General features: G+C 41.4%; 40 protein-coding genes (1 of these 40 running past the window's edge). 11 read left to right on the top strand and 29 right to left on the bottom strand.

The window, feature by feature from the left end; translation table 11 throughout:
- From V7K42_RS27615 to V7K42_RS27540, 16 genes are all read right to left on the bottom strand, one after another.
- Positions 1–889: the 5' portion of an MFS transporter gene (locus tag V7K42_RS27615; RefSeq protein ID WP_334920736.1), read on the bottom strand. Its footprint begins 485 nt before the window's first position; the window shows 889 of its 1,374 coding nt (coding positions 1–889); the start codon lies at positions 887–889; its stop codon lies beyond the left edge, outside the window.
- A 117-nt stretch (positions 890–1,006) separates the two neighbouring features.
- Positions 1,007–5,620, bottom strand: coding sequence for an amino acid adenylation domain-containing protein (locus tag V7K42_RS27610; protein ID WP_334920735.1), 4,614 nt, complete (start codon positions 5,618–5,620; stop codon positions 1,007–1,009).
- Between the two features lie 117 nt (positions 5,621–5,737).
- Positions 5,738–7,111, bottom strand: a complete 1,374-nt coding sequence (locus tag V7K42_RS27605) for an MBOAT family O-acyltransferase (RefSeq protein ID WP_334920733.1) — start codon at positions 7,109–7,111, stop codon at positions 5,738–5,740.
- Positions 7,112–7,274: 163 nt separating this feature from the next.
- Positions 7,275–8,429, bottom strand: a complete 1,155-nt coding sequence (locus V7K42_RS27600) for a hypothetical protein (RefSeq protein ID WP_334920731.1) — start codon at positions 8,427–8,429, stop codon at positions 7,275–7,277.
- Between the two features lie 9 nt (positions 8,430–8,438).
- A complete protein-coding gene (locus tag V7K42_RS27595) occupies positions 8,439–8,852 on the bottom strand; it encodes a GtrA family protein (protein WP_334920742.1) in 414 nt (137 codons plus the stop codon).
- 102 nt (positions 8,853–8,954) lie between these two features.
- The gene (locus tag V7K42_RS27590; protein WP_334920729.1) at positions 8,955–10,592 is read right to left on the bottom strand and encodes a glycosyltransferase family 39 protein; all 1,638 of its coding nucleotides are present in this window, start codon (positions 10,590–10,592) and stop codon (positions 8,955–8,957) included.
- Positions 10,593–10,612: 20 nt separating this feature from the next.
- Positions 10,613–11,548: an isopenicillin N synthase family dioxygenase gene (locus V7K42_RS27585; RefSeq protein ID WP_334920727.1), complete on the bottom strand. Its 936-nt coding sequence runs from the start codon at positions 11,546–11,548 to the stop codon at positions 10,613–10,615.
- Positions 11,549–11,564: 16 nt separating this feature from the next.
- Positions 11,565–13,367: an ABC transporter substrate-binding protein gene (locus V7K42_RS27580; protein ID WP_334920726.1), complete on the bottom strand. Its 1,803-nt coding sequence runs from the start codon at positions 13,365–13,367 to the stop codon at positions 11,565–11,567.
- A 22-nt stretch (positions 13,368–13,389) separates the two neighbouring features.
- A complete protein-coding gene (locus tag V7K42_RS27575) occupies positions 13,390–14,556 on the bottom strand; it encodes an aldo/keto reductase (RefSeq protein ID WP_334920724.1) in 1,167 nt (388 codons plus the stop codon).
- A gap of 29 nt (positions 14,557–14,585) precedes the next feature.
- Complete coding sequence (locus V7K42_RS27570) at positions 14,586–15,602, bottom strand: fatty acid desaturase family protein (protein ID WP_334920722.1); 1,017 nt, start codon at positions 15,600–15,602, stop codon at positions 14,586–14,588.
- A gap of 53 nt (positions 15,603–15,655) precedes the next feature.
- Positions 15,656–20,509 (bottom strand): amino acid adenylation domain-containing protein, encoded by a 4,854-nt coding sequence (locus tag V7K42_RS27565; RefSeq protein WP_334920720.1) that lies wholly within the window; start codon positions 20,507–20,509, stop codon positions 15,656–15,658.
- Between the two features lie 95 nt (positions 20,510–20,604).
- On the bottom strand, positions 20,605–21,399 hold the full coding sequence (locus tag V7K42_RS27560; protein WP_334920718.1) for an SDR family oxidoreductase: 795 nt from the start codon (positions 21,397–21,399) through the stop codon (positions 20,605–20,607).
- Between the two features lie 13 nt (positions 21,400–21,412).
- Positions 21,413–22,099, bottom strand: a complete 687-nt coding sequence (locus V7K42_RS27555) for a cupin domain-containing protein (RefSeq protein WP_334920716.1) — start codon at positions 22,097–22,099, stop codon at positions 21,413–21,415.
- Positions 22,092–22,700 (bottom strand): LysR family transcriptional regulator, encoded by a 609-nt coding sequence (locus tag V7K42_RS27550; protein WP_334920714.1) that lies wholly within the window; start codon positions 22,698–22,700, stop codon positions 22,092–22,094. The genes V7K42_RS27555 and V7K42_RS27550 overlap by 8 nt, the downstream gene beginning before the upstream one ends.
- Before the next feature lie 142 nt (positions 22,701–22,842).
- Positions 22,843–27,597 carry an amino acid adenylation domain-containing protein gene (locus tag V7K42_RS27545; RefSeq protein ID WP_334920712.1) on the bottom strand — a complete coding sequence of 1,585 codons (4,755 nt, stop codon included), beginning with the start codon at positions 27,595–27,597 and terminating at the stop codon, positions 22,843–22,845.
- The gene (locus V7K42_RS27540; protein WP_334920710.1) at positions 27,598–32,109 is read right to left on the bottom strand and encodes an SDR family NAD(P)-dependent oxidoreductase; all 4,512 of its coding nucleotides are present in this window, start codon (positions 32,107–32,109) and stop codon (positions 27,598–27,600) included.
- Between the two features lie 721 nt (positions 32,110–32,830).
- Here V7K42_RS27540 and V7K42_RS27535 point away from each other — a divergent pair.
- The 3 genes from V7K42_RS27535 to V7K42_RS27525 all read left to right on the top strand — a co-directional run bounded on the left by V7K42_RS27535 (position 32,831) and on the right by V7K42_RS27525 (position 37,154).
- Complete coding sequence (locus V7K42_RS27535) at positions 32,831–34,720, top strand: transketolase (RefSeq protein ID WP_334920708.1); 1,890 nt, start codon at positions 32,831–32,833, stop codon at positions 34,718–34,720.
- A gap of 356 nt (positions 34,721–35,076) precedes the next feature.
- Positions 35,077–35,583: an SRPBCC family protein gene (locus tag V7K42_RS27530; RefSeq protein ID WP_334920706.1), complete on the top strand. Its 507-nt coding sequence runs from the start codon at positions 35,077–35,079 to the stop codon at positions 35,581–35,583.
- A gap of 365 nt (positions 35,584–35,948) precedes the next feature.
- Positions 35,949–37,154 carry a zinc-dependent alcohol dehydrogenase gene (locus V7K42_RS27525; protein WP_334920704.1) on the top strand — a complete coding sequence of 402 codons (1,206 nt, stop codon included), beginning with the start codon at positions 35,949–35,951 and terminating at the stop codon, positions 37,152–37,154.
- Positions 37,155–37,542: 388 nt separating this feature from the next.
- On the opposite strand, the gene V7K42_RS27520 is transcribed toward V7K42_RS27525, so the two are convergent.
- Positions 37,543–38,205, bottom strand: coding sequence for a cadmium resistance transporter (locus V7K42_RS27520; protein WP_334920702.1), 663 nt, complete (start codon positions 38,203–38,205; stop codon positions 37,543–37,545).
- A 130-nt stretch (positions 38,206–38,335) separates the two neighbouring features.
- On the opposite strand from V7K42_RS27520, the gene V7K42_RS27515 reads away from it, so the two are divergent.
- Positions 38,336–39,046 (top strand): cadmium resistance transporter, encoded by a 711-nt coding sequence (locus tag V7K42_RS27515; RefSeq protein ID WP_334920700.1) that lies wholly within the window; start codon positions 38,336–38,338, stop codon positions 39,044–39,046.
- A gap of 69 nt (positions 39,047–39,115) precedes the next feature.
- Here the strand turns inward: V7K42_RS27515 and cysK are convergent, their stop codons facing one another.
- Positions 39,116–40,078 (bottom strand): cysteine synthase A, encoded by a 963-nt coding sequence (cysK, locus tag V7K42_RS27510; RefSeq protein ID WP_334920698.1) that lies wholly within the window; start codon positions 40,076–40,078, stop codon positions 39,116–39,118.
- Between the two features lie 18 nt (positions 40,079–40,096).
- Positions 40,097–40,567: an RrF2 family transcriptional regulator gene (locus V7K42_RS27505; RefSeq protein ID WP_334920696.1), complete on the bottom strand. Its 471-nt coding sequence runs from the start codon at positions 40,565–40,567 to the stop codon at positions 40,097–40,099.
- 225 nt (positions 40,568–40,792) lie between these two features.
- Between V7K42_RS27505 and cysE the strand changes: the two genes are divergently transcribed.
- The gene (gene cysE, locus V7K42_RS27500) at positions 40,793–41,521 is read left to right on the top strand and encodes a serine O-acetyltransferase (RefSeq protein ID WP_334920694.1); all 729 of its coding nucleotides are present in this window, start codon (positions 40,793–40,795) and stop codon (positions 41,519–41,521) included.
- Positions 41,522–42,010: 489 nt separating this feature from the next.
- Positions 42,011–42,601: a Crp/Fnr family transcriptional regulator gene (locus V7K42_RS27495; protein ID WP_334920692.1), complete on the top strand. Its 591-nt coding sequence runs from the start codon at positions 42,011–42,013 to the stop codon at positions 42,599–42,601.
- Between the two features lie 6 nt (positions 42,602–42,607).
- On the opposite strand, the gene V7K42_RS27490 is transcribed toward V7K42_RS27495, so the two are convergent.
- Together V7K42_RS27490 and V7K42_RS27485 are read right to left on the bottom strand one after the other, a co-directional pair.
- Positions 42,608–42,934, bottom strand: a complete 327-nt coding sequence (locus tag V7K42_RS27490; protein WP_334920690.1) for an NIL domain-containing protein — start codon at positions 42,932–42,934, stop codon at positions 42,608–42,610.
- A 22-nt stretch (positions 42,935–42,956) separates the two neighbouring features.
- Positions 42,957–43,622, bottom strand: a complete 666-nt coding sequence (locus tag V7K42_RS27485) for an NIL domain-containing protein (protein ID WP_334920688.1) — start codon at positions 43,620–43,622, stop codon at positions 42,957–42,959.
- 377 nt (positions 43,623–43,999) lie between these two features.
- On the opposite strand from V7K42_RS27485, the gene V7K42_RS27480 reads away from it, so the two are divergent.
- Positions 44,000–44,182, top strand: coding sequence for a hypothetical protein (locus tag V7K42_RS27480; RefSeq protein WP_334920686.1), 183 nt, complete (start codon positions 44,000–44,002; stop codon positions 44,180–44,182).
- 329 nt (positions 44,183–44,511) lie between these two features.
- On the opposite strand, the gene V7K42_RS27475 is transcribed toward V7K42_RS27480, so the two are convergent.
- On the bottom strand, positions 44,512–47,694 hold the full coding sequence (locus V7K42_RS27475; RefSeq protein ID WP_334920684.1) for a leucine-rich repeat domain-containing protein: 3,183 nt from the start codon (positions 47,692–47,694) through the stop codon (positions 44,512–44,514).
- Between the two features lie 65 nt (positions 47,695–47,759).
- Here V7K42_RS27475 and V7K42_RS27470 point away from each other — a divergent pair, with 65 nt between their 5' ends.
- On the top strand, positions 47,760–47,891 hold the full coding sequence (locus V7K42_RS27470; protein ID WP_334920682.1) for a hypothetical protein: 132 nt from the start codon (positions 47,760–47,762) through the stop codon (positions 47,889–47,891).
- Between the two features lie 215 nt (positions 47,892–48,106).
- On the opposite strand, the gene V7K42_RS27465 is transcribed toward V7K42_RS27470, so the two are convergent.
- The 6 genes from V7K42_RS27465 to purE form a co-directional block, all read right to left on the bottom strand.
- Positions 48,107–48,373: an NIL domain-containing protein gene (locus V7K42_RS27465; RefSeq protein ID WP_334920680.1), complete on the bottom strand. Its 267-nt coding sequence runs from the start codon at positions 48,371–48,373 to the stop codon at positions 48,107–48,109.
- A 74-nt stretch (positions 48,374–48,447) separates the two neighbouring features.
- On the bottom strand, positions 48,448–49,326 hold the full coding sequence (gene cysW, locus V7K42_RS27460) for a sulfate ABC transporter permease subunit CysW (RefSeq protein WP_334920678.1): 879 nt from the start codon (positions 49,324–49,326) through the stop codon (positions 48,448–48,450).
- Positions 49,313–50,173, bottom strand: a complete 861-nt coding sequence (gene cysT, locus V7K42_RS27455) for a sulfate ABC transporter permease subunit CysT (protein ID WP_442938639.1) — start codon at positions 50,171–50,173, stop codon at positions 49,313–49,315. Before cysT ends, cysW begins: the two co-directional genes overlap by 14 nt.
- Before the next feature lie 172 nt (positions 50,174–50,345).
- Entirely contained in the window at positions 50,346–51,488 is a 1,143-nt protein-coding gene (locus V7K42_RS27450; protein ID WP_334920676.1) for a sulfate ABC transporter substrate-binding protein, read from the bottom strand.
- 492 nt (positions 51,489–51,980) lie between these two features.
- The gene (locus V7K42_RS27445; protein WP_334920674.1) at positions 51,981–52,760 is read right to left on the bottom strand and encodes a class II glutamine amidotransferase; all 780 of its coding nucleotides are present in this window, start codon (positions 52,758–52,760) and stop codon (positions 51,981–51,983) included.
- Between the two features lie 217 nt (positions 52,761–52,977).
- A complete protein-coding gene (purE, locus tag V7K42_RS27440; RefSeq protein WP_334920672.1) occupies positions 52,978–53,496 on the bottom strand; it encodes a 5-(carboxyamino)imidazole ribonucleotide mutase in 519 nt (172 codons plus the stop codon).
- 92 nt (positions 53,497–53,588) lie between these two features.
- On the opposite strand from purE, the gene nagA reads away from it, so the two are divergent.
- On the top strand, positions 53,589–54,791 hold the full coding sequence (gene nagA / locus V7K42_RS27435) for an N-acetylglucosamine-6-phosphate deacetylase (RefSeq protein WP_334920670.1): 1,203 nt from the start codon (positions 53,589–53,591) through the stop codon (positions 54,789–54,791).
- An 88-nt stretch (positions 54,792–54,879) separates the two neighbouring features.
- Here nagA and V7K42_RS27430 read toward each other — a convergent pair whose 3' ends face one another.
- The gene (locus V7K42_RS27430) at positions 54,880–56,004 is read right to left on the bottom strand and encodes a site-2 protease family protein (RefSeq protein WP_334920668.1); all 1,125 of its coding nucleotides are present in this window, start codon (positions 56,002–56,004) and stop codon (positions 54,880–54,882) included.
- Between the two features lie 383 nt (positions 56,005–56,387).
- Here V7K42_RS27430 and V7K42_RS27425 point away from each other — a divergent pair, with 383 nt between their 5' ends.
- Together V7K42_RS27425 and V7K42_RS27420 are read left to right on the top strand one after the other, a co-directional pair.
- On the top strand, positions 56,388–56,510 hold the full coding sequence (locus tag V7K42_RS27425; protein WP_334920666.1) for a hypothetical protein: 123 nt from the start codon (positions 56,388–56,390) through the stop codon (positions 56,508–56,510).
- A 524-nt stretch (positions 56,511–57,034) separates the two neighbouring features.
- Positions 57,035–57,598, top strand: coding sequence for a hypothetical protein (locus V7K42_RS27420; protein ID WP_334920664.1), 564 nt, complete (start codon positions 57,035–57,037; stop codon positions 57,596–57,598).
- Positions 57,599–57,671: the final 73 nt, after the last annotated feature.

The raw sequence follows: 57,671 nt of genomic DNA, 5'->3' as shown, positions 1-57,671 counted from the left end.
AAAGCATACATCCGTATATCGCATAAATGTTGCGTTCTAGTCCTCCCCAGATGCTCACGAGCAAGCCGCCTATTAGAAGAGCAATACCAAATAGCGAAAGAATAGTTCCCAGAACACTTACTGAAGCAAAATTTAATACTAAAGGTATGGTGATAACATTAATACCTCCCACAAGATAAAGGCTAGAAGCTGAGAATAGCACCAGTCCTAACAATCCTGGTCGAGTGATCAAATATTTAAATCCATAAGTTGCTTCACTCAGAAATGAACTTTTTGCAGTTGCAACATCACTCGTGTTGACTTGGGGGAATCTCACCAGCATCAAGGAGACAACAGCAATCAATACAGTGGTTACGTGAAGCAAAATAATCCCTTGGAAATTGACAATGTTGAGTAGAACACCTCCAAGAGTTGGTGCAATGATTATGGAAATGCCAAACATCAGACTCATCAGACCGTTAGCACGATTAAGGTGCTGTTTTGGCACTAGTAAGACTGTAGATGCTGTATAAGCAGGTGTGTGAAAAGCCATGAAAATAGCAGTGAAGGTATTAGCTAGGTAAATGTGCCATACTTCCAACTGACCCATAACAAATAAAACGCCGATCGCGATCGTTCCCAAGCACGCCAAGACATCAGCGATAATCATTGTCTTTCGACGATCCCACTTATCTACCAGAGACCCAGCGATCGGGGAAATTAAGATTAGCGGTAGAGTATTGAATAGGGAGACTAAAGCAAACTGGGTAACTGACCCAGTGCGATTATAAACCCAGATATCTAAGGCAAATGCAGTAGTACTATAACCAATCAAGGCGATCAATTGTCCTACCCAAACAATCATAAACAATCGCATTTCCCGTAAAGCAGTCAGTCTTGTTTTTTCCATAATCTGTACGTCTGACATATATAGCAATCCGATTTTATTACTGAACTTACTGGTGTAAGAAGGGAACAAGGAAATAAAGTTTGTAGTCAGGACTTTAGTCCTTATTTTTCTGAAGACCTACATTGCACGGCATTGAGAATTATGCCGATTAAATAATAGGGAAAGGTCACTCAGGCTACATTCTGAATTAGTAATTAGCAGTTCAAGCAATACTAAAAACTGAGTTACTGCACGGCTAATAGTATTAGCATCAAACAAATCGATTTTGTAACACCATTTCCCTTCAATGCTTCCTAATGTTGTTTGTTGAAGATAAATATCCCAATCAAATTCTGCTGTATTAGTTTCAATTGACCAGGAACGAACAGTTAAATTTGTCAGTTTTAAATCTGATGGAGGCAAAAAGTTAAACATCACTTGATATAGCAAAGAGTGGCTTGGTTCTCCTTTTGACTGTAGTGCTTCTACTAACTTCACGAAGGGGATTTGTTGGCGATCGCCAGCGTCTAAAAAACACCCCCGCACCCGATACAGCAACTCGCTCAGGCTTGGATTGCCGCCCAGATATGTACGTATTGGTAATGTATTAATAAAGCATCCAATAAGTTCTTTAGTTTCCACTTGCTGGCGATTAGCAAAAGGAGTACCCACGATAATATCTGACTGTCCGGTGTAATAGAACAGCACTATTTTGAAAGCTGTTAGCAGAGTCACGAATAGAGTTACATTGTGCTGTTGGCTCAAATTTTTCAGAGCATTTGTTAAGCTTTTAGGGATGATGAAAGTTTGACTTGCACCTTCAAAAGTTCGGACTGGCGATCGCGGACGATCCGTAGGTAACTGTAGTAAAAGTGTGCTATTGCCTAGTTGCTGCTTCCAGTAGTTAAGGTTAGACACGAAAGCAGGACGAGCAACCCACTGCTGTTGCCAATGGGCAAAGTCAGCATATTGAATGGGCAAATCGGGAAGTGGTGAGGGCTGACCGTGACAAAATGCTTCGTATAATTTTGTTAGCTCTTGTAAAAACACACCTACAGACCAACCATCAAAAACTAGATGATGGATAGTTACTATGAGTAAATGCTCCGCATCAGAGAGCCGCAGCAGCTTGATGCGTAACAACGGGCTTTGTTCTAGATCGAAAGGCTGGTTTTTTTCCTCATTCACAAATCTTTGAGCCAGAGCCTTTCGCTCAGTTTTAGATTCAGAAAGTTTTCGCAAGTCTACCGCCGAAAATGGCAATATGGGCTGTTGAGCAATTTTCTGAACAACTTGCCGATCGCAGATCGCAAAAGTAGTCCGCAAAGCTTCATGACGACGGACAATTTCCACGAGGCTTTGCACCAGGGCATTTACGTTGAGTAAACCTGTCAGGCGATAAGCCAGGGGAATATTGTAGACGGGAATACCCGGATTTAATTGAGCTAATATCCAAAACTCAAGTTGAGTCAAAGAGATTGGTAACTCTTTTGTGTTTCGAGATACTGGTTTGAGAGATGGGGTCAAGTCATTTTTACAAGAGGGCACAGGGGCACAGGGGGATGAGAGATTATTTCTCCCCTGCTCCTCTGCCTCTTTTTGGCGGTATTCTGAAATCTGCCGATCTAGCTCGACTACTGTCGGGTAATCAAACAGACAGCTTATAGGTAACTCCACTTTGAAGGTTTCTCGCAACCGAGCAATAACTTGCATCGCTAATAGGGAATGCCCTCCTAATGCAAAAAAGTTGTCATGGATACCAACTTTTTCTAGTCCTAAAACATCACTCCAGATTGCTGTCAAAACTTCTTCAGTTGCAGTCCGGGGTGGGATCAAGTCTGTAGAGATGTTACGTGTTTCCCGACTCAAAGGTGCTGGTAAAGCGCGGCGGTCTGTTTTGCCACTGCTGGTTAGAGGTAGAGCATCCAGCAACTTTACAAAAGCAGAAGGTAGCATATATTCGGGTAACTTCTGTTTGAGGTAACAAAGCAATTCGTTGGTGTCTAGATGCTGTTTGAGGACAATGTAAGCGACTAGGCGCTTGCTTCCTGGTTGGTCAACTCTTGCGCTCACTACTGCTTCTTTTACCTGCGGGTGTGCGACGAGTACGGTTTCAATTTCTCCCAGTTCAATGCGAAAACCTCGCACCTTCACTTGATTGTCAATTCTACCGAGAAATTCAATGTTGCCATCAGCTAAATATCGAGCGCGATCGCCTGTTTTATACAAACGATTCCCATCCTTAACAATGAATTTCTCAGCTGTTAATTCTGGGGAATTAATGTAACTTCTGGCGATCGCAACGCTGCCAATATACAGTTCTCCGGGAACTCCAATTGGTAATGGTTGCAGATGGCGGTCAAGGATGTAGATTTGCGTATTTGCGATCGCTCGACCAATAGGCGGAAGTGGCGACCAGCTGCTGGTAGCATCTTTTAATGTAAAACTTGTTACTACATGGCTCTCTGTTGGGCCATACTGATTTTGCAGCGTACAACCAGGAAGCTCCCTAAAAAAGTTGACTAAATCAGGAGTAATATGCAACTGTTCTCCTGCCGTCATAATCTGGCGCAAAGATGCAGGATAGGATTTAGAAATAGAGGCAGCATTGGCTAACTGCTGAAGGGCGACGAAGGGCAAAAACAGTCTTTCTACCTTTTCTTGGGCAATTAATTTTAATAATGCGAACCCATCCTTCTGTACTTCTTCGGGAATTAAAATTAAGGTTTCGCCGCTACACCAGGTAGAGAAGATTTCTTGAAAAGAGACATCAAAGGTGATAGAAGCAAATTGCAAAGTTTTGGCACAGCTTAAAGCACTTTCGTTGATTTGCCAATGTAAAAGGTTCGCTAGAGAACCGTGACTCATGGCTACACCTTTGGGTTTGCCGGTTGAGCCAGAAGTATACATGACATAAGCCAAGTTCTCTGGTGTCACTCCACTAACAGTATTTTCCTGACTGTTTTGGCAGAAATCCGATGTATTTAAGGAAACTACTTTTAATGACGGCTGAGATAACGGAATTGATGAATCTGTCAGCAATACCGAGGCTTGAGAATTACTCAACATATAAGTCAAGCGTTCTTGGGGCGATCGCGGATCTAAAGGTACGTAAGCACCACCAGCTTTGAGGATTGCCAACAGTCCTACAACCATCAATAAAGAGCGCTCAACGCAAATCCCAACCCGCACTTCTGGTTTTACCCCAAGTTTTAGCAGATGGTGCGCTAACTGGTTAGCCTGACAATTTAACTGCTGGTAAGTCAGTTGTTGGGATTGAAACGAAACCGCTACTACATCCGGTGTTCGTTCCACCTGTTCTTCAAACAACTGAGCGATACATTTATTGGGATAATCTGTTTGGGTATTATTCCATACTAAAAGTTGACGCTGTTCGGCAGCAGTTAGCATGGGTATCTCTGCTACCGTCTGCTCGACGTTACTAACCATACCCTCTAACAAAGTCACAAGATGTCCCATCATCCGGTTAATTGTTTCCCCATCAAAGCGGCTACCATCATAAAGAATGCGTAGAGACAATTCTTGTCCTGGTACGGCGATGACTGTGAGCGGATAATTTGTTTGTTCAATGACTCGTCGTTTGCTAATCTGGATAGTGCTACCTAGATTTGATAAAGACGTATCTTGTGGGTAATTCTCAAACACCACAATACTTTCAAACAGTGGTAATTCTGGGGGAATTTCACTAATAGCCTGAATTTCTACTAATGGAAACCAAGAATAGTGCGATCGCTCCACCTGTTGAGTTTGCAATTGCCTCAGCCATTGCCATAAAGGAGTTGCTGTTGGTACTTTCACCCGTACTGGTAGGGTATTAATGAATAGTCCCACCATAGATTCTACCCCCGATAATGTGGGAGGACGACCAGATACAGTTGCGCCAAATACCAGTTCAGACTCATCAATGTAGCGACTAAGTAAAATTGCCCAAGCTGCTTGGACGAAAGTTGAAAGTGTCAGATGATACTGCTGTGCCTGGGACTGTAAAGCAGCAGTTATAGTTGCCGACAAACAGTAGTGCTGCTCGTGGTAAGTTTTTGACTGGGGAGAATTTAGCACCTCACCCCGATTTAGTTGCAAACGGGTAGGGCTAGTAAAGCCATGAAGCTGTTGCTGCCAAAATGTTTTTGCTGCTTTTAAATCTTGTTGCTGTAACCAATTAATATAATCTCGGTAAGGACGGGGAGTATTTAAATATAAGTATTCGCCTTTAACTAAAGCATTATAAAAAGCAAAGACTTCTTTGCAGAGAATTGGCCAACTCCAGCCATCAATTAGCAAGTGATGAAAGCTCCAAACAAATTCGTAAGTATCATCAGCGATTTGAATTAAGCCAAATCGCATAAGTGGAGCTTTATCAAAGACGAAACCTTGGACTCGATCTATTTGTAAGAAAGCTTCTAGGCGCTCTTGTTGTTCTTTTGCAGATAAGGAACGCCAATCATAGTTCTGCCAAGGCAACTCCACTTGCTTACATACTACCTGGAGAGGCTTTTCCTGCTTTTCCCAAACCACAAGGGTACGCAAAACGGGGTGACGTTTCATTACTCGCACACAAGCCTGCTGAAGCAGTGTAATATCTAAATTGCCAGAGAGCGTGAGGCAGAACTGCTCAAGATATACTCCTGATTCTGGCTCGTGCAGAGTATGAAAAAGCATACCCTGTTGCATAGGAGAAAGAGGGTAAATAGATTCAATATTTTTATTTTTAATTATTTGCAGTTTGCTCATAATTCGTAATTTGTAATTAAAAAAATACCTATTTTCTCTCTTCCTCTGTGTTCTCTGCGCCTCTGTGGTTCGTTAAAAAATTAACTACTCTTTTGACAGTAAAAGAATAATCAAACACTAAAACTGAAAGTAAACAAAGGGTTGAGGATTGATTGCTATCAACCGAAATATTGCTGAAACCAACACCCCAAAACAAACAGCAAAACTCCAACTAGGAATTTTACGCCACCAATCGGCAAACCAACCCTTATAAGCCGCCCAGTGGAGCATAATTAAAGGTGCAAAAGTCCATGCAACTTGGAGATTTAAGTTTTCAGAGCCAAGAGAAGTCAAGAATAAAAATGATTTTTCTACTTGTATAGCGCTACTAAGATCGTTACTCCGAAAGAAGATGGCAGAGGCACAAAACCAATACATTGTTAGGGGAATACCTAGCAGCTTTCTGAGTGGTAGCAATCCTTTATAGGAAGCAATTCGAGATAACCATTGCTTGTGAACAACTAAGGCGATTCCATTTAATCCACCCCAAATTACAAAATGCCAAGCAGCTCCATGCCAGAGTCCTGATAGAAGCATTAAAATGAGAAGATTTTTATACCCAAACAGTTCTGTTCGTTCAGCCTTTGGCCGCTTTTTCATTAAAGAAAAATAGACATAATCTCGCAACCAACTGTAGAGGGTAATGTGCCAACGTTGCCACAACTCAGTGATATTACCGGAAAGGTAGGGGAAATTAAAGTTCAGAGGTAGTTTGTATCCAAGTAAACCGGCAGAAGCGATCGCCATATCTGAATAACCAGAAAAGTCACAGTATATCTGGATTACGAAAGAAATAACAGCAATCCAACAACTCAAGAAAGTATAATTCTCTGGATTCGTGAAATACTGTTCTATTAAAGGAGAAAGATTATCCGAAATGCAGGCTTTCTTGAAATACCCTACGAAAAAAAGTATTAAACACCCCCGAAAATCAACCTCACTTAAGCTTTTTGGGGTTAATAGTTGGGGCAAAAAAGTAGATGCACGGACGATAGGCCCCGCAACTAGTTGAGGGAAAAAAGTTACAAATAGAGAAAAATCCCAAAAATTTCTCACAGGTTTGAGTTTACCTAGATAGATATCAAGGGAATAACTCAGAGTTTGAAACGTGTAAAAACTAATACCTGCTGGGAGAATGATGTTAAGGGTTGTCAGGCTTATAGGTAAACCCAAAAAACTTAATAAGTTGGCAGCAGACTCAGTGAAAAAGTTATAGTACTTAAAAAACCCTAATATTCCTAAATTTGCTACTAAACTAAGTATCAACCATGCTTGACGCTGCTGTTGATTCTGTGGCTTATTCAGCAAGGCATCCCAATTCCAAAAATTTGGAGTTTTTGCTTTTTCTATTACCTCATTGGTGGGAATTTCCTGTCCTAGTAAATCACTAACCTGTGGTCTAGATAGCATTAAACCAGCAAAGTAATCAACAACTGTCGATAACAAGAGCAAAAAAAGGAAGCGCCAATCCCAAGCACTATAAAAGATATAACTACAGATTAGCAACCACAACTTACGATGATTATGTTTCTGCAAAGCCCAATAGATGCAGAAAACAATCACAAAAAAGAATACAAACCGAAATTCTGTGAATACCATCTTTATTTACATTGAGCTAATGATTATGTGATAGAAACTGGCTATTTGCAACTTTTTGCCCTGAATTATTTAAATACTCAGTAAATCTTGATGCCAGTAAAAGTGTGAATTCTTGAGCGCCTTGGTGATTAAGATGTGCGCTATCAATTCTACGATTTAATTCATACAAATTAGTAAAAATATTGACATTATTAAAAGCAAATAAAGTATCTATATATCCTGAATAGTATGCTTTGTAAAGAGCAGAGTAGTTAGAATCAGCCTCTAGAAGTGGAGGGATAAAAAATATAGCTTCAAGTTTTTTGTTATTAATTTGCTGCTGTTTTTCAATTTGGGAAGAAATATTTTCCATCATTTTTACTCCATATATTGTGGATGTCTTATTAAATGTGCTTTTTGAAGTTAAATTTGCTAATTTTGTTTGTTCAATTTTGAGATTTTTTAGATAAGTATCCAAACCATTTGTTCGGAATAGAGTCTGCCATTTCTCAGCTTTTTTTTGCCAATCTATTGCGTAATATCCAGATTCTTGTAATAGTCTATCTTCGGATACTTTTGCTAAGGGATCTGCATTTGATAAATCTAAATTTAATATTTTTTCTTGCCAGAAAGTAGAAAGCTGACCAAGACCTAGCCATCGATAGATAAAGCTTTGAAAGTTAGCGTATATATATGGAACTTTTACTTGCCAGTTATCGATTGATGATTCCCAAATTAATTGAAAATTTTCTATGGTTTTACGAGGAGTATGCCAGTATATCTCCTGAGCAGAAGTAGAACCAAAGTTGGTAAATAAGTCAACTGAACAGTCTAGAAATATCCACTTTAAGTTTGCTGGCTTTAAATCTAGAATTTTTTGTAAGTAAAAATCTAGTTCTGATACGTTTGCGCCTGCGATACCAAAGTTGAAAGATTTGACACTCTTACCCTCTTTTGTCATGTATTCATCAAATACTTTCGGGACTACGCCAAAGTAAGTAGTACTTGGCCCCAGAAAGATAGCATTATAATCATCCTTATGCTCAGTAAAATATTGCCATTTAACGCCAATTTCACCAAGATTTTGAATAGTCTTAGAATAAGGTAGAACTGTATTTAATAATACCGAAGAAACAAATATAGTAATTAGAAAAATTAAACTATACCCAAACATCATAAGTGGTCTTAACATAATTTTTTCTTAAATATCTACAACTACATCTACTTTTACTTCTGTCTTTGTTAATTGCCAGTTCACCTTCAGGTTGAGCCAGAAATTCCAAAGTGTCACACAAGCGATCGCTACTAATTTAGCTATATATTCATTCACTTGGAATTGATAAAATAGCCAACTTACAATTAGGCTATTGAAAATAAGCCCAATTAAACAAATAAGATTAAACTTGACAAAACGTTGTAACTTTTGACTGATTTTTTGTTGAAAAGACACATCACTAAATGTCCATAAATCATTCCATAGAAAATTATTAATAATTGCTATTTCTGTGGAAAGCATTGCACTCAGAGTTAACGCCAAACATAATGAGTTATGTAAAAAATAGAATGCCCCCAAGTCTATAAATACTCCACTAAAACCAACGACTGCAAAGCGAATAAACCGACTAAAAAGCGCCGAATGAAGATAAAATTAGACTTTATCCCTCAGAAAAATAATATTAAAACATTCAAGATATTGCTTCATTCATTTTCTCCTCTCTTAGTTTTTTTTATCGAGTTGCCAAAATCCTTCAAGCGGGTAGACTAATTTCAGTGAATTAGTCTTATCCTTTTCAAGTTGATGAGCTAAACTATTTTCCAGGTCGTCAACAAAAAAAATCGATTTATAATCTTTAGCCATTATTGGTAACTGGTCGTTTTGGATTGTAACTAAGCCAACTTTTGGCTCTAAATTATGACTTAATGTGAGGATAACTCCCAAGTTATAATCATTTTTATTACTTATCAATAAAATATTATTATTAGATTGATTAATACGTTGACTCATTGCTAGCAAATTCTTGCCACCTATTTGTGGCCACCAAGTTTCAGACTGAAAAAATCTAACATTAGAAACTAGCCCAGAGATGAGTAACCCTACCACAATGACTTGCCAAAGGTTTTTCTGCAAGTTTTTCGCCAAGAAAAGATGGAAAGCTAAAATATACATTACAGCAATTTGGATGCTGAGGTATAACGGTAACTGATAGCGAAAATGAATAGAGCGAATTCCTCCAAAAATTAGGTCGTAGAAAAGCAATGTTAATCCTGGAAATCCCCCTAATAAAACAATAAAAAAACTAGTATTAGTTGAGAGATAATTTATAAGAAAAATAATCATATAAATTATTAAAATCAAACTAGCTATTATCGTAGGAATACTATAGTATAAAGAGCTTTCCGCAGATAAATTTTTGACCCAAGCATCATCAGAAGCCAAATTAAAATCAAAAAATATTCTGCTAATCCGACTGAGCCAAATGCCAATTAGGTCGAAAGGACTATCTGTTTTAAATGCGATCCATGACAAGAGATTTGTTGCTGTATGAATCTGGGTAATGATTACCATTAGCCAGGGTAAAAATATCAAGCAAGCTGCTATGGAACTCAGTAAATAATTACGCAGAGTTTTGTTGAAGCGAAACTGTTGCCTAATAACCACATATATGCAATGAGCGATCGCAACCATTGCTGTTAATAGATGGGTGTAAAATCCCAAGGCTAGAGTGAGAGTATATACAGCCCAACTCAAGTAATTTTCTCGGCGAATAGCTCGCAATAAAGCAGCACTTGATACTAGAATCGTCACCATCCATAAACCGTATTCTCGTGCATCTTGGGCAAAGAAAATCTGCAACGGAGAAATCGCCATTATAGCCATTCCCACCCACCCAACTAGTACTGATTCAAACAACTCTAAACATAGCCAATACACACTAGGAAACACCAACAGACTAATTACTGCTGATAAACTCCTAACTGCCGCAGGGAAATCCCCAAATACTTGCGCCCATAATCTCACCATCACATAATACAAAGGTGGATGTTGTGGGTCTGAAGTTATTAAGTAGCGAACTGTATCAGCCACATTTCGATCTGGGTTAATGTGTTGATATTTGTCTAAAGTGATAATAGGAATTACGCCTTCATTATTGCTCAAATTGCTAAAAATCTCTTGTTTAACCTCAGCTAGCGTATGACCAGATATTGCCAGCGATGTCGCAAATTCGTCATACCAATACACTTTTTGTCCCAAATGGGTAAAGCGAAAGAAAATACCTAACCCAATCAGGCTAATTACCAAAATTTTTAACCAAGTTGGAGGTTTTGACTTTGCTAGTAATTGTAATTTGTCCATTTATTATCTATAGTCCGTAGCTATCCTTTTGGCTGCTTGAAATATTCATGGGCAAGAATTGGTGGATACTTGGGTACTTCATCTATATCTAAGCAAGTCGGAATTGTGTTAATTGGAGCATCGTAATTGGGGCCTGTAAAAAAGGCGCATGAGTACCTTTGTTTAGCACTGTGAGATTGAGTTGGGACTATAACTCGATGACGTGTGGCGCAAAATTTATCGTTTGTCCATCGCTGCATTAAATCTGCAACCAATACGATAATTGCATCAGGAATGAAGGGCGCTACAACCCATTTTCCAGTATTTGTATATACTTCTAAACCTTCGGAATCTTGAAACAAAAATGTGAGAGTACCTATGTCCGTGTGTTCTGCAAGATTAACTTTTCCTAGTTCTGGAGGTTGATATATAGATGGGTAGTGATGCAAAACTATGCCGTGATTTTGCTCTGAATATAAATTTGTAAAATAATCTTCTGGAATTCTCAGAGAAATAGCCAAAGCCTGGAATACTTTCAAGGCGCTTTCGTGACAACCGGCGAAAAATTCCATCATCACTTTATGAAACTGAGTAGGATTTTTAGGCCATTTATTCGGTTCAAAGAAAGGATCTTCAATCCCACCAACTTCATCGGAAGTAATTTCTTTGCCAAAATGAAACCCTTCAGTCATTAGTTCATTAGCGTTGTGTTTATCTTCACTTTTTTTAAAATTATGGTATCCGCGAAGATTCCGGTCTGGAAAGAAAGATACTTGTTCTTTTTCATGCTCCGGTAGTGCAAAAAAGCACTCGGTTTGTGAAAATACTTGAGCGATTAGAGTATTAGGAATACCATAATTTTTGAGGTAGAAACATCCGACCTCATGAATAGCAAGAGAAATTTGTGCAGCGACAGCTTCTTTTGCCGTTGAGTCACCTATAAGAAAAGCATTGAAATCAATGATAGGAATTTGCATACAAACGATATCCTCTTTAGTTCATCTCAGTCAGTTTCAGGTCGTAAGAATTCCAAAATGTTTCTATTAGGGCGGAGTGTTCAATACCTTGGATACGATTTCGTACTGCCACCATTGATAAAGGGTTAACTAAATAAATGAATGGCAGATACTCCTGAGTAATTTGTTGGGTTTCTGCATATATAGCTTTACGCTTTGCTTCATCCACTTCAGAGGCTGCCTGAATGTATAAATCACCTATTTTCTGTTCCCAATCTGATACCTGTCGTCCTGTTATCGGCGTTTGTCCTATTTGGGATTGTTGATTAAAAAAGTGCCAACCAGTTTCAGGCAACCAAACATTAGCCCAATCATTCGGTTCTTGACCGACAGCAACTTCAAGCACTTGACATTCCCAATCGAAAGTTTGAGTTAGTTTGTTGATGAAAATGCTAGTAGCGACAGGATTGAAATCAATAGTTATGCCAAGATCACTCAAATTTCGTTTGATGAGTACTCCCATTGCCTGCAATATATTATTGTTAGCATTCGTCATGAGGCTAAAGCGCACAAAATTTCCTTGCTCGTCTAATAACTGACCTTGATTATTGTATTTAAAACCTGCTTTTAGCAGTAATTCTTTCGCTTTTTGAAGATTGTATTCATAGACTTTTAAACCTGCTTGGACGGGTAAATAATACTTGCTCTGTACAGCAATCGGCGAATTTTGCAGTTGACCCAATCCCTTATAGATATTATTGAGTATTTCTTGGCGATTAATTACATGTGCGATCGCTTGCCTAAATTCCACTATATTAAACCAACGAGATTTGATAGGATCGACCAGTGGTTGACCATTCCTACTACCTTTATTAAGATTAAAAGTAATGGCAGTTGACCCTATAAAAAGACCGCCATTATAGATAGTAAACTTTCCTTTGGCTTCTTCATGTTTTAATAATGAAAAATAATTGGTATTAACACTGATGTAATCTAATCCTCCAGAACGGAATTGGATTAAAGAAGTATCTTGACTAGGAATAATTTCCCCAATCACACGCTCAATATAAGGTTGCGAATTGCCTTGAGTATCTTTACGCCAGTAATAAGGATTTTTTCGGAAAATTATTCGCTGGCTGGGAGTATAAGATTCTATTGTATAAGGGCCATTAACAATAATATTTTTTGGTGGAGTATCAATGCCCCAAGTAGACATAAATTTAGGTCTGCCTTCTTGGTCTTTTATTTTGACTGTTTCCCGAAAAATATGGGCTGGTAAAATTTCCAGTTTTGTAGCCCGGATAAATGGCGCAAATGGTTCAGATAATGTAAATTCAACTCGCAAATTATCAATTTTTCGTACAGTAGGAAAGGTACGATTCTTGCCAATTATGAAGAAGTCTTTAGCATAAGTAGGAATGGCTGGATTAGCATAAATTTCGTTGTAGGTAAAAACCACATCTTCAGCAGTTAGTGGCTTTCCATCTGACCATTTTAACTCTTTTCTGAGGGTGTAAATTACTTGTTTTTTATCTAGAGAAGTTTGCCAAGATTCAGCTAGACAAGGTTCAATTTCTCCCCGTGCATTTTCTTTAACTAGCCCCTCATAAGTATAGGTTAAAGTATAAGCTGATTCTACGATTAAAGCTGGATTAAAAGTTGTGGGTTCAATTGGGAAAGAGACAATAACTTGAGATATTGCTGTTGCTTTTATTTTTAAGTTAGTTTGATTATAGATAATTATTGCGATCGCAGTTATTAAAACCAGGAAAATTACTAGCCAACGATGGCGAATTAAAGTATATTTTTTATTATTTTTTAATAACTTATAATCCAACATCGTGAAACCACTCCGCAATTTATTATTGACTAGGTTGAGATAGCAACCTATGGGCATCTTCTAATAAAGCTGGTATTTTGTCAGCATGGGGACTATGACGCAGACAATCACTAAGATCAAATTGTCTAACTTTTTCTGCTGTCACACCAGGGAACCAAGGATCGGCAGTATTTAAGTGGTTGTAACGCCTTGTGGCATATTCAAACATATCAAAAGCGATCGCTAAATTTCGCAACCACAAAATGACTGGAATATTAATCTCGCCAGGGGTTTCTTTATAGGCGGGTAAACCAGTGTACCAGCTAGAATACCAGTCTTTTCCGAGTGTAGCGATCGCTTCTTTCTCCAACCGATTTAAAATTGGTAATAAAATCTCATCCGCTCGTTCTAAAAGTTCTATAACTTTCAAGTGTTCGTCAAAATCTGATGGTTTAGATGCGCCCAAGCTCAGGGTATGTACTTCAGGATGGCTCAAACAAAACAGATCGTTAAACACCATCGGACTGAGAGGATGGCACAAATCTAATAACTTTTGTGGAGGCTTATAGAGCATACCACCTTTATCTGATGGGCTAATGATAAATACACCCATATCATGATGTTTGGCGGCTTCGATGGCGGGCCAATTGAATTGATTAATGTAGTACCAATGTAAATTTACATAGTCAAATTGATTGGTTTGAATGGTTTTAATAATTAAGTCTGTCGCAGCGTGGGTAGAAAAGCCAATAAACTTTACTTTACCCTCAGTTTGCAATTGCCGCGCTACATCTAGACAGCCATTGGGACGAATGCTATCTTCCAGATGTTGGTAATTATTAATGCCATGCAGTGTTAATAAGTCAATGTAATCTAGCTTTAATAAAGTTAAAGATTTCTCACACAACCTGCGGAAGTCTTCAGAGTCAGATATCGGAGCAACCTTAGTCTGCACAATAAGTTTTTCTCTAGGTAACTTAGGCAAAATCGCTCCTAATTGCATCTCAGAAGTTCCATACATTCGAGCCGTTTCGATGTGATTGATGCCAACTTCTAAAGAACGGCGAACAGTGGCTTCTAGATTCTGTTGATTTTCATCGGGAATTTTTTCTTGAGTCAGTTCCTCATATTCAGTATAGACATAGCGCATTCCACCGCAGGAAAATACTGGCATTGGCAATTCTGTACGCCCAAATCTACGATATTGCATTATAAATGTGTTTTGATTAGAGCGGTTCATTAATGACTTTTTGCCGAAATCAAGCCCCGCAGTATTTTTAGATGAAACATCAAGTATGATTTTTCAAAATGCTGAAGGTGATGTTGAATTAACTTATGTATCTTGGAGTAGTTACACGGTGGCATACTTGGGTAGAGATGATGCTCTACATGGTAATTATTATTCCAGTAATAAAACCTAACGATTGGGTTAGAAATCATTGTTCGTGTATCATTCCATAGGTTGTGATTTAAGTCAGATTCACAGCCATAGTGATCTGTAATGCTGAAAATAAAACCGAATGGAGAAGCAAAAGATATTAATGGTATCCAGTAACCAAAGAACAAAGTTCTAGGAAAAATTACTGTCAATCCTCCCATTAATAGAACCCAACCCAATAGGAGCCAATTATTTTGTAATACAAATATGCGTTGTTCTGGTGTTTTAAAATAGCTTAAATAAAAGCTAGTTTGTAAGGATGATTCCTCTTGTATACGTGTTTTTAAAGAGTCTAAGTATAAATCTTTGGTAACAACCCACCAATTCTTGCATACTGCGAGAGGATAAAAATATGTCAAGGCCAGAAGATAGGTCTTAATATTAGGAAATGTTTGCCATGCTGAGGTATCTCCTACGATGTTACCTTTGATTTTGGCTTCTCGATGATGTCCAATATGAATATATTTGTGAAATGAAAAGTTCATCAATAATACTAATGATAAGAAAGTCCCCACGAATCGATTAGTATTTTTTGACTTATACAAACTATAGTGAGAGCAATAATGTATTGCCGCAAAAAAACAGACAAACAAAAATCCTTGAACAAACCAGACTAATAACCACACTGTCCAGTTATTCAACCAGAAACCAATAGCTGCAAGGATTAAATATGTACTGATGACAACGAATGTTTGAATAATCGGTCTAAATGTAGGAATTTCATGCAATATACGAAGTTCTTCGTTAGTTATTTGAGTAACTTCACTAATATTAGGTCTGGCATTCTCAATTATTTGATTATTCTTTGTAATTTCCATGTTGTTCGCCTCTACGTTAACAATAACAATTGAAAAAATAAATATCCAACCTATTAATTGTTTAATTGATATTGGATAGCTTCTGCTAGCTGAACTACAGTAGGTTTCTTAAACAGGTAGAGCAACGGCACTTCTACTTGCAAAGCTGACTGTAGTTTGCATATAACTTCAAGAGTTTGAGAAGAATGTCCTCCTAGTTCAAAAAAGTTATCTTGAGTGCTAATCTGCTCTAGTCCTAAAATCTCTTTCCAGATAGTTAACACAACTTCTTCGATAGGATTTTGTGGAGTAACAAATTCCTTTGATATTGGGAGCGCAACAGTTTGAGTGGGCAAACTTGGTGGTTCAGATATTAAGATAAGTTCAGCCAGACGTTGGTTATAATTGGTCGTTATTTTTTCCAGCAAGGTCTGAAAATTCTCGACCATCTGGGTAATAGTGGCAGGTTCAAATAAATCGATTCTGTATACGAGCAAACCTTCAATACCTGTTGATGTTTCTTCCAGCGTTAACTCTAAATCAAACTCTGCGGTATCTTTTGTATCTCTAGCAATAAACTGCTCCTTCAAAGTGAGATTTGCAAATTCTAAATTATCCTCTGGAGTATTTTGAAAGACAAACATTACTTGATTTAGTAATGTGTAACTGGGATCTCTGACTGGTTGGAGTTCTTCTATTAGCTTTATCAGGGGCATTTCTTGATGAGCGTAGACACCCAAAGCGACCTCACGCACTCGGCCAAGTAGTTCCCGAAAGCTGGGATTTCCTGCTAAGTTGGTACAAAATGGCAGTAAATTGACAAAGAAACCAATCAGTCCTTCAGTTTCTACTCTGGTGCGATTTGCAAGGGCGCTGCTGACAATGATCTCTTCTTGTCTTGTATAAGAAAAGAGTAATGTCTGGAATGCTGCCAACAAGGTCATAAATAAGGTTACGCCTTCCTGTTGACTCAGCGCCTTGAGTGTATCGGTTAATTTCTTTGAGAGAACTACCGGTTGGCCTGCACTTTTAAAGGTTCGCACTGGTGGGCGCGGATAATCAGTTGGTAGCTGCAATATCGGTGGAGTAATACCTAAGTGCTTTTGCCAAAACTGAAGCTGAGATTCTAAAACTTCTCCTTGTAACCACTGCCTCTGCCATTGAGCAAAGTCGGTATATTTGATCGGTAACTCAGTCAGAGGAGACGGCTTACTCTCACAGAAGGCTTTGTAAAGGGTTGCCAGTTCTTGAGTTAGGACACTAAAAGACCAACCATCAGCAACAATATGGTGGGTGACGGCAACGAACAAATACTCATGTTCATCCAAACGCCAAAGCTTGCTTCGCAATAAAGGGCCTCGTGCCAAATCGAAAGGATGCTTAATTTCCTTTTCAACCTGTTGTGTGGCTTGAGTTTCGCGTTCAGTTGCGGGGAGGTGTCGGAGATCAATTACGGAAAAGTCAAAGACAGGCTCGTTGACAACAGCATAAACGACTTGTCCATTTTTAACCTGAAAAGTCGATCGCAATGTCTCATGTCGCCGGACAATTTCTCTTAAACTCTCTGATAATGCTTTTTCATTAAGCGCACCTGTGATGTGATAAACCAAAGGCAGATTATAGATGGAACTGTCTGGATAGAATTGGTCAAAAAACCACAACTCTAGCTGTGTTAAAGAAATTGGTATTGGCTCGTTTTGCGAGGGAAACCGTTTTAGAGATAATTCCTGATGGTCTGGCGCTTTAGCTGTGGCGATTTTTTGGGCTAAAGGTGCGATCGCAGGAGATTCAAATAAACTCAAAAGGGGTAACTCTATCCCAAATGCTTTGCGCGTTAAAGCAATAACCTGAGTTGCTAGTAAAGAATGTCCCCCCAAATCAAAGAAGTTATCATAAATGCCAACTTGTTCTAACCCTAAAACATCTCTCCAAATACCAGCCAAAATTTCTTCGGTGGGAGTACGCGGCAGGGCAAACGTTTGACCTAATTCCGGTCGGTTGGTTGTCGGTTCTGGTAGAGCGCGACGGTTTACCTTACCATTGGGTGTTAAGGGGAACGATTCCATTTCTACAAAAGCCGATGGAATCATATAATCTGGCAGTTGCTCAATCAAAAAAGTCCGCAGTTGTTCGACTGTTACTGACTCTCCCGGAATTGGGACAAAGTAAGCAACTAAATATTTTTCCCTGGCACTTTCTCCATGCACTTTCGCTACTGCTTGGTTAATTTGAGGATGTTTGCTTAGAACGGCTTCAACTTCTCCCAGTTCAACGCGAAAGCCCCGGACTTTTACCAAATCGTCTATCCGTCCCAGAAACTCGATATTGCCATCTGGTAAGTATCGAGCTAAGTCACCAGTTTTATAAAGGCGCGAGTTAGCATCGTTACTAAAAGGATTTGGGAGAAATTTTTGATTGGTCAAATCTGCACGGTTGAGGTAGCCACGAGCCAAACCATCACCACTCACGTAGAGTTCCCCAGGAACGCCAATCGGCACGGGTTGGAAATTGCCGTCTAACAGATAAACTTGCACGTTGACAGCAGCTTTACCAATGGGAGGATAAATCGGCCATTCATCTGGCTTTTGGCTAAAAGTATAAGCTGTAACTAAGTCTGCTTCCGTGGGGCCATAGAAATTGTAGAGTGTACAATTTTCCAGACGCTTAAACAGCTTAATCATCGGCTGAGTAATTTGGAGTTGTTCGCCACAAGCGATCGCTTCCTGAATATTGTTAAATAAATGTACTTGCTCTCCGTAGATTTCCGCTAATTGCTGCCAAAGGCTAACTGGCAGAAAAACTTTCCCAACAGGGTTGTTAGCAAGCAAGTGGATTAATTTATCTAAATCTTTGCGATCGCATTCAGGAATGATATACAGCGTCCCTCCGAAGCCCCACGCCACGGATATTTCGTGATAGCTGACATCAAAACTGAGGGAAGCAAACTGAAGCACACCAATACCTGTGACCATTTTTGCCTGATGGTGTTCTATTAAATTGGTGAGGGAGCGATGGGGAACAATCGTACCTTTAGGAGTGCCGGTAGAGCCAGAGGTATATATAATGTAGGCTAGATTATCAGCTGCTACTTCAACTTGCAGATTACTCTCAGATTCTTTGGCGATTTCTTCCCCATCTTCATCTAACACAATTAGACGATGAGCCAAGTTGCCATTAAATAATGACTGCAAATGTGTTTGAGTTAAGATGACTGGTGCTTGAGAATCGTTAAGCATGAAGGCTAAACGTTCTGGCGGATAGGTAGGATCGAGGGGAACACAAACTCCCCCAGCCTTGAGAGTTCCTAAAATGGCGATCGCAGCTGCTAGCGATCGCTCTACACAAATACCCACTGGGACATCTGGTTTCACACCCAAGCGTTGTAAGTAGCGGGCAATTTTATTGGCTTGCTGGTTTAACTCTTCATAAGTCAATTGTTGGTTGTCATATACCACCGCCAAAGCTTGGGGTGTTTTTTTGACTTGCTCCTCAAATAACTGATGGATGCAACGATTGATAGGATGCGCTGCTGAGGTAGCATTCCACTCGACTAAAAGCAAATTTTGCTCTGCTGGAGTTAGTAGCGGTAACTCGCCTGGGGTGCGATGAGGATTGACGGTAATTCCCTCCAACAGAGTGAGGAAATGACCAGCCATGCGATCGATAATCTCTGGATCAAAGCGATCGCGATCATAGTAAATTTTTACAGTCATTTCCTCGCCAGGAATTGCCAGCAATGTGAGAGGATAATTGGTTTGTCCCCTGTCTTGTAGCTCCCCGATGCTCAAGTTTCCAGGAAGTTGCTGCAACGTTACATTTACAGGATAGTTTTCAAATACAACAAGGCTTTCAAACAAAAGTTGAGTGCGAGGAACTTCACTTACGCCTTGAATATCTACCAGTGGAGTGTATGAATACTGCTCCCGTTCTATGTATTCTTGTTGCAACAACCGCAACCAGGTTAACAAATCCGTTGTATCAGTGATTTTTACCCGTGCTGGTAGAGTATTAATGAACAAACCCACCATCGACTCCACACCAGATAAACTAGGAGGACGACCAGATACAGTAGTGCCAAAAACCACGTCAGACTCGCCACTGTAGCGACTTAGTAACAACCCCCAAGCAGCTTGTACTAAGGTCGCAAGTGTCAGATGATGTTGTTGGGCAAAAGATTTTAAGGTAGTTGTCGTCTTGGCTGATAGATGTTGCGATCGCACTTCAATATTTTGTTGTTGGTGAGAACTCTGCCCTAGCGATCGCTCAACTATCAAAGGCGTAGGTACAGTAAAACCCTCAAGATTTTTTTGCCAAAATGCCTTTGCACTAGTCAAATCTTGCTGCTGCAACCAGTTAATATAATCCCGGTAAGGGCGACTAGGGGCTATATATAACTGTTGACCATTTTGAATTGACTCATATAAAGCAAACAATTCTTTAACAATAATCGGCCAACTCCAACCATCAACTAATAAATGATGAAAGCTCCAAACAAACTCATAAGTTTCATCAGCTACTCGAATTAAGGCAAAGCGCATTAAGGGAGCTTTATCAAGTTCAAACCATTGTTTTCTATCTAAATCTAAGAAAGAATTGAGACTTATTTCTTGCTCCTGCCGAGTAAATATCCGCCAGTCTAAATTAGACCAAGGCAAATTCACTGCTTTACGCACCACCTGAACTGATTGTTTGCGATTCTTCCAAACAAAAAGAGTTCGCAAAGCTGAATGTCGCTCTACCAAAAGTTGCCAAGCTCGTTCAAATATACCTGGATCTAAATTGCCATGCAAAGTTAATTGAAACTGTTCAAAATATATTGTCGATTCCGGCTCATAGAGAGTATGAAATAGTATCCCCTGCTGCGTAGGCGAAAGAGGATAAATAGCTTCAATATCTTTACTATTACTTTGTTTTTGTGCAACTACCATTTTTTTATAGATGATATTAATTATGTAATTTATCTCTCTTCTTCTCTTATCTCTGTGTTCTCTGCGCCTCTGCGGTTCATTTAAAAAAGTAATTGTTAAAAAGCAGAAGTTGACAATCCGCCATCTACTGGAATAGTAACACCCGTAATATAACTAGCACATTCTGACGCTAAAAAAGCAACCAAATTAGCAACTTCACTAGATAAACCACGACGACCAAGAGGAATCATCTTATTCGTTCCTTCGATGATTGAATCAACTGTCCGGCCTTCCTCTTGAGCGAATACTTCTAAATATTCTCGATGCCTTGGAGTATCAATCAAACCAGGATTTACACAGGTAACTAAAACATTCCACTTAGCAACTTGCGTCGCAACAGTTTTAGTAAAGTTGATTAATGAAGCATTCGCCACACCCGATTTAACCAGACGACTAGAAGGTTCTTTTCCTGATGTCCCAACAATATTTATAACGCGCCCCCATTGCTGATTTTTCATCGTCGGTAGCACTAAACTCGTCATACGAATATAGCCCATTAACTTACCTTCAAAGACAGTTAACCAATCTTCATCAGATAGATTTTCTACTGATTCATTAGAAAATGTAGCCCCTTCTGAATTATTGACCAATATATCAATTTTTCCAAATTGAGTGAGAGATTCTTGAACTAATTTTTGAGAATCACTTGCATTCTGAACATCAGCACAAATAGGAATAATTTTTGATTGCAACCCAACCAATTTTTGATAAGCTTGTTCTAATCGCTCGGAATCTCTTCCACAAATTATTAACTGACAACCTTCTGATGCTAGCTTTTGAGCAACGCTATAACCTATGCCAGCACTTGCTCCTGTCACTAAAGCTACTTTTTTAGTTAATCCTAAATCCATGATGAATATTCCTTTAGGAAGCAGTGAGTGCAGTATCATACAGAGTATCTTTAGCAGATAAAACAGAGCAATCTTTAATCAAAATTTCAATCAAACATACTGTCTCATTAGAAGAATTATATCCTCCATAAAGAATATCAGCAGGAGCATAATAAACACTACCAAATTCTAGCTGTTGCTGTTGCTCTGCCACTGCGATCGCCAATTTACCATTCAGGACTATTCCCATTGTTTCACTAGCAGATTGGCGAACTGGTATTATCCCTTTTGGAGGAATTTTGGTAATGAAAATATCAAACCATGATCCAATTACAGATTGACAATCGAAACCTGTAAATCCATATTGAGTGGGTGAGACTTTTAAAATAGCTTCCTCAGCTTCTTCAGAATTAGTGATGCGTTTCACATCAAATGCTAGCGCTGTTTCCTGAAAAGGGTTTATGGAACCATGAAGAACATTGGAGCCAGCTACATAAACTTGCTCAAATGGCTTGAGAATTTCTTTAGTCCCGTTGAGGTTAAATTCCAAACGTCCTGCAATTTGCATTCCAATTTGGCTTTCGGGATGTCGATGTAATTCAAAAGTAGCCCCTGGTGGAATAGAAGCTAATTGAACAACTGTGTCTTGACATTGAAATGCTATTAACTCTACATCAAAATTAATTTTTATGGTTTTTGGCTGAGGAAAATATTTAGACATGGTTCTCTGCCTTTTTTTTGTGGAAAATTGACCAACTCATCTCGATGTTTCCATAGATGGAAATAAATTCTAAATCGTAGGCTTTAACAGCATTCTCATTAGTAATAGCGAAGTCGGCTAAACCCTCCATTACCTGAATTGCTGAATCACTGGTAGAAGGAGACAAATCTACTTGTATTTGTGTTTGATCTTGATAATCTGGCAAGAGTTGTGTTAATAGAGGAAGAGGAGCAGGATGGGTAACAATTCTAGAGCCGTTGAAAACTACCTCTGTATTTTTTTTCTTAGCCAATCCATAAACTGGAGTAGGAAATATAAAAATAAAGCCTAGATCGATACTTTGCTCCATATAAAACTCATTAATTCGGTCGTAAGCATGAGGAACTAAAGCCAGATCCACCTTGTCTTGCAGCAAAGCTTCTTTAACATCTATAAAACTATCAAACAACTGAGTTGATACACTAAATTCTTCTGAGAGCAGATGGTTGGTTATATGCTTGGCAGCGTAGTCGCTACTAGTAGCAGTAGGCCCCAAAGTACCTATAACTAAATTTTTTGAAGGAGGGATACGGGGTTTAAATTCAATTTGAAATTCCAGCATAGTTTTTTCTAAGTAATCATCATGATATTTTTTTCTGGCAAGTTATTGGTAGCTTGGTTAGAGATAACCTCCTAAAATTTCGTTTGTTAGTAGAAAACCTTGTTAAAATAAAAACTGTGTTTCTAAATGTGGACGACTTTATTTAATTAATTTCTGCTAGCAGTTCGTCCAAAGCTTCTTGGCTAAACTCAACTTCCGGGAAATCAGAGGGAGTATAGCCACCTGCTTCTGGGGATAAGCAGTGGGTAATAATAGTTTCTAAAGCTTCTATATATTCATTAGCCAGATTTTCTACAGTGGCCCAAGAATGAAAATGCTCACTATATTGCCACTCTAATTTCAGCCTCCCTTCAACAACTAATCCATTTACAGTTAACAAATGGCGGCGCTGTCCTTTGGGGCTGTGAATGGAACCGCTAGACTCTTGGGCATATTTCCATCCCAGGGTTGCTAACTGTGTTTGATCGAATTGACCAAAGTAGTTAAAGCTCACCTCAGCTTGGGGGAACGCTTGTAATTTATCGCGATCGCTCTCATCCGGGCTAAGATAGCGCAAGATACCATAATCAATACCCCGGTTGGGAATCCGGCGCAGTTGCTCTTTTACCGACTTGAGAACCTCTCCGGGATCGTTGCGATCCTCAAGTTTTAAGAGAACGGGGAATATACTAGTAAACCAGCCTACCGTGCGGGACAAGTCCACATCTTCAAACAAGTCCTCTCGTCCGTGACCTTCTAAGTCAATCAGTAGGGAGTGAGAACCCGTCCAATGAGTGAATGTCTGCACTAACGCTGTCAGCAGCACATCATTAATTTGGGTGTTGTAAGCTCCAGGGACATCCTGCAACAGGGCGCGAGTCTGTTCTATACTCAGGTATACAGATACAATCTGACTAGAAGCGACAGTGTTATCTTGGACAACAGCAGCATAATCCAACGGTAAAGGAGCAATTGGGAACCGCATTGAGTCCAGCCAATAATTTAGCTGTGGATGCAGTTCTTGACTGCGGGCATAATCCTGCAATCGCATTGCCCAATCCTTAAAGGAAGTTGTTTTTGTAGGTAGTTGGATACTTTTGCCAACTTCTAATTGTTTGTATGCTTCAGATAAGTCTTCTAGCAAAATCCGCCACGAGATGCCATCGACAGCCAAGTGATGGATGACGATGAGTAAACGTCCAGGGGAACTGCCTAAGTTAAACAGAACGACCCGCATCAGCGGCCCATCTGCTAAGTTCAGCGTTCTTTGTGCTGCGTCTGCTCTGGCTGCGATCGCTTTTAACTGTTCTGCTGGGGGCAGATGTGATAAATCTGCAATACCCAACGATACTTCATTGCTGGCATCGCTGTTGTACTGCTGCCATTGCCCATCCTGCTGCACAAACCGCAGGCGTAAAGCATCGTGATGGCGCAGTAACTTTTGTAGTGCCTGCTCTAATAATTCCGGTTGCAAATTTGCGGGAACTTCTAGCAGGAAGGATTGGTTAAAGTGATGAGGTTCCGGCAGATTTTGCTCAAAGAACCAGTACGAAATTGGTGTTAGAGGGACAAGCCCTGTAACTAAACCTTGTTCTGATTTAACAGAATTAATTGTACCAGCAACAGCAGCTAATTCAGCAATTGTTTGGTGTTGAAATAATTGTTTGGGAGTAAGCTTTAGTCCAGATTGATTAGCTTTAGCGATAATTTGCATACTAATAATGGAATCTCCGCCCAATTCAAAGAAATTGTCGTGGATACCGACTTTTTTTAGGACTAAAACATCCCGCCAAATCTTTGCCAAGACTTCTTGAGTATGGGTGTGCGGGGAGACAAAGCCAGTAGATTCATCAAACTCGAACTCCGGTACTGGTAATGCCCGACGGTCTACCTTGCCGTTGGGGGTAATCGGCAAAACTTCTAGAACTGTGAAGGATGCAGGAACCATGTAACTGGGGAGCTTTGACTTGAGAAACTGGCGTAGCTCATTACTGGTTGGCTGTGTTGATTCTGGGATGATATATGCTGCCAAACTCTTCACCCCAGGTATATCAACTCTTGCGATCGCCACAGCATCGCGTACCTGGGGGTGTTGAGTCAAAATAGCCTCAATCTCGGAAAGTTCAATGCGGAAGCCGCGAATCTTAACTTGGTTATCAATCCGACCCAAGAATTCTATATTGCCATCGGCTTGGTAGCGAACTAAATCGCCTGTCCGATAAAGTCGTCCTTCAGGTGCGAAAGGGTTACGAATGAAGCGTTCTACTGTCAGGTCGGGACGATGGAGATAGCCCCGTGCCAAGCTTTCACCACTGATGTACAATTCTCCAGTTACACCAATGGGTACGGGTTGTAATCGGGAATCCAGTACATAAACTTGGGTATTTGCGATCGCCCGCCCGATCGCAGGTGATAAACAGGCTTGTTGTCTTTTCGGAACAGTCCCAGAGGTTGTAACTACAGTATTCTCTGTTGGCCCGTAATTATTCACCACCTCAAAGGGATGAGAATCTGAAGGATACTGATGAAGTTGATCCCCACCTGTGAGCAAAGTTCGCAAAGCAGCATTCGGTGGCCAATTTAATGACAGCATTTTCTCGACCATTGGCGTTGGTAAGAAGCTAATGGTGATTGCCTTTGATAACATCCAGTCTCGCAGTTGCTCAGGGTAAAGCCGGGTTTCATCATCGGGAAAGTGAATGCTAGCTCCCGCCGTCAGATAAGGCCAGATTTCCCAACCACAAGCGTCAAATGCTACTCCAGCAACTTGTGTTACTCGGTCAAGGGACGACACCGCAAAAGCTTGTTGATGCCAAAAGACGAGATTTAACAATCCTCGATGTTCAATTTGAACTCCTTTCGGTCTGCCGGTGGAGCCGGAGGTGTAAATCACATAAGCTAGATTGTCAGTTGTCGCTGTGTGAGATAAATTCTCTTTGCTGGTGCTGAAGTTTGCCCTGTTGCTATCCAGACAAACCACCTGCGCTTTATGTGGCGGTAGTGTTGGAACCAAATTTTCCTGAGTCAACAGCACCGATACCTGAGCATCTTCTAGCATGAAGGCCAAACGCTCTTGGGGATATGCCGGGTCAAGGGGTACATAAGCCCCGCCAGCTTTGAGAATACCCAGCAATCCTACTAGCATTAAGGGCGATCGCTCGACGCAAATTCCCACTAATATCTCTGCACCTACACCTAAAGTTTGCAGATAATGCGCTAACTGATTTGCGCGGAGGTTCAACTGTCGGTATGTAAGTGACTCATCCTCATAGACTACTGCGATCGCATAAGGTGTTTTTTCTACCTGCTCCTCAAACAACTCATGGATGCATTTGCTCTCAGGATAAGGCGTATAAGTATCATTCCATTCCACTAGCAACTGATGCCGCTCTTGCTGGTTCAACAGTGGTAATTCACCAATGGGTTGATTTGGATTAGCAATAATCGCTGCTAACAAAGTCTGGAAATGACTTGTCATCCTCGCAATGGTATCTGGTTCAAATAGATCGCTGTTATATTCCCACCAACCGATCAGTCCCTCTTTTGTGTCCCAAACTGCCAAGGTCAAATCAAATTGAGATGTTCCACGTTCTATAAATTGAGGAGTCATGGTCACATCAGGTAATTCTAATGTATCCAACAAGAAATTCTCTAAGACAAACACCACTTGGAATAGGGGATTGTAGCTGAGAGAACGTTCTGGTTGCAACGCTTCTACCACTTGTTCAAAGGGGACATCTTGGTGAGTGTAAGCGGATGTCGCAACTTGTCGCACTTGAGAGAGAAACTCACTAAAACTCGGATTTCCCTCGATTTGGTGACGCAGTACCAATGTATTGACAAAAAAACCAATCAATGGTTCTATTTCTCTGCGGTTGCGATTGGCAATGGGGCTACCAATGCAGATATCATCTTGACTACTGTAGCGAAACATTAAAACGACGAAAGCCGCCAGTAGGGTATGGAATAAGGTAGCTCCTGACTGTTGGCTGAAGATTTTGATTTGCTCGCTCAAATTCCGGTCAATTTGAAATTTTTGGGTAGCACCACAGAAAGTCTGAACGGCGGGGCGTGGTTTGTCTGTGGGTAGTTCTAATAAGGGTGGTGCGCCAGCTAACTGTTGCTTCCAGTAATTGAGTTGCTGTTTTTGAACTTCTTCGGTTAACCATTGTCGCTGCCAAACTGCAAAATCAGCATACTGAATAGGCAACTCAGCCAGGAGCAAAGGGGAATTAAGAGTAAAAGCTCGGTAGAGGCTGGATAACTCTTGGATGAATATCCCCATTGACCAGCCATCCGTGATGATATGGTGCATAATCAACACCAGCAGATGGGACTCTGACCCTAGCCGCAGTAAAGTGACCCGCGACAAAGGGCCATTATTCAAATCAAAAGGTTGCCGAGCTTCCTTTGTGACAATTTGTTGTACTTCTGATTCTTCTAAGCCTTGCAAATCGAGAGCTGGTATTGCCAACACCAAGTTAGGAGAAATTACCTGCAAGGGTTTTCCATCTACTGCTGGAAATGTTGTCCGTAAAATCTCGTGGCGGCGAATGATTTCGTTGATACTTTGCCCAATAACTTCTACGTTGAGTACACCTTGAACGCGCAGCTGGAAACCCTCGTTATAAAATGGGCTTTGGCTCTCTAATTGGTAGAGAAACCACATCCTCTGTTGAGCAAAGGATAAAGGCAACTCTTCAGAGCATTCTATAGATGGTATTGGCTCAAAGGAGGAGTCTGTCGCACTCTTAGCTTCTTCTAGAAAAGCCAGAATTTCTGATTTGCGCCCTAGCAGTTGGTTTTTGAGGTCTGGGTTCATCACTCCCTTGGGAGCGCGATAGTTTAACTGGCCGCCTTCCAGCCAAATTTTTATGCCTAAACTATTTAAATAAGATACAAATTCTATTATTGTCATTTATAATACCCCTCCCTCATATTCTTTTTCTGCATCATCCATAGCTACATTCCACTTGGTGACAACAGTTTGTAGCGCCTCAAGGCTTTCTCCCAAACCAGCTACGGTGGGGGATGCAAAAAAACGATTGGGCGACAATTCAATAGAAAAAGCCTCGCGCAACCGAGAAATGACTTGGAAGGCTAACAAAGAATTTCCTCCCAGTTGGAAGAAGTTGTCGTGAATGCCGATTTGGGGTATTTTCAAAACTTCTTCCCAGCTTTGAGCGATTTGCCTTTCCATTTCGTTTCGGGGAGCGATCGCTCTACGAGTCATCCCCCTAGCCAGTAAATCTCGATTGATTTCACCATTAGCGGTAAGGGGCATTTGTGATAGTTGCACGAAGTCACAGTTAACGGTTGTTGTGAAGCGATCGCACACTGTAAAATCTGATAACTCCGGCACGGTAGAACTGTTCTTCGTAGTGAAATAGGCAGTTAATTTCTGTAACCCTGGAAACTCAGAGGTAAAACGCCGAATTTTGGGATTGCTGCCATCTAAACCGACTATCAGCTGTGCTTGGTCATGATATAAACCAGTTAACAAAGAATATAATCCTTGTTGGAGGCTCATCTCATAAAAGCCTTGAGCGTGGGTGATTTCTTGCCTCTGATAACCTTTGTTGATCCCTGTGTCACGCCAAATTGTCCAAGCAAAGCAATAGCTGTGCAACTCACCAACAGAACGCTGGTATTGATTAAAGCTTTCCAAAAAGTTGTTAGCAGCAGCATAAGCAGCAATGGTGGCTCCACCAAAAAAACTCGCCAAAGACGAAAAGCTAATGAAAATCCCCTGCCCTTGCTTGTTCAATACCTGATGCAACACCCAAGCACCTAACACTTTAGGACGTAAAATTGCAGCTAAACTCTGTGGTGTTTCATCTACTAACATTTGTTCGTGGTAAGTTCCCGCCAGATGAATCACCCCATCTAACTGACTTCCCCAGTTAGCCTTGGCTTTTTCCACTACTTGTTGAACAGCTTGAAAGTCGCAGATATCTACCGTCTCATAAACCACCGCTCCCAGCTGCTTTAATTCTTGATAAGCTTTAATCTTGTCTGATATTGTTGCATCATTGGATGCAACATCTGTGGTTAATAGAGGAGTCCGACCTACTAATAATAATTTGGCATTAAAAAACTTAATTAGATATTTAGCAATTTCAACTGCAACACCCCCAAGCCCACCACTTATCAGATACATTCCCCCTGATTTAAAGGGAAGTTCTTGCTTGGGTTTGTCTTGCAGATTAACTTTTTCCAAACCTGCAACAAAACGCTGTCCATCCCGGTAAATAACCTCTTGATCTTTTGATAAAACCTGGAGTTCTTGTAGAAGATAGTTTCCATCCACCTGTATCGAATTTGGTGTCAAATCGATGTGACGACAATTTAACCAAGGTATTTCCTGGGGAATAGCTTTAATTACTCCCAAAACTGGAGATTTTTCATAAGCTATCTTGTCTGTTGTTTGTGTAGACTGGGTGTAGCTAGAAACAAACAATAACTGTATATCTTGAAAAATCTGAGTTTTTGCTAGGCATTGGACAAGAAACAATAAACTGTAAATTCCCTGTTCTTGGGCTTTTTCAAGAGCTTCTATGCTTTTGATTTCCCCGCTATACTCCTGATAATTCCACAGATGGAGAATCTGACCGATAGTCAGGTTATCTGCCTTTATAGCCTCAACCAATAGCTGATAATGGTCTGCGTTACCAGGAGTTAAACAGAAGTGATTGTGACTTTTTTTAGCAAAATCATAACCAGGTGAGACACACAGATATGGCACGTTTTGCTGTTCCAGTTGCTGACAAATAAATGTCCCCAATCCTAACTCGTCAAGGAATACTATAGTCAGACTATTTTGGGATAAAGTCTTCAAAAGGTTGGCTTGCTTAGGTCGCCAGATTTTTTGATAGAACCAATCAGGAATAGTGTTGGTATTATTTAGTAAAATATCGAATTGTTTAAGAATTGAGTTAAACTCACCTGCATGGAAGCGATCGCGAAGTTGCGATCGCTGGATTTTACCAATCACGGTTTTGGGAATATCTTCTTTAGGTAATAAAATTAAATAATCAGGATTGAAGCCGATTTTATTTACCACTGTCTGCCGAATTTCCTTCAGTAGCTCTAACAGTTTTGGTTCTTCTATAATCGGCGAGCTGAAGAAGATGGCTAGTTTCTCTGTTACGCCATCAACATTACAGACTGCACAAGCGGCGGTGTAAGAAACTTCAATTTCTGTAATTTCTTCAACTATTGCTTCAATTTCATGACTGTAGTAGTTAGCTCCATTGATGATGATTGTTTCCTTAGCGCGACCACTAACCACTAATTGTCTGTTAGCAATAAATCCTAAATCTCCAGTATCAAACCAGCCATCTTTTAAAAAGGATTGACTATTGGCATCGTGATTGTTGTAATATCCGGGAGAAACTGCATCACCTTTGACTTGCAAATGCCCTATGGTGTCTTCTCTTAATATAGAGTTTTGCTCGTCTACTATGCGAATGGTAATTCCTGGAATGACTGAGCCTAAATCGGTAAAAGTATTGTAATTTGGATGGTATATGTCTACTCGTTGAATAGTACCTTGGAATATAGATTTTTCTACCCTGTGAAACAACAAAGGTGCTTCCTTAATGGGCTGATAATATGTAATCCCCGAACCCATCTCTGCCATCCCAAAAGCTGGTCTAATTGCTGTTGCTTTTAGTCCATAAACAACTAAATTCTCTCGAAAATCCTCCACAGCTTTACTAGATACTGCTTCACCAGCTGTAAGTAGGAATTTCACGCACGATAAGTTCCAAGTCTGTTCTGGTTCTTGTTTGAGGGAGTCATTAACTATGGAGTATGCAAAGTTAGGGGCCCAACTATGAGTAATCCGGTATTTATGAATCAAATCCAACCAGTTGAGGATGCGACCCAAGATATATTCTTTTTGTGCATAAATCAGAGTACAACACAATATAACACCACGGATATGCCAGTCGGAAATGCTGCCAATGTGATCGAACGGCAGCCAATTTAAAACTATATCTTCTCGCTCGTGTTGATTGAGTTGGTTAGCTCCTCTGGCGCGAGCAATGAGATTTTTATGAGTCAATTGAACACATTTTGGTATTCCTGTACTGCCAGAAGTGAGGTTGAAAAGAGCTACTTCATCCGGTTGACTATGGTGATATTGTTTGCTGACAGGATTGGATTTTAATACTTCAATTGTGACTATCTTGAGGCGTTCTGTTGGTAGCCATTGCGATAGTAATTCTACTTCTTGTTTGAGAGCTTCCGTAGTTAAAATGACTGGACTATCTAAGAACTGCCAAATATGACAAAGCTTATCCACCACCTTGTTTGATTCTCTATAAGTCGGTGGTACTTCCATAATGACGGGTACAAAGCCTCCCAATAGGCAGCCCCAAAAAGCTGGAATAATGTCACAGCTAAGTTCTATCTGCAATATGACTTTGTTTTTTGGCTTGAGTCCCAACTTTCTCAAACCACTAAGAATTCGCTCTGCAACTTCAAGTAACTCAGCATAAGATTGGCGTAGTTCTGTTCCATCAGGTAACAGGTAAATAATTTCTCCACTTGCAACTTGTTGCGCGGCTTTTTGTAAAACTTCGGGCAAGGTAATAGGTGCATTGCGATCGCCTCCGGCGGGGCTTTGCCCATCGCTACGGAGAATATCGCCGTGGCTGATGGCAAGTGGCTTTGCCTCTAAGAACCGTTGTTGTGTATCGGTTGGGGAGTTTCTGGGAATTGGAGTAATGTTAGCGATGGGCAAAGCCCCGCCTTTGGCGATCGCACTTTTGTCTTGCCAACCTGGGATCAAATCTGACAAATGGAGTGGGAGAATCTTCTTTCTCAACTCCTGTACCACTACCACTGCCTGTTCAATTTTGTGATGAGAATTAAGTTGCTTTTCTACTTGCTCAATTAAACTTTCATCAATAATAGGAATGTTCATCAGAGCCAATTCGTCTACCTCTCCTGTAGCAGTTAAAGGTATCCCTTGAGTTTCGTCTAGCAAATCCTCCAAATGGACAGGAGGAACACTTCTAATAAACGGTTCAACAACCACTGCAACGCGCTCAATTTCTGACAATGACTCTAATTGCTCCTCTATGGGACGCATTAAGTTAGACTCAATAACTTCTAAATTAGCTAGAACAACTTTGTCTAACTGTCCTGTAACTCTTAGAGGAATGGTGGAAACTGGTACAAACGCTGTGGGTATCAATTCGCTAGGCAGAATTGTTTGCAGGTGAAACAACAATTGTTCTGGCGCAAATAAACCGGATGGAACTACATAGGCAACTAGCTCATGTTTTAGCTTTTGAGTTTGTCTCTCTATGACTACACAATCATCTACAGTTAAGCTTGACCAGATAGCAACTTCTGTTTCTCTATATATAAAATTTTTATTACTTGAATTTGCTAAAAGTTGGCTATTATTTAACTGCATTAGTTTCTATATCCTTCATAGGTTCCGCTATTTAGAAATGGAAATTAGTGTTAATTAAAACTAAAACTTATATTTATACTTAATCTACTATTTTTCTGTAATTCTAGTATAGATAATCTCAGCTTTATACAGAAAATGCAATAGCAGTTAAAACATTTTCATCGGACAGTTAAGACAGTTAAGACAGTTAAGACAGTTAAAAATATTTAAAATTTAATGAATAATAATTACTGGCGGGTGTCGCATAATATAGACTCAATACCTTAAAAGCTTGCCACAGTTGTTTTATAGGAAATACTAAGGGTTTCAAACTAACTTGCGAAATGTGGGTTTAAAAAAAAGAATTGTATCGAGACGCGTAGCGCAAGATACAAAGCAGTCCTTGCATCAATCCCGCGTTTTTAAACTTAGGTTCCCTATTTTTATAAGTATTCCTGATATATAATCTGTCTGCTGGTGAGATGAATTAAGAGAAAAAGTATTACACAATACAAAATTGTTGATAATTTCCTTTTTAGAAAAACTTTTTAGTTTACTGAGTGTGAATATTTACATTGGTAAATTAGTCATAATCGCCAAGTTTCATTCTTAATACTTTGGTGATTTCCCAAATCTATCCTCAGTAAGACGAACTCGTTATTCCTGCACTATAGGGTTAGCTCATATAGCCTGAACACCCACGGTTCACCGTCTTGTACTTCTACATCTTAAGGACACTGATATGGCAACCCAAACACACCTTGAGCAATGGCATAATCTGGCACAGCAGCTTCGTATTGATAGCATTCGCGCCACTTTAGAAGCTGGTTCCGGGCATTCCACTTCATCGATGTCGGCGGCTGATTTAGCAGCCGTTTTGATGGACAAATATCTTCACTACGATTTTGAGAACCCAAAACAACCGCAAAATGATCGCTTTGTTTTATCAAAGGGACATGCTGCACCATTACTTTATGCAATGTACAAGGCAGCTGGTATCATTTCTGATGAGGAATTACTATCGTTGCGAAAATTCGGGAGCCGTTTGCAGGGACATCCGGTTCCGATTTTGCCGTGGGTTGATGTAGCAACCGGATCGCTGGGGCAAGGAATTGGACAAGGCGTTGGGATGGCTTTAGCTGGAAAGTATTTAGATAAGCTACCCTACAAAGTTTGGGTATTAATGGGGGACAGTGAAACCGCAGAAGGATCAGTTTGGGAAGCATTTCACACTGCTGCATACTATAACTTGAACAATCTGATCGGCATGATTGATGTCAATCGACTGGGACAACGCGGACAAACCGAACTAGGTTGGAACACATATGCTTATGTGGAACGAGCACGCGGTTTTGGTTGGCACGCGATCGCGATTGATGGGCACGATCTCAATGCTATTGATCGCGCCTTTGGAGAAGCGGTAACGATTAGTGATCGTCCGACAGTGATTGTCGCCCAAACCATCAAAGGCAAAGGCTCCGAAGAGATTGAGAACATGAACGGCTGGCACGGTAAAGCCATGAAACGTGACCAAGCAGAACGGGCAATTGAGGAATTGGGAGGAAATCATAACATCACGATTAGGGTGAAAAAACCTGATATTCAAGCGCAACCTGCTTTGCTTGGCCTGGCTCAACCGTTGCAACTGCCTAGCTACGAAGAAGGCAAATCCATTTCGACGCGCAAAGCGTATGGTGAAGCACTGCGAGCGCTCGGCGCGGCTCATCCAGATGTGGTTGCACTCGATGCAGAAGTCAGTAACTCAACTTATGCAGAGGATTTTGCAAAAGTCTATCCTGATCGCTACTTTGAAATGTTCATTGCAGAACAGCAAATGGTAGCCAGTGCAGTCGGATTACAAGTGCGAAACTATAAACCCTTTGCGTCAACATTTGCAGCATTTCTAAGCCGTGCGTATGATTTTGTTCGCATGGCTGCCATTTCTCGCGCCGACATTAAGTTGGTCGGGTCTCATGCCGGAATCTCGATCGGCGAAGATGGTCCGTCACAAATGGCGCTCGAAGATCTGGCTTCATTCAGAGCAGTTTGGAACAGTACTGTACTGTATCCGTGTGATGGTAATCAAACTGCGAAACTCATGGAGCAGATGTATGATCGCGAAGGGATTGTTTATCTACGAACAACGCGGATGAACACGCCTGTGATCTACAGTGCAGATGAGTCGTTCCCGATTGGAGGGAGCAAAGTTGTGCGAAGTTCTGACCAAGATCAAATTACGATCGTAGGTGCTGGTGTCACGCTGCATGAAGCCCTCAAAGCCTATGACCGACTCAAAACCGAAAGTATTACTGCACGAGTGATCGATCTTTACTCGGTCAAACCGATCGACACCGAAACCCTGTATCAAGCAGCGCAAGACACAGACGGTAAATTAATTGTGGTTGAAGATCATTGGGTTGAAGGTGGATTAAGTGCCGCAGTGTCTCAAGCCTTTGTGGGAATAGAAACGCCCTCTTTCTACAATGGTCCTAAGCTGCAAGTTATTCAGTTAGCTGTGCGAGATATGCCGAGTTCGGGTCAGCCTGAAGAACTGTTGCACGCTGCCAAAATTGATGCAGATGCGATCGTCACTGCTGCAAAATCGATTATCAAGCAACCTGTTATCAGATAAACATGGGTTTGACCACAGGGCAAGGGCATCTTAACCCTATGCTTGTCACTTTCGGTAAGGTAATAATCTGTAACCCTTTCTGGGCAAGGGTTTTACCTCAAGAGCTTTGTTTGGAGTTTTGTCCACATTTGCGATCGCTAATCTCCTCACCAAATCTAAGTTTCATCATTTAGCCTCGATTTTTATATTTCCAGAGTGACAAAGGGTTGATTTCAGTGCGTTGGAGGAATCGGTGCAGAGGAGAGGGTTTACAGGTTTTACCTAAAAGATTATGAGGCAACTTGTAAGCACGACAGCTTATCAACAACACGAGACAGCATGAGTCAGCAAGATAATACCCTAATGAGACAATTGTTATGAATCAACGCATTAAGGTTGAAAAAACTGTCACGATCAACAAGCCAGCAGAAGAACTTTACCGCTTCTGGCATAACTTTGAGAACTTGCCCAGTTTTACAAAGCATATCAAAGACGTGAAAGTATATAACGACAAGCGAGAGTCCTCTGGACACGCTACGCGAACGCACTGGATAATTAGCGCACCCTTAGGCACAAGTGTTGAATGGGATGCAGACATTATTGAAGATCGCGAAAACGAATTGATTAGTTGGACTTCAGTTGAAGGCGCAGATATTGCGAACTCAGGGTCTGTCCACTTCAAGCCAGCACTGAACGATCGCGGCACTGAGGTGAAAGTCGTCACAGAATACGACCCACCAGGTGGACTAATAGGAGATGCGATCGCCAAACTCTTTGGTGAATCACCCGAACAGCAGCTAGGAGATGATTTACACCGCTTCAAAATGCTGATGGAAACGGGCGAGATTGCGACAACAGAAGGTCAACCAAAGGGGAAAGGATAAATATTCAATCCAACTCCCCTGCATTTCTCACAAGCTTGAGGGGCAGAGGGGCAGGGGAGCAGAGGGGCAGAGGAGAGGGTTTACAGGTTTTACCTAAAAGATTATGAGGGGAATGGCACTAAGTTAAGCTGAAGAGTATGCAGCGTAAGGATTGCAGAGGGGCAGGGGGCAAGGGTGCAGAGGGGAATTTCTAAATATCCGTTACCTAAAACTTCTTCTTTCTCCCCTGCTCCTCTGCTCCCCTGCTCCCCTGCTCCCCTGCTCCCCTGCTCAAGCGCAGGCTTAATCGAGATGTGGTGAGAAATCCGGGATCTGTAAATAGATTTCACATTTGACGAACAACTTCACTTTAGGAAACTTAAGTAATGAAAGCAGTTTGTTGGCAAGGGACGAACAAGGTTGAGGTTGAAACCGTACCCGATCCCAAAATCATTAATCCGCGTGATGCGATTGTGAAAATCACGTCAACGGCGATCTGTGGTTCTGATTTACATTTGTATAACGGCTACAACCCCACGATGAAACCGGGCGACATCTTGGGGCATGAATTCATGGGAGAGATCGTTGAATTAGGCAGTGCTTTTAAAAATGGAAATATCCATAACAAAGGCAAAGCTCTTGCCATCGGCGATCGCGTCGTTGTCCCCTTTACGATTTCCTGCGGCTCTTGTTTCTTCTGCAATCGGGATTTATGGTCGCTATGCGATAACTCTAACCCGAATGCTTGGATGGCAGAAAAAATGATGGGTTATTCCCCATCGGGTCTTTTCGGCTACTCCCATTTAACGGGTGGTTACGCAGGAGGTCAAGCGGAATATGCCCGCGTTCCCTTTGCCGATGTCGGGTTATTTAAGATTCCCGATGGACTGGCTGATGAACAAGTCCTGTTTTTCACTGATATTTTCCCTACTGGTTATATGGCAGCCGAAAATTGTGATATCCAACCAGGGGATACGGTGGCAATTTGGGGTTGTGGCCCAGTTGGGCAGTTTGCCATTAGAAGTGCCTTCATGCTGGGTGCTGGGCGTGTCATTGCCATTGATCGCGTTCCCGAAAGGCTCCAGATGGCTTCATCTGGTGGAGCAGAAATTTTGAACTATGAAGAAATCGAGGTGGGTGAAGCCCTCAAAGAAATGACTGGGGGAATAGGGCCCGATTCCGTTATGGATGCAGTGGGAATGGAAGCTCACGGCATGGGTTTGGAAGGTTTCTATGACTTGGCGATGCAAGCGGTGCGACTGGAAACCGATCGCCCCAATGTATTGCGTCAAGCGATCGTTGCCTGTCGTAAAGGCGGCACAGTGTCGGTTCCCGGTGTTTACACGGGCTTTGTAGACAAGATGCCGATGGGTGCTTTTATGAACAAAGGCTTAACCATGAAAACAGGACAGACGCACGTGCATCGATATTTGCAAAGGCTACTCGATCACGTTCAAAACGGCGATATTGACCCCTCGTTTGTAATTACCCACAGTCTGCCGCTAGAGCAAGCTCCTCACGGCTACAAAATCTTCAAAGACAAGAAAGACAATTGCATCAAGGTTGTCCTCAAGCCTGGTCAGACTGCATAAAACCGACAGCAAGGCTCTGAGGCTACCTTTGAGTTTTAATGCGATCGCTCGCCATGAAAACTTAGCAAGTATAAAGTACTCCCGCATTTCTCACAAGCTTGAGGGGAAGGAGGGGCAGAGGGGAAAGAATTTGGTATTTGAACTCTCCCCTGCTCCTGGGAGCAATGCGATTTTGTGAGCAGGGGGAGCAGGGGGAGCAGGGGAAGAGAAAGAAATAAGTGTATTTATAGCTATAAAGAAAGTTTTCTCTTCACTCCCCCTGCTCCCCCTGCTCCCCCTGCCTCCCCTGCTCTTTTCACGAGGATCTCACTTTTTCGCGTTGCTCCCCTGCTCCCCTGCTCCCCTGCTCAAGCGCAGGCTTAATGGACTTTTCAATACGCAATATTGATTAACTTTTTACCCAAGGCAGTAGAGTGAATGTACCTCGCTCATACATAATGAATAGACCCAAGCCAATTAACACAAAAGGTACGACAGCTTGACCGTAGCGACTTAAAATATTAGCAATGGTCGGTTGAAGGCTTAAAAAATAAGCGATCGCACACCAAACCCCTACCATGATAAAAAATATACTTAAAATTACCCCCAAGCTGGCAAGATTATGACCAGCGAATAAGGGGATATATATACTAATATTGTCACCACCGTTAGCGATCGTTACTGCTGCCACTTTATAGGTTTGGGGGTGCAAAACACTCAAAATAAAAGCCAATACTGGGTTAGTAGGTGCAGACTGACTAAAATCACTACTGACTGTCTGAACTGTTGCAGTTTCTTCTTTTTTATATACTAATTGTTGAAGACCAATGGCTATTGGTAGCAGTCCTAGCAATCCTATCCATTCTCGCTGTACGACTAATCCACCAAAAAATCCTGGTAAGCTAGCGATGATAATGGTTGTAAAACCCAGATATTGACCAAGTATGATATGCCGCCGTCGAAAAGTACCATTTACCTGTGTAAAAAATATTAACAAGATAATGATGTCATCTATGTTAGTGGCTATGAAGGCAATTATCCCTTCACTGAAGACTGTCCCTAACTTACTCATGCTGGATTTTCAGAACCTATGATTTACCACCATACTAAATTAACCTTTCAAGTAATTGAACTATACTACTTCCTACTCCCCATTTGCCATCTCATTCGCGATCTAAATAGCTGAAAACTGCTCTAAATATATGAACGAATTAGTTACTGCAATTACTACAGGGGCAATTGCGTTCATTGCCACTAATATTGATGATATTGTAATTTTATTGTTGTTTTTTTCGCGAATAAATGCTAGCTTTCGCCCCCGGCATATAGTTGCTGGACAGTTTCTAGGCTTTACAGTTCTGTTAATTCTTAGTCTTCCTGGTTTATTTGGTGGGTTAGTTTTATCCAAAAACTGGATTGGATTACTTGGTTTACTACCAATGTCTATAGGTATCAGTAGCTTAGTGAATCGGGAAGAAGATTCTTCACTTGAAGTTGTTGCGGTAACAGAAGAAACTGAAGAATCAACAATTGATAGTTTTTTTTCTCCCCAAGCTTATAGTGTGGCAGCCGTTACAATTGCCAATGGTAGCGATAATATTAGTGTTTACGTGCCTTTATTTGCTAGCAGCAACTTAGAGAGTTTTGTGGTAATTATCGGATTATTCTTTCTATTATTAGGAATTTGGTGTTATGCGGCATACAAATTAACTAATTACAGAGTAATAGCTGATGTACTGACTCGCTATATTAATAATTTTGTGCCTTTTATTCTGATAGGATTAGGTGCTTTTATTGTATTAGAAAGTCAAGCTTTGAGCTTGATAAAGCTAGGTGCTAGTTGTTTATGTTTAATGATTTTGGTGAAAAATAATCAAGGTGCTGATGAAATTGGCGAAAATTCTAGTAGATAACCAAGCTAATTTTAGATTTTGATTTGGATGAAAAATCTCAAATACAAAATCTAAAATTGGGATGCGGAATTAAACTTTACTCAACCACTCATTCTCTTCTGGGTCTTTGAACAGTGAGGTGCTGAGGTAACGTTCGCCGAAGCTAGGCTGGATCATCACAATTAGGCGACCTTCGTTTTCTGGCCGTTGTGCTACTTGAATAGCTGCATATAAAGCAGCACCAGTAGAAATCCCCGATAACAATCCTTCTTCTTTAGCTAGGCGACGGCTGTAAGCGATCGCTTGCTCATCCGCTACCTGAATTACTTCATCCACCACATCTGAACGGTAAATTGCTGGGACAAATCCCGCGCCGATACCCTGAATTTTGTGAGGGCCTGATTTACCACCTGTTAATACTGGACTGTTGCTTGGTTCAACTGCGATCGCTTGAAAACTTGGCTTCCGTCCTTTAATAACTTCTGCAACTCCCGTAATCGTCCCCCCAGTACCCACTCCCGCTATCAAAATATCCACCTCTCCATCGGTATCATTCCAGATTTCTTCTGCGGTGGTTTCGGCGTGAATTTTTGGGTTAGCTGGGTTGCGGAATTGCTGCAACATATAAGCATTGGGCGTTTTAGCTACAATCTCCTCTGCATGAGCGATCGCTCCTCGCATCCCTTCTACCCCTGGCGTTAACTCTACTTGAGCGCCATAAGCTTTGAGCATTGATCGTCTTTCGTGGCTCATTGTGTCAGGCATGGTTAGAATGAGATGGTACCCCTTAGCGGCCGCCACCATCGCTAGCGCAATTCCTGTATTTCCAGAAGTCGGCTCTACTAAAACAGTTTTTCCGGGGTGAATCAAGCCTGCAACTTCTGCCACTTCCACCATACTCGCGCCAATCCGATCTTTCACAGAAGATGCTGGATTCATGCTTTCTAGCTTCACCACAATCCGAGCAACCGCTCCTGAAGCTTGGGGAATTTTGTTTAATTGAACTAAAGGAGTTCGTCCGATTAACTCTGTGATATCTTTCGCTATCCGCATGTTACTACTCCGTCGTGTCTAAATATAATACATCGGGCTTTGCTGGGCGCGAGTTTCTCTTTCCTCGCACAAGTCTTGGAGTGTATACCTACCCAACACTTCAATTGAAGCAGCGTTAGCTTGCTCCCAAACTTCATAAACCAGAGTCTTTTCTAAAGTCGGAGAGTCAGAAGTATCTTTCTCTTTCCGCTCGCCTTCGACTAAAGTGACAATTTCTAGCAGTGTAATCTGCCAAGGTTCACGAGCTAAAATAAAACCTCCTTTAGAGCCGCGTTGACTCTGCACCACACCAGCACGCCGGAGGTTGGTCAAAATTTGTTCCAGGTAGCGTTCAGGTATGGGTTGTTTGGTAGCGATCTCGCTCATGGTTAGAGGAAGTTTTTTTCTGTGGTGGCTTGCCAGCTCTAAGAGGGCTAGCAGCGCGTATTCCACTTTGGAAGACAAATCCAAGAGAGCGTAGTTTTGGCTATTCAAGACTGTACTCAACATACTACGGTGAATTGGGGGACTTATCGCAGTTTATGCGAAATTAATTTTTTCAAAGTGGGGAATGTGATAGCATCCCATTTACTACTCACAAAATCACTATATCCTATCGACTTACCGTAGATTTTGAACTTATATAATTCCCATAAATGACTCGCTCTTTTTGTGGGAATTATCCTGAGTTTCTGTTTTCAGAGCCTCATTTACCAACTAAAATTCCAACAGAGTATGCTACTAACTGATTTGCGAACCATTTTTGAGCGTGACCCAGCAGCGCGTAACTGGCTAGAAGTATTGTTTTGTTATCCTGGACTCCAAGCCCTAGTGTTTCATAGATTGGCACACTGGCTGTATAAAATTGGAATTCCCTTTATACCTCGCTTCATCTCTCATATTAGTAGATTTTTAACTGGGATTGAAATCCATCCTGGGGCATTAATCGGGCAGGGAGTGTTTATTGACCACGGTATGGGAGTTGTGATTGGTGAAACTGCGATCGTGGGCGATAGTGCCCTAATTTATCAGGGTGTCACTCTTGGCGGGACTGGGAAAGAAAGCGGCAAACGCCATCCAACTTTAGGCTCTCATGTAGTTGTGGGAGCGGGTGCAAAGGTATTGGGAAATATTCAAATTGGCGATCGCGTTCGGATTGGAGCCGGTTCTGTGGTGCTGCGAGATGTACCCAGTAACACTACGGTAGTTGGGATTCCAGGGCGCGTGACTCGTCAGAACAACTTGTCTACCAATGTTCTGGATCATGATAAAGTCCGCGACGTAGAAGCTGAAGTCATCCGCGCTTTATTTGAACGGGTTAAAGCTCTAGAGAAACAATTCGAGGAGTTGCAAGATCAATCAAGTTTGTCCCCAACTGAGCTTGGCGACGAACAAACCCATAACCCTAAGAGTAATAAGTCTGATGGGATGATTGAAGATTTTCTTGATGGTGCAGGAATTTAATTTTGGGGATTGGGTATTACCCGAATTTCTCACCACATCTCGATTAAGCCTACGCTTGAGTAGGGGAGCGGGGGAGTAGGGGGGCAGGGGGAGCAGGGGAGGCAGGGGAGGCAGGGGGAGCAGAGGAGCAGAGGAGCAGAGGAGCAGGGGAGCAGAGGAGAGTTCAAATACCAAGTTCTTTCCCCTCTGCCCATCCTTCGCCTCAAGCTTGTGAGAAATGCGAGTATTAGTTTTTTCTTCCCCTGCTTCCCCTGCTTCCCCTGCTTCCCTGCTTCCCTGCCTCCCCTGCTCCCCCTGCTCCCCCTGCTTCCCCTGCTCCCCCTGCTTCCCCTGCTTCCCCTGCTCCCCCTGCTTCCCCTGCTTCCCCTGCTCCCCTGCTCCCCCTGCTCCCCCCGCTCCCCGCTCCCCTCTTTCAAATGTCCAGATGCTCTTAGAACCTGATATAAATATAATACTACGGTTAATTTATCGGAGAATAGTGATATAGTTATGGTATCTTTATATGCAAATTTAACTAGTTTAAACAGTAATAATACTAGAGAAATTTTTGCCCGAAGATCGTTTTTGCCAGAGCATCGAAATGGACTTTGGAAAATTGAAACGGGTTTTGTCAGGACTTTTACCTATTTGGAAGATGGCACAACCGTTGCTTTGGGATTATGGGGCCCTGGAGATATCGTTGGTAAGTCTTTGTCAAAATTAGAACCTTATCAGATGGAATGCCTAACTAAAGTGGAGGCAATAGTCTTACCTTTAGAGGAGTGGACTCAACTAACAGATACTCTACTTGCTCATATCCAACAGGCTCAAGAATTGATGGTTATTCGTAGCCATAAAAAAGTTGATACCATGCTAATCAAGCTGTTGGCATGGTTATCCAAAAAGTTTGGTTCAGAAGTTGAGAAGGGACGTTTAATAGATATGCGTCTGACTCACGAAGACTTGGCGGAAATGCTCGGTTCAACTCGTGTTACTATAACTCGTGTTCTTGGTCAGTTTGAGCAAGAGGGTTTGATTAATCGTCTTTCCCTACATCGAATTGTGCTGCAAAAAGAAGAAATTTGGTACTACGAAATTTAGATTATTTCAACAAAACCAGCTATCGCCGTCTGCATTCGGCTTGCCCACAATTTTCAGATTCAATGATTCCAGGTAAGCCAAACCGCTAGAGATTTGTGACACTGTTCCCCGTAATTCAATGTCAAAGCATCCTTCTCCATCTGTATTTGGTTGTAGCATTGCTTTGGTAATATTAACTACTAAACCGTAAGCAGAAATTAACTGTGAAATTACAGGCGCTTGCAGATAGCATTTAGGAATATGTATCCGCAGACGAATCTGAGTGACTTGGCTTTTTTTATAGACTGAAGAAACCAGTGATAATCTGGTTTTACGGTTATTTAGTGTTGCCATTGGATAGTGATAATTTTATCAATTAGCGTAGGCGTAGCCCGTCGTAGATATCGCTATAAACACTAGACAAATCCAACCAAATCGGTAGCCCGAGTTTTTCTAAATAACTTAGGCTTGAGTAAAGTTGCTTAGTTCTCCCCCACAAATCTAAGTCAAACCAGCCATCATCTTCCGTATCAGGTTGAAGTGTAGCACTGGTAATATTTACTGTGAGTCCATAACGAGAAACTAACTCAGAAATCACCGGCTCTTTGTAATAAGATTTTAAGACGCACAGTTGCAAGCGCAATCGATTGGTTTGACCCAGAGAAATCCATTGCTGGAATTGTTCTTGCCATTGATTTGTCAGCCATGTAGAGTCTTTAGGACTCAGTTTGCTAGCTGGATTTGGAAAAGGTAAAGGGTGCTGGTTTGGTTGAATGTGGTTAGCGACCGCTAATTCCAGTAAATTCACTCCCAATCCCTGCAAGTAAGATAGGCTATTTGTCAGTTTTTGGGGATTTCCCGAAAGTTCCAAATCAAACCAGCCATCGCTGTGACTATCCGATGTCAGGGATGCAGCTTTGATATTGACGGTTAAACCATAACGAGACACCAGTCGGGAAATTACAGGTTGCCTGTGATATTTCTGAGGCACGAGAATCCGACTGTGGATTGAAGCAGGTTCTACAAATTTACTCTGAGACATCAGATTAATTCCCCATAGCGATGCCTTTCCTTGAATGTCAGCCTCATAGAGATTTTCATATTCTGGCTTCTGTTAAACTACGGTAACACTATCGTTTTAATGCACTTATCTGTTATGTAAAGGACGGTATCACAAAGTTTGCAAAAAAACAATCAGGAAATTAACGTAAATTATGCTGGCTTTACGTAGACCAACTTGAGGTTAAAGCGGTAGTACATAAATTTGACATATTAATAACATCAAATTGACATCAACTAAATTAAACCTTTTAGAAAAAGCAGCAGTCTAAATTTATAAATCAGTTAAATTACTGAATATGAAATCACAAAAAATTTAACTGACTTAATTCCAGACAGTTAAACAAAGGAAAACTAGTTATGAAACGTATGCTTGCAGGTGTATTAGTTGCTTTACCACTGTTTATTACTGCTATGCCAAAACAGGCATCAGCATTAGTAATTAGTCTTGGTGGGCATCATCATCAAAGATGGATTTCTGGGCATTGGGAGAGAATACATCATCGCGACGTATGGATTCGCGGTCACTATGAACGTTACTAATGAATTTAGCTAAATTCAGAATCACCTCTATCCAATAATTTTTTTATTAGATAGAGTGAAAAATAGTAGATTGGGTTTCGCTATTGCTCAATCCAACAAATGGTTGATAAGGTTGGATTTGGTTCCTCAATCCAACCTACAGTAATTTTACTTTTTACCCTTAATTCAAGCCTATTGAGTTATGTTGAATAGCCAACAAATAATTTTTTTCAAACAGAATAAAGGAGTCATAATTCATTCTGAATCGTGACCGAAAAAGCAGAAAATATTTTTCACGCGATAACTACTTTCAATATCAAACTACTCCACACCAACCTGCACATCAAGGACTAATGCTTAATTAGTTCTATGCCTAATTTGTTACCTATTTCCATAACATTGTTTGTAAAGTCTGTTATACCTGCGATCGGGGCAGCAACTACACTAGCAGCAGTTAATAAAGCTAGTAGACGCTTTCTGAGTTTGGGTAAACTGCGTTCTTTTTCTGGCTTTTGAATTTCTACTTCTACATCATCAATATCAATGATGATGTCGTCGCGGATTTCTGGTGGGAATTGGGCGGTAGTTTGGCGCAGGTTGCCGATCAGTTGCAGAATTTCGCTGATGTTTGCGCCGCTTGTTTGGGTGAAGTTAGAGGCTTGCTGTCTGGCGTTGTCTTTGACTTCGTTGGCAAAGTTGGCGATGTTTGGGTTTTGAAAGTTGTTTGTGTTTTCTGTCATGGGTTTATATTCTCCTTGCTGGTTGTTATTGTTATTGTAAATGTTGACAATTGTAGGGCGATCGCTTTCTGGATCGCCTTTTGGTATTTTCTGACGCGATTCTCGTGATTCATAGCCATCTAAAAGTTGACGCAAATCAAGTTTTAATTTTAGTTTGCCGATGGTGATTGTGCTTTCACCCATTGATTCGAGTCCGAGGAGTTCTTGGTAGTCGAGGGGCGGATGTTTGGGATGGTTGGGGACGGGAACCCATTTGGTGATTTCGAGATTGGGGAGACTTTTGTGGATTTTTTGGAAGACATCGCGGAGAATGCCGAGAAATAAGCGGCGGGTTTCTTTGCGTTCGCTAATGGTGATGAAGATTTTTTTGTCTTCTGGATCGGCTTTGATCCGAGCGATGTTGTAGATTTCGTTGTTTTCTTGATATTGCAGCATTACGCCACTGCGCCAATAGATTCGGTTATGGATTTTTTCGTGGGTGATGACGATGAAGCGAGAGATGATGCTTTCGGGGAGAACTTTGTAATGGTATTGAAATTCCAAGGTTTTGCCTTGGAGTTCTGTTTCGTCTGGTTGGTCTTTAGGCAAAAGTCCCGCAATCAGAAATTGTGGTGGGTAACATTCTAGTGCAAAGCAAAGCTCAAATTCTTTCATCAGCCCGATCAGATAACTGTGACGCTTGGTGGGGTAGCGCTCTGGATCGAGAATGCGGATGAGATCGGCGGGGGTAAAAATGCCTTTGGTTTTAGTTTTGAGGTTTTCATCGCTCAGGAGGGCGTAAATGCCTTCTGTAACCCAGTTGGGTTTGAGGACGTTGGTATCTTTGAGGATGGGATGCTCGCGGAAGTTGAGAACTAAGCCAAGCCGATGGAGGAGATCGATCAGTTGCTCTTGGTTTTGTTCTTCGGGAATATTGTTTTTGTAGCAGATGCCGATATAGCTGCTGTAGGTGATGAAGTCTTCAGTCATGGATTCGAGTTTTTGTTTAACCTCAAACCATGTCAGGGGTAGAAGGTCGTAAACTTCTTTAAGTTTGCCGACTTGCTGCAAAATGGCGTTGCGAAGTTCATCAATGCCGATATTGTCTTGGCAGGAGGTTTCGATAATCGCTTGGATGTTAGGATATTTTTCGCGTAATGCTTTGCGGTTGATGTCGAGGGGTTGTTCGTCCTTTTTGTTGCCAACGATAATCACGGGAGACTGTCCGCCGAAGCTTTCGATTAGTTTCAGCCAATATTCGATGCGGTTTTCTTCTTCGCTGGTGCGACAATTACAAACGAGGAGATAGAGGCTGCGCTTAGTCAGAAAAAACTGATGGGTGGCATGATAAATTTCCTGTCCGCCAAAGTCCCAAACATTCAGGCGGATGTCTTTGCTATTGACTTGCACGTTCCAAGTTTCCACATTGAGTCCGTCGGTTTGAGGTTGATTTTTATCATATTTATCGCGGATTAGTCGCTCGATGAGGGATGTTTTGCCGACGCTACCTTGTCCGATGAGCAAGAGTTTGGCTTCGTTGAGTGGACGCACTTCACCGCTTCGGAGTAATTGCAAGTAATTGAAAATGTCTTTAACTGAACCAACATCATCAGAAGATCCTAAAATCTCTGGTGAAATAGGAAGCGGATTTCCCCGTAAATCTAGTTTTTCCAATTTCGGCAAACTTTCGATCGCCTCTGGAATCTCGGTTATTTGGTTGCCAATGAGGTAAAGCCTAGTCAGATTGGTTAATTTAGCGATCGCCTCTGGAATCTCGGTTATTTGGTTGAAATTGAGGTGAAGCTGCGTCAGATTGGTTAATTTAGCGATCGCCTCTGGAATCTCGGTTATTTGGTTGCCAATGAGGTCAAGCTGCGTCAGATTGGTTAATTTAGCGATCGCCTCTGGAATCTCGGTTATTTGGTTGCCAATGAGGCCAAGCTGCGTCAGATTGGTTAATTTAGCGATCGCCTCTGGAATCTCGGTTATTTGGTTGGAATCGAGGTAAAGCCTAGTCAGATTGGTTAATTTAGCGATCGCCTCTGGAATCTCGGTTATTTGGTTGGAATTGAGGTGAAGCTGCGTCAGATTGGTTAATTTAGCGATCGCCTCTGGAATCTCGGTTATTTGGTTGCCAATGAGGTCAAGCTGCGTCAGATTGGTTAATTTAGCGATCGCCTCTGGAATCTCGGTTATTTGGTTGGAATTGAGGTGAAGCTGCGTCAGATTGGTTAATTTAGCGATCGTCTCTGGAATCTGGGTTATTTGGTTGGAATTGAGGTGAAGCTGCGTCAGATTGGTTAATTTAGCGATCGCATCTGGAATCTGGGTTATTCGGTTGGAATTGAGGTGAAGCTGCGTCAGATTGGTTAATTTAGCGATCGCCTCTGGAATCTCGGTTATTTGGTTGCGACTGAGGTGAAGCTGCGTCAGATTGCTTAAATTAGCAATTGCCTCTGGTATTTCAGTTAGCTCTACTCGAATTAAGATAAGTTCCTCTAAATGTAGTATTTGCGTTACCACATCGGGAATGCTCTCTAAAGGATTGCTACTAATATCTAACTTACGCAAATTAGGCAAACCCGATAGTTCGAGTGGAAGCGTTTTTAAATTGTTGCCCGAAACCTTCTCAAAATAGCGGCTTCCTACGTATTCATCACTTTCAACCTTCTTTCCCAAAATCAAAGACTCAAGCTGCTTCAATTTACCAATTTCTACAGGTAACTCAGTCAACTCTTGCCCCGACAAGTCTAACTCTTGCCAACCTTCAGCCGCCGCGCGATCTATCAGTACCAACAACTCATCCTGTGTCATAATTCCAAGGAGAAGGGTAAAAGGAAAGAAGATTGATGGAGATTATCTTAACTGATTAGAGAAAAATGCTAGATCGTCACTTTTTGGCGATCGCGCTGACTTGTCGGTTCGCTGTTTGGGATATTGCGGATTTAGGCGTAGGCGTAGCCCGTCGTAGACATCGCGCTTTGAGATGTGGCGATCGCATATATCAGTAAACCAAAAAGTTTTCTCCAGAGAGCGATCGCTAAATACTTTCTTTTATTACTATGAAAAAATAAAATATTTGTAGGTTGGGTTGAACAAAGTGATACCCAACCTACGCTTAGATTTATAAAAACTAATCACAAACATTGGTTTCTGATTTTTATCTCGTGAGAGTCAAAAAAGCTTTAGTAAACTCAAAGTGATTTAATTTCACTTGCGTTTGATTTTACCAATCAGTTGCTTTAGTATCATCCCAGACTTCCAATTCCAAGTCGCGGAGATAACTTAACCCGCTCTGAATTTGTGCATCTGTTCCTTGTAGTTCAAGGTCAAACCAACCATCACCGACAGCATTAGCTCCCAAAATCGCTGCTGTGATATTCACAGTCAGTCCATAATTAGACACCAGGCGAGAAATTACAGGTTCCTGGTGATAGTCCTTGGGAATTCTTAGACGAATCCGTTTATTGGTAAGTGTATTGTCACTAGCCATGATTGTCACCATCAAGGGGATTGGACATTGTGGATTGGGTAAGGCAGAAGTATTCTCCCATACCCAAAATCTAACTATTCAATATCTTTAATGCTGGTTTTGCGTTCTAAAATCTCTTTCAGTACTAAGGTTACTACTGCTAGCAACGCTAACAATACAGCCGCAGAGAAGGCAGCTTCGGTTTCATATTGTTTGTAAGCATCTTCTACAAACAGTGGTAGGCTCTGGGTTTGGTCAGCAATGTTGCCAGATACTACCGAAACCGCCCCGAATTCACCCATTGCTCTGGCATTGGTCAAAATTAAACCGTAGAGTAAGCCCCAACGGATGCTAGGTAAGGTGACGCGCCAAAATATCTGCCAATCTTTTGCACCTAGAGTTCTAGCAGCTTCTTCTTGATCTTTACCAAATTCCTCTAAAACAGGAATTACTTCCCGCGCCACAAAGGGCATACTCACGAAAGCTGTAGCCAGCACCATACCTGGAAAGGCAAAGATGATCTTGATATCATGTGCTTGGAGCCAAGGGCCAAACCACCCATTGCGTCCGTAAAGTAGCACAATCATCAATCCTGCGACTACGGGCGAGATGGAAAAGGGCAGGTCAATAATGCTTAAAACTATGGCGCGTCCAGGAAATTTATGACGAGCGATCGCCCACGCTGCACATAGCCCAAATACTGTATTCAAGGGCAGAGAAATTACAGCCAGCAATAGTGTTAACCAAGCTGCATGGAGAAAAGCCGGTCGCGTCAGGTTAGACAGAAACGGCCCAACACCTTTGCTGAAGGCTTGGACAAATACGTTGATTGCAGGGATGTATTGAACTAGGGCTAAATAAGCGATCGCTATACTAATTAAAACTATTGGCACCCAACTCTTCTGCTCTTTAGGCTTGGCTATATCTGTATCAGACCCAGAAGATGAGTGAAAACTTGGTTTATCTACTGTCATATCGCCTTGCCCATGCTTGTAAGAAATTAATTGCCAATAGCAATACCAACGAAATTGATAGTAAAACTATGCCAATTACTGTTGCACCAGAATAGTCATACTGCTCTAACCGTTGGAAAATCAGCACAGGTGCGATCAAATCTTGATAGGGCGTATTGGAAGAGATAATTACAGTTGACCCATATTCTCCAACTGCACGGGAGAAACCCAAGGCAACACCAGTTAAAATTGTCGGAAATAAAGGTGGCAAAATCACTTTCCAGAAGGTCTGCCATTGAGAAGCACCTAGACACCAAGCGGCTTCTTCAATTTCATGTTCCATTTCTTGAAGCACAGGTTGCACAGTTCTCACTATAAAAGGTAGTGAGATAAATATCATTGCCACCGCTACTCCCGTGCGGGTAAAAGCTACCTTGATTCCCAGTGGTGCTAGTAGCGAGCCTATCCAGCCATTATCGCTGTAAACTGTTGCCAGGGTTAACCCTGCTACCGATGTTGGTAGTGCAAAGGGTAAATCCACTGTCGCGTCAATCACGCGTTTTAAGGGAAAGTCGTAGCGAACTAGAACCCAAGCAATCAGAGTACCAAATACACCATTGAGTAAGGCAGCAAATATCGCTGTCACAAAAGTTACGTTGTATGTTGCTAATGCGATATCGCTGGTTGCGATCGCCCAAAATCTCGCCGGAGGTTCCGTACTCGCTTTCAGGAACATGGCGGCTATGGGGATAAACAACATCACCGTTAAGTATGCAATGGTGATTCGCCAAGTCCAGGGAACCCGCCCCAATTTCTTCCAGAATGGCGTTTTGCCGTGAACTTCCAAAGAAGGAGATACAGTCGTCACGTCGCTTCGCTCCGAATTCAAAATTCAAAATTCAAAATTCAAAAAAAGTTTTTTGAAAGTTTTTTGTCGGTATTCGTAATTCGTAATTATTACCTCAAAACTTTTCGTGCAGTGCGCCGTAAGTAAGTTAATTGGTCTTTTCAATTACGAATTACAAATTACGAATTACGGACTATTTTTGGGCTTGAATTTTATCAAACACGCCCCCATCTGCAAAGAACTTCTTATCGATTGCACTCCAACCACCGAAGTCTGCAACTGTACCCAGAGTTTTTACTTTGGGAAATTTGTCTTTGACTTCCTTGGTTTGAGCTAAAGTCTCATCCACAGGACGGAATCCTAATTTGACAAACTCTTGCTGTGCTTCTGGGCTATAGAGGTATTTCACAAAACCTTCAGCAACTTCACGGGTTCCGTGCTTATCGACGTTCTTATCTACCACTGCGATCGGGTTGTCGATGGATATATTCACATCGGGAACGATATATTCAACCTTCTCACCTTTTTGTTGTGCCAAAATAACTTCGTTTTCGTAGTTTATTAAGACATCTCCCTGTCCTTGTTTGGCGAATGTATCAGTAGCTTCTCGTGCATCTTTAGGTAAGATTGGGACATTTTTGTAAACTTTAGTTACAAATGCAGTAGCTTTAGCTTCATCGCCACCTGTTTTAATCACAGAATCCCATAGTCCTAAGAAATTCCACTTAGCACCGCCTGAAGTTTTGGGGTTAGCAGTGATCAGTTTTACACCGTCTTTGGCTAAATCTTCCCAGTTCTTGATGCCTTTAGGATTGCCCGAACGAGTGACTAATGCTGCAACTGATTTGGAGACAATACCATTGTTGGGAACTTCCTTCTCCCATCCTGGCTGAATCAATCCAGCTTTTTCGATCTTTGAGGTGTCTCCAGCTAGTGCCAAGTGGACGACATCTGCTTCCAAACCATCGATAACAGCGCGAGTTTGGGAACCAGATCCGCCATAGCTTTGCTTGAAGACGACAGTTTGGTTATGGTCTTTTTTCCACTGTTCTACAAATTTAGGAATAATTGCTTCGTGAGCCGCTTTGGTGACAGCAAACGAAACCAGAGTTAGTTCAACACTATCTTTGTTTGCAGCCACAGGAGTAGCACTAGGGGTTTCAGAGGAAGCATTACTCCCAGTTCCTCCACCAGAGCAGGCGGCAAGCGCCACACTCAATACAGTCCCTACTAAAAAGAGCGATATAAAGCCTTTGAGCGAATTTAGTCTGAACCGATATGTTCCATGTTCAGCGATCGCTTGTAACCTTTTCAGTGGGCGTTGCCACAAACTCATTCTATTTTCTCCGCTAAATCTACAAGTAGTCGATGGGAATACAGTTATATACTGTTTATCATACTGGATGATTACATGTATCTAGTTGCAAACACTAATAAACATCATATTCTTTATCGAGAACATGGTGATTTTACCAGTTCTATGAAAAATTACAATGCTTTTATTTTTCACTATCAAGTTGTCATCACAATCGGCTACTTAGTATATCAAGCAACTTGCTAGGGAATGAACCGCAAGATTTACCTGAAATTAGCTGTAAATTAAGTAAGTCGGTGTGAATATTTATCATTAAAATCAGGCAAGAAGCAGGGAGCAGGAGGCAGGAGCCAATAGGACTTTAGTCTACTTTAATTTTATTAACATAGTTTAGTTTTTCCCAGTCGCTCTATTTGCTCAATATGAAAAATAGAAAAAACAAAACCCATTTAGAAAGTGTCTAAATGGGAAATTTTATGATGAATTTTTGAATTAGCCTACAGAATCGCATTCTTAAGTAAATGCATATTTCATGGGCGAGCCATCCTGAAAAACTAGTAATTCTCCTGGTTGGATTCGTGTCCAAACTTCGTTGTCCGTGAGAGGTGTGGTAGCAATGACAGCAACGCGATCGCGTTCGGTAGTCACTTCCCGAAAATCTACAGTCATGTCTTGATCGATCAAATGGGCAGCTGCAAAGGGCGCTTGGCGGACAATGTAGCTGAGGTTGGTTGAACAATAAGCAAAAAAGTATTCACCATTTGATAATAGGTAATTAAATATACCTAACTTTGCAATTGCATCACTAATTTGTTTTAGTACAGGGTACAGTTCTTTGATGTCAGGTTTACCATCAGGAAAGCGCGATCGCAATGTTTCTAGCATCATACAGAATGCTTTTTCACTATCTGTGTCACCTACGGCTTGATAAAAGCCCGAATTTTCAGGATCAAAATTTGGTAAATTACCATTGTGGGCAAATACCCAATACTGACCCCACAATTCTCTACGGAAAGGATGGCAGTTGTGTAAGGCAATTTCACCCTGAGTAGCTTTGCGGATATGGGCTATAACATGGGTTGAGTGGATAGGATAACTCCGCACCAACTCCGCTACCGGAGAAGCAATAGAAGGCTGGGCATCTAAAAACATCCGACATCCCTTCCCTTCAAAGAAAGCAATGCCCCAACCATCGCTATGATGATCTGTTTTTCCTCCCCGTGCAGAAAACCCTTCAAAAGAAAAGCAAATATCCGTTGGAACATTGCAATTCATTCCGAGCAATTGACACATGGATGTTGTAGCTCTCAATTTTTGACTAAGTTCTCAGAATCAAGATACTTCAGAATGCTGTATTGATTCTGGAGCGATCGCTTCAATCTTAAAATTTAATTGGAAATTGGGAATTGGGCATTGGGAATTGGGTATGCTTATTCTCTCTGTCCCCTTATTGCCTTCATCCCCTGGGCTGCTGTTAATATTTCTTAACTAATTACGAATTACGAATTATCTAAAGCATTTGCTTTAAATATTGCTCATAGCCTAGTTGTTCTAGTTTTTCTTGCTTTGCAATTACTGATTCGCATAGGGTTTGGCGATATTGTTGAACTTTTTCTAGTAATTCTGGTTGCTGAGTTGCAAGGATTTGTACTGCTAAAAGCCCAGCATTTTTGGCATTACCGATCGCCACTGTTGCCACAGGAATACCCCCAGGCATTTGTAAAATAGAGTACAAAGAATCCACACCTTGTAAGTTTCGGGTGGGTATAGGAACACCGATAACAGGAAGTGGTGTTAAAGACGCTACCATTCCCGGCAGATGGGCAGCACCACCAGCACCGGCAATAATCACCTTAATACCTCGTTGGTGTGCAAGTTGGGCATATTGCACCATCCGTTCTGGGGTACGATGAGCAGAAACGATCGCCACTTCGCTCTCAACGCCAAATTCATCACAAACTGCGATCGCATCTTTCATGGTGGGCAAATCAGAATCGCTGCCCATGATAATACCAACTACGGAAGTCATAGAATTTTAGATTTTGGATTTTGGATTTTGGATTAATAGTCGATGGTTCAATCTAAAATCGGGTCAGGTTTAATTATTCCCTAGCCAGTGTGATGACCCAAGCAACACAAAATCCTGTAGATATTATCAATGCTAGAGTGCCTGGTTACAAAGATTTGCAAATGCTCTTGGTTAACCAAGAGGGCACAATTGAGCAAATCTTGCCGATGGGTACAGTAGAAGCACGCAGCCGTGCATCCATAATAAATGTTGCTGGCGACTGGATTTCATTAGGTGGCGTTGATTTGCAAATTAACGGTGCTTTGGGATTGGCATTTCCTGATTTGACAGATGAAAATGCTCATAAACTCCAGAAAATCTCACAATTCTTGTGGGATGTCGGGGTAGATGGATTTTTACCAACACTTGTGACAACTTCAGTAGAAAACATTCAGCGATCGCTTGCGATTATTGCTGAACTTCCCAATCAATCAGCAGGTGCAAAGATTCTGGGAGTACACCTAGAAGGGCCATTTTTGAATTTGCAAAAGCGCGGCGCACACCCCGCAGAATATCTCTTACCTCTAACAATGGATCTGGTAAAGCGCGTTTTGGGTGATTATGCCAATGTTGTGAAAGTCATCACCTTAGCACCGGAGTTAGATTTCACTGGTGAAGTAATTCCATATTTGCGTTCTCTGGGAATCATTGTCAGTTTAGGGCATTCTCAGGCAACATCTGCCCAAGGGCAACATGCCTTTAAACAGGGTGCAACGATGGTAACTCATGCTTTCAACGCTATGCCAGCATTACATCACCGCGAACCAGGTTTATTAGGGGCAGCAATTATCCATCCTGATGTGATGTGTGGTTTTATTGCTGATGGCGAACATGTTTCGCCCACAATGCTGCAAATTTTACTTCGCGCTAGCTATCAAGAACAAGGACTCTTCCTCGTCAGCGATGCCCTTTCTCCTCTAGGGCTACTCGATGGCGTGTATCCTTGGGATAGTCGGGAAATTGAAGTTAAAAACGGTACGGCACGACTTGCCGATGGCACTTTATCGGGGACGACTTTACCCTTGTTGGTGGGAGTGCAGAATTTGGTGAAGTGGGGAATTTGTGACGTAGAAACTGCGATCGCTTTAGCTACTAATGCACCTAGAAAAGCAATTGGTTTACCAGGAATTATTAAGAGTCAATCCGCTAACTTATTACGCTGGCATTGGGATGAGACTACAAAAGAATTAACTTGGCAACGTGCGATCGTGAAGCCAGAATCTGAAAATTTATCTGTTACTCTCAACTCCATATAATTCCAAAGTACGGAAAAAGGAAAGGGCTTTTATTATCCCTTTCCTCTTAACCTGAGTGGAGTCGAAACTAGAATTACAAATTATTGATCTATGCAGGGTTAGGTTGAGTTCGGCTTTGCAGTAGTTGGATAATTGCAGCTTTTTCTAAGATTCCAACTAGAACGCCATTCTCACGAATCACGGGAAGCACAGATAGTTTTTGTTGTTCGAGTAACTGCATTACTTCCAGCAGAGGCTGATCTGATTGGACTGTGGTTGATTCGGTAATTGGTCGCATGACTTCTTTTACTTGAGTTTCTGACCACATTGCTGTTGGAACGCTTCGTAAATTATCAACTGCGATCGCACCTAATAATTGTCCATCATTATCAGTCACTAGGAACCGATGCCAGTTTTGCCCACTTATGACTCGCTCATCGGCAAACTCTCTCAAGCTAAGACTTGCAGATACAATCGGGCTATCTTGAGTTACAGCATCTTCAGCAGTCAAACCTGTAAGTTTTTCTTGCACTCTGGCAAATTGAGCCGCATTCCCAGCATTTTGCAATAAGAAGAAGCCAACTAACAAGTTCCAGAAGTTACCCGCGTTGCCAAATAATACTAGGGGAAGTACACCAGAAAGAATTGCTACCCAACCGAAGATTTGCCCAACTCGACTCGCAAAGGTAACGCCTTTATAAGGATTACCTGTAATTTTCCAAACAATAGCTTTCAGTATATTTCCGCCATCTAAGGGCAAGCCAGGAATGAGGTTAAACAGGGCTAATGCCAAGTTCACAGAAGCGAGAACACCGAGAATTGCCGCTAACGGGCCTGATACAGTAGTTGTAACGCCAATAGCTGTAACGATACCACATAGTAGTAAGCTTACCATTGGCCCCGCGATCGCTACCCAGAAAGCCTCACCAGGGGTTTTTGACTCTTTTTCTAAGCTAGCCAAACCGCCAAATATAAATAGTGTGATGGATTTAACATCAATACCTTGACCCATCGCAACAAAGCTGTGGCCTAATTCATGGGCGACGACAGAGGCAAATAACATCAGCGCTGTCATCAGTCCTAGTAGCAAAGCTAACCCCGCAGACAATTGGGGAAATTGCGCCGCCAGTCCACTGCTATAGCTCCAAGTTACTAAACCCAGAACTAAAAACCATGACGGATGGATATAGAAGGGAATTCCGAAGAGATTACCAACGCGAATTGTGCCATTCATGTCGTTCACCTTTGATTTCAGCTTCGAGAGGTTTGTTTTTGTCCTGCTCGATATTTTTAGTGTAACGAAAGGTTAAGAGATTTTCATCTTGGTGATGGTAGTAGTGTCCGTCTGTAAAGGTGTGGTTATTAGTAATATTTGCGAATAATACTTTACTAGTACTTCTGGGGATTCTTATTAGTTTTTATTAGTAAATAAAATGTGTTTGTCTTGGTGTGGGAGCTAGCCTGACACCAAACAAAATAGAACTATTTGACCGGTTCTTGGCGGCATTACTCCAAAAAAACTATCACACATTTATGCTTCTAGTACCGCTTGGCGGAAGTAAGCAGACCATTAAAACCTACAAAAATTCGGCGGACTGCAAGGCTTAAAAATGGTATGTGTATTTCCGCCGTGCTGTACTAGTTCGTCATGAAGAATGGGAAGGCGATCGCTTCCCTCGCTGTAGGTATGGCAAAAGCACTACAGTCGTAGGTACTCCTGAAGTTTTGTCATGTGCGTAATTTCATCAAGATAAAAAGCTTTTTACTTAAAGTTTTGATAAAGTCACTGTTTAATTACGTAGTTGAATTGATTTCTTCCAACCAAGTTGGTATGATATCCTCAATCGAAAACATGTGTATTATACCAGTACTTTATCTGGAGCAGAGGAGCAGAGGAGCAGGGGAGAAAGAAGAAGTTTTAGGTATTGCGTTCGGATATTTAGAAATTCCCCTCTGCACCCTTGCCCCCCTGCCCCTCTGTAATCCTTACGCTACATACTCTTCAGGTTGCTTAACTTAGTGCCATTCCGCCAACTGGGTAACAAATACTAGCAAAGTATGGATTTAGCAGTCCGAAGTCTGTTCCTGAACCTCAAGGAGTTGGTGGAATTTTACTTGCTGTGAGTGTAGCTTTTGCCTTACAGAGAAAGTTAGCTGCAAAACAGCAAAAAGTTCAAGTGAGCGATGAATACCACAGTTAGAAAATCGAGGAATTTGGTGAATTTTGAAACAAGCTGTTAGTAAATCCAAGTAGAAAACAAACCATGAAGAAACAAACTATATTTCCTTTATTTCCTCAAGTAATGGCCAAGATTGGTACAACCTTTATAGCAGGACTTACATTTAGTTTATTGCTTTCTAACCCTATCTATGCTGCCACCTTTGGTACTAATTTGATAGTAAATGGTGATGCAGAACTTGGGCAAGGAGATCCAATTGGTAATGCTGTTGGAGCTGATATACCTACTATCCCAGGCTGGACTCCGACAGGTAGTTTCAGTGTATTAAAGTACGGAGCAACAGGTTTTAGTTTTACCAACCCATTAGGTAATGTAGTGAATGTTACCGTTCCTGGAACTGATGTTCCAGGGCCAAGCGATCGCGGCGCAAATTTATTCTTTGGCGGCGCAGATCGAGCCTCGAGCAGTGCTTCGCAATTAATTGATATATCTAATCTGGCTTCAACTATTGATGCAGGTGAAGGTACGTTTAACTTAAACGGTTGGTTGGGGGGATATAGCACTGATGAAGATAGTGCAGCACTAAACATTACTTTCCTCGATCGGGCTAACCAGTCTCTAGGCATCATCCGTGAGAGGTTAGAATAAAGCGCCTTTTGTCAATCAGCTAAAATACTCAAAACAGTCTTAACAAGAATGATAATCGTGTATGGGGAGAGGG

Origin of the sequence: Nostoc sp., from assembly GCF_036917455.1 — a bacterium.
Taxonomy (GTDB): domain Bacteria; phylum Cyanobacteriota; class Cyanobacteriia; order Cyanobacteriales; family Nostocaceae; genus Nostoc.
This window is presented reverse-complemented; position numbering and strand designations above follow the sequence as displayed.

What these genes read in the sequence shown, in the direction of transcription:
- V7K42_RS27610 (WP_334920735.1), bottom strand. Translation starts at nt 5,620, where the DNA reads ATGAGCAAACTGCAAATAATTAAAAATAAAAATATTGAATCTATTTAC.
- V7K42_RS27600 (WP_334920731.1), bottom strand. Translation starts at nt 8,429, where the DNA reads ATGTTAAGACCACTTATGATGTTTGGGTATAGTTTAATTTTTCTAATT.
- V7K42_RS27590 (WP_334920729.1), bottom strand. Translation starts at nt 10,592, where the DNA reads ATGGACAAATTACAATTACTAGCAAAGTCAAAACCTCCAACTTGGTTA.
- V7K42_RS27585 (WP_334920727.1), bottom strand. Translation starts at nt 11,548, where the DNA reads ATGCAAATTCCTATCATTGATTTCAATGCTTTTCTTATAGGTGACTCA.
- V7K42_RS27580 (WP_334920726.1), bottom strand. Translation starts at nt 13,367, where the DNA reads ATGTTGGATTATAAGTTATTAAAAAATAATAAAAAATATACTTTAATT.
- V7K42_RS27575 (WP_334920724.1), bottom strand. Translation starts at nt 14,556, where the DNA reads ATGCAATATCGTAGATTTGGGCGTACAGAATTGCCAATGCCAGTATTT.
- V7K42_RS27570 (WP_334920722.1), bottom strand. Translation starts at nt 15,602, where the DNA reads ATGGAAATTACAAAGAATAATCAAATAATTGAGAATGCCAGACCTAAT.
- V7K42_RS27565 (WP_334920720.1), bottom strand. Translation starts at nt 20,509, where the DNA reads ATGGTAGTTGCACAAAAACAAAGTAATAGTAAAGATATTGAAGCTATT.
- V7K42_RS27560 (WP_334920718.1), bottom strand. Translation starts at nt 21,399, where the DNA reads ATGGATTTAGGATTAACTAAAAAAGTAGCTTTAGTGACAGGAGCAAGT.
- V7K42_RS27555 (WP_334920716.1), bottom strand. Translation starts at nt 22,099, where the DNA reads ATGTCTAAATATTTTCCTCAGCCAAAAACCATAAAAATTAATTTTGAT.
- V7K42_RS27550 (WP_334920714.1), bottom strand. Translation starts at nt 22,700, where the DNA reads ATGCTGGAATTTCAAATTGAATTTAAACCCCGTATCCCTCCTTCAAAA.
- V7K42_RS27545 (WP_334920712.1), bottom strand. Translation starts at nt 27,597, where the DNA reads ATGACAATAATAGAATTTGTATCTTATTTAAATAGTTTAGGCATAAAA.
- V7K42_RS27540 (WP_334920710.1), bottom strand. Translation starts at nt 32,109, where the DNA reads ATGCAGTTAAATAATAGCCAACTTTTAGCAAATTCAAGTAATAAAAAT.
- V7K42_RS27535 (WP_334920708.1), top strand. Translation starts at nt 32,831, where the DNA reads ATGGCAACCCAAACACACCTTGAGCAATGGCATAATCTGGCACAGCAG.
- V7K42_RS27530 (WP_334920706.1), top strand. Translation starts at nt 35,077, where the DNA reads ATGAATCAACGCATTAAGGTTGAAAAAACTGTCACGATCAACAAGCCA.
- V7K42_RS27525 (WP_334920704.1), top strand. Translation starts at nt 35,949, where the DNA reads ATGAAAGCAGTTTGTTGGCAAGGGACGAACAAGGTTGAGGTTGAAACC.
- V7K42_RS27520 (WP_334920702.1), bottom strand. Translation starts at nt 38,205, where the DNA reads ATGAGTAAGTTAGGGACAGTCTTCAGTGAAGGGATAATTGCCTTCATA.
- V7K42_RS27515 (WP_334920700.1), top strand. Translation starts at nt 38,336, where the DNA reads ATGAACGAATTAGTTACTGCAATTACTACAGGGGCAATTGCGTTCATT.
- cysK (WP_334920698.1), bottom strand. Translation starts at nt 40,078, where the DNA reads ATGCGGATAGCGAAAGATATCACAGAGTTAATCGGACGAACTCCTTTA.
- V7K42_RS27505 (WP_334920696.1), bottom strand. Translation starts at nt 40,567, where the DNA reads ATGTTGAGTACAGTCTTGAATAGCCAAAACTACGCTCTCTTGGATTTG.
- cysE (WP_334920694.1), top strand. Translation starts at nt 40,793, where the DNA reads ATGCTACTAACTGATTTGCGAACCATTTTTGAGCGTGACCCAGCAGCG.
- V7K42_RS27495 (WP_334920692.1), top strand. Translation starts at nt 42,011, where the DNA reads ATGGTATCTTTATATGCAAATTTAACTAGTTTAAACAGTAATAATACT.
- V7K42_RS27490 (WP_334920690.1), bottom strand. Translation starts at nt 42,934, where the DNA reads ATGGCAACACTAAATAACCGTAAAACCAGATTATCACTGGTTTCTTCA.
- V7K42_RS27485 (WP_334920688.1), bottom strand. Translation starts at nt 43,622, where the DNA reads ATGTCTCAGAGTAAATTTGTAGAACCTGCTTCAATCCACAGTCGGATT.
- V7K42_RS27480 (WP_334920686.1), top strand. Translation starts at nt 44,000, where the DNA reads ATGAAACGTATGCTTGCAGGTGTATTAGTTGCTTTACCACTGTTTATT.
- V7K42_RS27475 (WP_334920684.1), bottom strand. Translation starts at nt 47,694, where the DNA reads ATGACACAGGATGAGTTGTTGGTACTGATAGATCGCGCGGCGGCTGAA.
- V7K42_RS27470 (WP_334920682.1), top strand. Translation starts at nt 47,760, where the DNA reads ATGCTAGATCGTCACTTTTTGGCGATCGCGCTGACTTGTCGGTTCGCT.
- V7K42_RS27465 (WP_334920680.1), bottom strand. Translation starts at nt 48,373, where the DNA reads ATGGCTAGTGACAATACACTTACCAATAAACGGATTCGTCTAAGAATT.
- cysW (WP_334920678.1), bottom strand. Translation starts at nt 49,326, where the DNA reads ATGACAGTAGATAAACCAAGTTTTCACTCATCTTCTGGGTCTGATACA.
- V7K42_RS27450 (WP_334920676.1), bottom strand. Translation starts at nt 51,488, where the DNA reads ATGAGTTTGTGGCAACGCCCACTGAAAAGGTTACAAGCGATCGCTGAA.
- V7K42_RS27445 (WP_334920674.1), bottom strand. Translation starts at nt 52,760, where the DNA reads ATGTGTCAATTGCTCGGAATGAATTGCAATGTTCCAACGGATATTTGC.
- purE (WP_334920672.1), bottom strand. Translation starts at nt 53,496, where the DNA reads ATGACTTCCGTAGTTGGTATTATCATGGGCAGCGATTCTGATTTGCCC.
- nagA (WP_334920670.1), top strand. Translation starts at nt 53,589, where the DNA reads ATGACCCAAGCAACACAAAATCCTGTAGATATTATCAATGCTAGAGTG.
- V7K42_RS27430 (WP_334920668.1), bottom strand. Translation starts at nt 56,004, where the DNA reads ATGAATGGCACAATTCGCGTTGGTAATCTCTTCGGAATTCCCTTCTAT.
- V7K42_RS27420 (WP_334920664.1), top strand. Translation starts at nt 57,035, where the DNA reads ATGAAGAAACAAACTATATTTCCTTTATTTCCTCAAGTAATGGCCAAG.